General features: G+C 30.5%; 49 protein-coding genes and 2 tRNA genes (1 of these 51 running past the window's edge). 47 read left to right on the top strand and 4 right to left on the bottom strand.

From position 1 onward, the window contains the following. The first annotated feature begins 90 nt into the window (after nucleotides 1–90). A complete protein-coding gene (locus ACEWL1_RS11040) occupies nucleotides 91–876 on the top strand; it encodes a tRNA pseudouridine synthase A (protein ID WP_409233359.1) in 786 nt (261 codons plus the stop codon). A 171-nt stretch (nucleotides 877–1,047) separates the two neighbouring features. On the opposite strand, the gene ACEWL1_RS11045 is transcribed toward ACEWL1_RS11040, so the two are convergent. Next, the gene (locus tag ACEWL1_RS11045) at nucleotides 1,048–2,190 is read right to left on the bottom strand and encodes an acyl-CoA dehydrogenase (protein WP_409233360.1); all 1,143 of its coding nucleotides are present in this window, start codon (nucleotides 2,188–2,190) and stop codon (nucleotides 1,048–1,050) included. 91 nt (nucleotides 2,191–2,281) lie between these two features. Here ACEWL1_RS11045 and ACEWL1_RS11050 point away from each other — a divergent pair, with 91 nt between their 5' ends. From ACEWL1_RS11050 to ACEWL1_RS11240, 39 genes are all read left to right on the top strand, one after another. Then, entirely contained in the window at nucleotides 2,282–3,343 is a 1,062-nt protein-coding gene (locus ACEWL1_RS11050; protein WP_409233361.1) for an anhydro-N-acetylmuramic acid kinase, read from the top strand. 79 nt (nucleotides 3,344–3,422) lie between these two features. Then, nucleotides 3,423–4,655 (top strand): Glu/Leu/Phe/Val dehydrogenase dimerization domain-containing protein, encoded by a 1,233-nt coding sequence (locus ACEWL1_RS11055; RefSeq protein WP_409233362.1) that lies wholly within the window; start codon nucleotides 3,423–3,425, stop codon nucleotides 4,653–4,655. A 12-nt stretch (nucleotides 4,656–4,667) separates the two neighbouring features. Next, nucleotides 4,668–6,062: a sodium:proton antiporter NhaD gene (nhaD, locus tag ACEWL1_RS11060; protein WP_409233363.1), complete on the top strand. Its 1,395-nt coding sequence runs from the start codon at nucleotides 4,668–4,670 to the stop codon at nucleotides 6,060–6,062. Between the two features lie 92 nt (nucleotides 6,063–6,154). Beyond that, nucleotides 6,155–6,844 (top strand): MotA/TolQ/ExbB proton channel family protein, encoded by a 690-nt coding sequence (locus ACEWL1_RS11065; RefSeq protein ID WP_409233364.1) that lies wholly within the window; start codon nucleotides 6,155–6,157, stop codon nucleotides 6,842–6,844. A 75-nt stretch (nucleotides 6,845–6,919) separates the two neighbouring features. Continuing rightward, entirely contained in the window at nucleotides 6,920–7,312 is a 393-nt protein-coding gene (locus tag ACEWL1_RS11070; RefSeq protein WP_409233365.1) for an ExbD/TolR family protein, read from the top strand. A gap of 79 nt (nucleotides 7,313–7,391) precedes the next feature. Continuing rightward, complete coding sequence (locus tag ACEWL1_RS11075) at nucleotides 7,392–8,216, top strand: energy transducer TonB family protein (RefSeq protein ID WP_409233366.1); 825 nt, start codon at nucleotides 7,392–7,394, stop codon at nucleotides 8,214–8,216. A gap of 60 nt (nucleotides 8,217–8,276) precedes the next feature. Continuing rightward, a complete protein-coding gene (locus ACEWL1_RS11080; RefSeq protein WP_409233367.1) occupies nucleotides 8,277–9,485 on the top strand; it encodes a bifunctional folylpolyglutamate synthase/dihydrofolate synthase in 1,209 nt (402 codons plus the stop codon). Nucleotides 9,486–9,545: 60 nt separating this feature from the next. Then, nucleotides 9,546–9,620, top strand: a tRNA-Val gene (locus ACEWL1_RS11085). Nucleotides 9,621–9,658: 38 nt separating this feature from the next. Beyond that, nucleotides 9,659–9,733 (top strand) — tRNA-Val (locus tag ACEWL1_RS11090). A 109-nt stretch (nucleotides 9,734–9,842) separates the two neighbouring features. After that, on the top strand, nucleotides 9,843–10,829 hold the full coding sequence (locus ACEWL1_RS11095; RefSeq protein ID WP_409233368.1) for an SDR family oxidoreductase: 987 nt from the start codon (nucleotides 9,843–9,845) through the stop codon (nucleotides 10,827–10,829). A gap of 12 nt (nucleotides 10,830–10,841) precedes the next feature. After that, entirely contained in the window at nucleotides 10,842–12,062 is a 1,221-nt protein-coding gene (gene lhgO, locus ACEWL1_RS11100; protein WP_409233369.1) for an L-2-hydroxyglutarate oxidase, read from the top strand. Continuing rightward, nucleotides 12,055–13,338: a nucleotide sugar dehydrogenase gene (locus ACEWL1_RS11105; protein ID WP_409233370.1), complete on the top strand. Its 1,284-nt coding sequence runs from the start codon at nucleotides 12,055–12,057 to the stop codon at nucleotides 13,336–13,338. Before lhgO ends, ACEWL1_RS11105 begins: the two co-directional genes overlap by 8 nt. Continuing rightward, on the top strand, nucleotides 13,339–14,274 hold the full coding sequence (locus ACEWL1_RS11110; protein ID WP_409233371.1) for a Gfo/Idh/MocA family oxidoreductase: 936 nt from the start codon (nucleotides 13,339–13,341) through the stop codon (nucleotides 14,272–14,274). A gap of 24 nt (nucleotides 14,275–14,298) precedes the next feature. Next, entirely contained in the window at nucleotides 14,299–14,736 is a 438-nt protein-coding gene (locus ACEWL1_RS11115; RefSeq protein WP_409233372.1) for an adenylyltransferase/cytidyltransferase family protein, read from the top strand. Beyond that, the gene (locus ACEWL1_RS11120; protein ID WP_409233373.1) at nucleotides 14,733–16,058 is read left to right on the top strand and encodes a UDP-glucose dehydrogenase family protein; all 1,326 of its coding nucleotides are present in this window, start codon (nucleotides 14,733–14,735) and stop codon (nucleotides 16,056–16,058) included. The genes ACEWL1_RS11115 and ACEWL1_RS11120 overlap by 4 nt, the downstream gene beginning before the upstream one ends. Before the next feature lie 37 nt (nucleotides 16,059–16,095). Then, nucleotides 16,096–17,394: a phosphoenolpyruvate mutase gene (aepX, locus tag ACEWL1_RS11125; RefSeq protein ID WP_409233374.1), complete on the top strand. Its 1,299-nt coding sequence runs from the start codon at nucleotides 16,096–16,098 to the stop codon at nucleotides 17,392–17,394. Further along, nucleotides 17,391–18,518: a phosphonopyruvate decarboxylase gene (aepY, locus tag ACEWL1_RS11130; protein ID WP_409233375.1), complete on the top strand. Its 1,128-nt coding sequence runs from the start codon at nucleotides 17,391–17,393 to the stop codon at nucleotides 18,516–18,518. The genes aepX and aepY overlap by 4 nt, the downstream gene beginning before the upstream one ends. Next, complete coding sequence (locus ACEWL1_RS11135) at nucleotides 18,515–19,606, top strand: phosphonoacetaldehyde reductase (protein WP_409233376.1); 1,092 nt, start codon at nucleotides 18,515–18,517, stop codon at nucleotides 19,604–19,606. The genes aepY and ACEWL1_RS11135 overlap by 4 nt, the downstream gene beginning before the upstream one ends. A 12-nt stretch (nucleotides 19,607–19,618) precedes the next feature. Further along, the gene (locus ACEWL1_RS11140; RefSeq protein ID WP_409233377.1) at nucleotides 19,619–20,632 is read left to right on the top strand and encodes a Gfo/Idh/MocA family protein; all 1,014 of its coding nucleotides are present in this window, start codon (nucleotides 19,619–19,621) and stop codon (nucleotides 20,630–20,632) included. 102 nt (nucleotides 20,633–20,734) lie between these two features. Continuing rightward, nucleotides 20,735–21,850, top strand: a complete 1,116-nt coding sequence (wecB, locus tag ACEWL1_RS11145; protein ID WP_409233378.1) for a non-hydrolyzing UDP-N-acetylglucosamine 2-epimerase — start codon at nucleotides 20,735–20,737, stop codon at nucleotides 21,848–21,850. Next, nucleotides 21,851–23,059, top strand: a complete 1,209-nt coding sequence (wecC, locus tag ACEWL1_RS11150) for a UDP-N-acetyl-D-mannosamine dehydrogenase (protein WP_409233379.1) — start codon at nucleotides 21,851–21,853, stop codon at nucleotides 23,057–23,059. It begins immediately after the preceding gene. A 105-nt stretch (nucleotides 23,060–23,164) separates the two neighbouring features. Then, nucleotides 23,165–23,614, top strand: a complete 450-nt coding sequence (locus ACEWL1_RS11155; RefSeq protein ID WP_409233380.1) for an acyltransferase — start codon at nucleotides 23,165–23,167, stop codon at nucleotides 23,612–23,614. A 9-nt stretch (nucleotides 23,615–23,623) separates the two neighbouring features. Then, entirely contained in the window at nucleotides 23,624–24,751 is a 1,128-nt protein-coding gene (locus ACEWL1_RS11160) for a DegT/DnrJ/EryC1/StrS family aminotransferase (protein WP_409233381.1), read from the top strand. Continuing rightward, entirely contained in the window at nucleotides 24,748–25,356 is a 609-nt protein-coding gene (gene hisH, locus ACEWL1_RS11165; RefSeq protein WP_409233382.1) for an imidazole glycerol phosphate synthase subunit HisH, read from the top strand. The genes ACEWL1_RS11160 and hisH overlap by 4 nt, the downstream gene beginning before the upstream one ends. Beyond that, nucleotides 25,356–26,111 carry a HisA/HisF-related TIM barrel protein gene (locus ACEWL1_RS11170; protein WP_409233383.1) on the top strand — a complete coding sequence of 252 codons (756 nt, stop codon included), beginning with the start codon at nucleotides 25,356–25,358 and terminating at the stop codon, nucleotides 26,109–26,111. Before hisH ends, ACEWL1_RS11170 begins: the two co-directional genes overlap by 1 nt. Next, the gene (locus ACEWL1_RS11175; protein ID WP_409233384.1) at nucleotides 26,108–27,205 is read left to right on the top strand and encodes an N-acetyl sugar amidotransferase; all 1,098 of its coding nucleotides are present in this window, start codon (nucleotides 26,108–26,110) and stop codon (nucleotides 27,203–27,205) included. The genes ACEWL1_RS11170 and ACEWL1_RS11175 overlap by 4 nt, the downstream gene beginning before the upstream one ends. A 14-nt stretch (nucleotides 27,206–27,219) precedes the next feature. Continuing rightward, nucleotides 27,220–28,575 (top strand): lipopolysaccharide biosynthesis protein, encoded by a 1,356-nt coding sequence (locus ACEWL1_RS11180; protein WP_409233385.1) that lies wholly within the window; start codon nucleotides 27,220–27,222, stop codon nucleotides 28,573–28,575. Next, nucleotides 28,575–29,492, top strand: a complete 918-nt coding sequence (locus tag ACEWL1_RS11185; RefSeq protein ID WP_409233386.1) for a hypothetical protein — start codon at nucleotides 28,575–28,577, stop codon at nucleotides 29,490–29,492. Before ACEWL1_RS11180 ends, ACEWL1_RS11185 begins: the two co-directional genes overlap by 1 nt. Beyond that, nucleotides 29,489–30,712: an O-antigen polymerase gene (locus ACEWL1_RS11190; protein ID WP_409233387.1), complete on the top strand. Its 1,224-nt coding sequence runs from the start codon at nucleotides 29,489–29,491 to the stop codon at nucleotides 30,710–30,712. Before ACEWL1_RS11185 ends, ACEWL1_RS11190 begins: the two co-directional genes overlap by 4 nt. After that, complete coding sequence (locus ACEWL1_RS11195) at nucleotides 30,700–31,818, top strand: hypothetical protein (RefSeq protein WP_409233388.1); 1,119 nt, start codon at nucleotides 30,700–30,702, stop codon at nucleotides 31,816–31,818. Before ACEWL1_RS11190 ends, ACEWL1_RS11195 begins: the two co-directional genes overlap by 13 nt. A 130-nt stretch (nucleotides 31,819–31,948) precedes the next feature. Then, nucleotides 31,949–32,968: a Gfo/Idh/MocA family protein gene (locus ACEWL1_RS11200; protein WP_409233389.1), complete on the top strand. Its 1,020-nt coding sequence runs from the start codon at nucleotides 31,949–31,951 to the stop codon at nucleotides 32,966–32,968. Nucleotides 32,969–32,981: 13 nt separating this feature from the next. Continuing rightward, nucleotides 32,982–35,102 (top strand): bi-domain-containing oxidoreductase, encoded by a 2,121-nt coding sequence (locus ACEWL1_RS11205; RefSeq protein ID WP_409233390.1) that lies wholly within the window; start codon nucleotides 32,982–32,984, stop codon nucleotides 35,100–35,102. Then, nucleotides 35,084–36,661, top strand: a complete 1,578-nt coding sequence (locus ACEWL1_RS11210) for a heparinase II/III domain-containing protein (RefSeq protein ID WP_409233391.1) — start codon at nucleotides 35,084–35,086, stop codon at nucleotides 36,659–36,661. The genes ACEWL1_RS11205 and ACEWL1_RS11210 overlap by 19 nt, the downstream gene beginning before the upstream one ends. Further along, entirely contained in the window at nucleotides 36,661–37,854 is a 1,194-nt protein-coding gene (locus ACEWL1_RS11215) for a glycosyltransferase family 4 protein (protein ID WP_409233392.1), read from the top strand. Before ACEWL1_RS11210 ends, ACEWL1_RS11215 begins: the two co-directional genes overlap by 1 nt. Nucleotides 37,855–37,859: 5 nt before the next feature. Beyond that, the gene (locus ACEWL1_RS11220) at nucleotides 37,860–38,816 is read left to right on the top strand and encodes an MraY family glycosyltransferase (protein WP_409233393.1); all 957 of its coding nucleotides are present in this window, start codon (nucleotides 37,860–37,862) and stop codon (nucleotides 38,814–38,816) included. 13 nt (nucleotides 38,817–38,829) lie between these two features. Further along, nucleotides 38,830–39,951, top strand: a complete 1,122-nt coding sequence (locus ACEWL1_RS11225) for a DegT/DnrJ/EryC1/StrS family aminotransferase (protein WP_409233394.1) — start codon at nucleotides 38,830–38,832, stop codon at nucleotides 39,949–39,951. A gap of 345 nt (nucleotides 39,952–40,296) precedes the next feature. Next, the gene (locus ACEWL1_RS11230; protein WP_409233395.1) at nucleotides 40,297–42,198 is read left to right on the top strand and encodes a polysaccharide biosynthesis protein; all 1,902 of its coding nucleotides are present in this window, start codon (nucleotides 40,297–40,299) and stop codon (nucleotides 42,196–42,198) included. Nucleotides 42,199–42,237: 39 nt separating this feature from the next. Next, on the top strand, nucleotides 42,238–43,005 hold the full coding sequence (locus tag ACEWL1_RS11235; RefSeq protein ID WP_409233396.1) for a polysaccharide biosynthesis/export family protein: 768 nt from the start codon (nucleotides 42,238–42,240) through the stop codon (nucleotides 43,003–43,005). Between the two features lie 3 nt (nucleotides 43,006–43,008). Further along, nucleotides 43,009–45,396, top strand: a complete 2,388-nt coding sequence (locus ACEWL1_RS11240) for a GumC family protein (RefSeq protein ID WP_409233397.1) — start codon at nucleotides 43,009–43,011, stop codon at nucleotides 45,394–45,396. A 34-nt stretch (nucleotides 45,397–45,430) separates the two neighbouring features. Here the strand turns inward: ACEWL1_RS11240 and ACEWL1_RS11245 are convergent, their stop codons facing one another. Then, nucleotides 45,431–46,168 (bottom strand): tyrosine-protein phosphatase, encoded by a 738-nt coding sequence (locus ACEWL1_RS11245; RefSeq protein WP_409233398.1) that lies wholly within the window; start codon nucleotides 46,166–46,168, stop codon nucleotides 45,431–45,433. A gap of 151 nt (nucleotides 46,169–46,319) precedes the next feature. Between ACEWL1_RS11245 and ACEWL1_RS11250 the strand changes: the two genes are divergently transcribed. After that, nucleotides 46,320–47,180: an N-acetylglucosamine kinase gene (locus ACEWL1_RS11250; RefSeq protein ID WP_409233399.1), complete on the top strand. Its 861-nt coding sequence runs from the start codon at nucleotides 46,320–46,322 to the stop codon at nucleotides 47,178–47,180. Here ACEWL1_RS11250 and ACEWL1_RS11255 read toward each other — a convergent pair. Together ACEWL1_RS11255 and gldJ are read right to left on the bottom strand one after the other, a co-directional pair. Further along, on the bottom strand, nucleotides 47,163–48,422 hold the full coding sequence (locus tag ACEWL1_RS11255) for a UDP-N-acetylmuramoyl-tripeptide--D-alanyl-D-alanine ligase (protein ID WP_409233400.1): 1,260 nt from the start codon (nucleotides 48,420–48,422) through the stop codon (nucleotides 47,163–47,165). The genes ACEWL1_RS11250 and ACEWL1_RS11255 overlap by 18 nt on opposite strands. Nucleotides 48,423–48,491: 69 nt before the next feature. Beyond that, nucleotides 48,492–50,177, bottom strand: a complete 1,686-nt coding sequence (gene gldJ, locus ACEWL1_RS11260) for a gliding motility lipoprotein GldJ (RefSeq protein WP_409233401.1) — start codon at nucleotides 50,175–50,177, stop codon at nucleotides 48,492–48,494. Nucleotides 50,178–50,376: 199 nt separating this feature from the next. On the opposite strand from gldJ, the gene porU reads away from it, so the two are divergent. The 6 genes from porU to guaA all read left to right on the top strand — a co-directional run. After that, nucleotides 50,377–53,769: a type IX secretion system sortase PorU gene (gene porU, locus ACEWL1_RS11265; RefSeq protein ID WP_409233402.1), complete on the top strand. Its 3,393-nt coding sequence runs from the start codon at nucleotides 50,377–50,379 to the stop codon at nucleotides 53,767–53,769. Nucleotides 53,770–53,806: 37 nt separating this feature from the next. Then, nucleotides 53,807–54,922, top strand: a complete 1,116-nt coding sequence (gene porV, locus ACEWL1_RS11270) for a type IX secretion system outer membrane channel protein PorV (RefSeq protein ID WP_409233403.1) — start codon at nucleotides 53,807–53,809, stop codon at nucleotides 54,920–54,922. A 32-nt stretch (nucleotides 54,923–54,954) separates the two neighbouring features. Then, nucleotides 54,955–55,437 carry a cytidine deaminase gene (gene cdd / locus ACEWL1_RS11275; RefSeq protein WP_409233404.1) on the top strand — a complete coding sequence of 161 codons (483 nt, stop codon included), beginning with the start codon at nucleotides 54,955–54,957 and terminating at the stop codon, nucleotides 55,435–55,437. Continuing rightward, entirely contained in the window at nucleotides 55,437–55,817 is a 381-nt protein-coding gene (locus ACEWL1_RS11280; RefSeq protein ID WP_409233405.1) for a group III truncated hemoglobin, read from the top strand. Before cdd ends, ACEWL1_RS11280 begins: the two co-directional genes overlap by 1 nt. Nucleotides 55,818–55,963: 146 nt before the next feature. Next, nucleotides 55,964–57,028 carry a 3-oxoacyl-ACP synthase III family protein gene (locus tag ACEWL1_RS11285; protein ID WP_409233406.1) on the top strand — a complete coding sequence of 355 codons (1,065 nt, stop codon included), beginning with the start codon at nucleotides 55,964–55,966 and terminating at the stop codon, nucleotides 57,026–57,028. A gap of 80 nt (nucleotides 57,029–57,108) precedes the next feature. After that, on the top strand, nucleotides 57,109–57,671 hold the 5' portion of the coding sequence (gene guaA / locus ACEWL1_RS11290) for a glutamine-hydrolyzing GMP synthase (protein WP_409233407.1). 973 nt of this gene lie beyond the right edge of the window; only the first 563 of its 1,536 coding nucleotides appear in the window; it begins with the start codon at nucleotides 57,109–57,111; its stop codon lies beyond the right edge, outside the window.

Below are 57,671 nucleotides of genomic sequence, written 5' to 3' on the forward strand. Positions count from 1 at the left end.
TTTATATTGATACAAATCAATATAATATACTAAAGTCCTCAATCAAAAGATTGAGGACTTTTTTTTGTTGAAAAAGTTTATTTTTAGAGAATGAAATATCAGTTTACATATTTAATTAAAATACAGTTTTTAGGATTTCGATTTCATGGATGGCAAAAACAGTTAGATGTTAAGACTTTACATGATATGGTAGACAAGACCTTGAGTTTTGTTTTCGGAAATGACCAGAAATACAAAACACTTGGTGTTGGTAGAACTGATGCTAAAGTTTCTGCAACAAAATATGGACTTCAGCTGTTTGTTGATTTTGAAATTGAAAGCAAAGAATTTTTAGAAGTATTTAATTTGAATACTACTGCTGATATAAAAGCATTATCGATTCAAAAAGCAAGCTCTAGTTTTAATATAATTAACTCATCAAAAGTAAAAGAGTACCACTATTATTTTTCTTTTGGAGAAAAGCCTCACCCTTTTTCCGCTCCGTTTTTAGTAGGAATTCATCAAGAACTTGATTTAGAATTAATGAAAAAAGGGGCACATTTATTTGAAGGAGAACATTACTTTCATAAATATTGTACAAAACCTTCTGAGAACACTATTTTTAAAAGAATGATTTATTCTTGTGAGATTGTAGAGAACACAATTTTACAAGCGAATTTTTTCCCTACAAAAAGTTATGTATTAAAAGTGAAAGGAAAAGGGTTTTTACGATATCAAATAAGATTAATGATGGGAACCTTATTTGAATTAGGAAAAGGCACTATTGATTTAGATTTTATAGAAAATTCGTTAAAAGAGCATAACGATAGAAAGTTTTTACGAGCAATTGCTCCGGCTTCAGGATTGCAATTGTATGATGTTCAGTTTGAGTTGTAGCTGCGCAAAGGATTGAAGCAATTGTTTGAGCTCTTTTTTTTTTTTAAAAAAAAGCGAGTGCGGAAAGCCTGACCTGAAAGGTTGCGCCCAAAAAAAATCCTACAAGATTTTAGAAAACTTGCAGGATGAATTTATTGTTTTAGTTTTTGACTCTGCTTGAGCAGACAAATTTTATCCTTTGATAATTCCTCTAGAAATAACAATTTTTTGAATTTCTGAAGTTCCTTCGTAAATCTGAGTAATTTTTGCATCACGCATTAAACGCTCTACATGATATTCTTTTACAAAACCGTTACCACCGTGAATTTGAACTGCTTCAACAGTGTGTTCCATCGCAACTTTTGATGCGTATAACTTTGCCATTGCGCTAGACATGTCGTAATTATTTCCTTGATCTTTATCCCAAGCAGCTTTCATGACTAGCATTCTTGCAGCTTCAATTTCTGTGTGCATATCTGCTAATTTAAAAGCGATTGCTTGATGATTACAGATTTCTGTTCCGAATGCTTTACGTTCTTTAGAATATTTCAATGCTAATTCATAAGCTCCGGCAGCAATTCCTAAGGCTTGAGAAGCAATTCCGATTCTTCCTCCAGACAATGTTTTCATGGCGAATTTAAATCCAAAACCGTCTTCGCCAATTCTGTTTTCTTTCGGCACTTTTACATCGTTAAATTGTAAAGTATGTGTGTCTGAACCACGAATTCCTAATTTATCTTCTTTAGGGCCAACATGAAAACCTTCCGTTCCTTTTTCAACGATAAATGCGTTGATTCCTCTGTGTCCTTTTTCCTTATCAGTTTGTGCAATTACTAAATAAACATCGGCTCTACCACCACTTGTAATCCAGTTTTTTGTACCATTAATTACATAATGATCGCCTTTGTCGATTGCAGTTGTACTTTGCGATGTTGCATCAGAACCAGCTTCTGGCTCACTTAAACAAAATGCGCCAACAAATTCACCCGTTGCTAATTTTGTTAAATATTTTTGTTTTTGCTCTTCAGAGGCATAAGCTTCTAATCCGTAACAAACTAAAGAGTTGTTTACAGAAACAATTACAGAAGCAGAAGCATCTATTTTAGAAAGCTCTTCCATAATTAATACGTAAGAAATTGCGTCCATACCGCTTCCTCCGTATTTTGGATCAACCATAATCCCTAAGAAACCTAAATCTCCCATTTTCTTAACTAATTCTTGTGGAAATTCTTGCTTGTTATCTCTTTCTATAACACCAGGTAATAATTCTGTTTGAGCAAAATCACGAGCCGCATCTCTAATCATTAAGTGCTCTTCGGTAAGGTTAAAGTCCATTTATTGTAGTATTATTATATTCGTAAAAAATGTGTTCAAAGATACGTTTTTAGTAATAAATTATCAATAAAGTTTTATTATTTTTACAGATATGAGTGCTAAAAAAATACATATAATTGGTTTAATGTCTGGAACTTCTTTAGATGGTTTAGATTTGGTTTATGTTTTGTTTGATAAAAATAGCTATGATAACTTTGAAATTCAGTATTCAGAAACCATAGCGTATTCAAAATTATGGAAAGAAAAATTGGCGAAAGCAATTGATAAATCCGAAAAAGAATTACAAGAACTTGATATTGAATATGGGGAATTACTTGCTGACAAAGTGACTAATTTCATCAAAAAAAATAGGATTTTAAACCTTGATTTTATTGCTTCACATGGTCATACAATATTGCATCAACCTGAAAAAGGAATTACATTACAAATAGGAAATGGGCAAATAATTGCCAACAAAACGCAACAAAAAGTGGTGTGTGATTTTAGAACTCAAGATGTAAAATTAGGCGGACAAGGAGCGCCTTTAGTTCCGATTGGAGACGATTTTTTATTTCATCAATATGATGCTTGCTTAAATTTAGGAGGATTTGCAAATGTGTCTTTTAAAGCACAGCACAAAAGAATTGCTTTTGATATTTGTCCTGTTAATATTGTGTTGAATTATTATGTAAGCACTTTAGGTTTAGAATATGATGATAAAGGAAAAATTGCTGCTTCTGGAATCATACATACTGAATTATTGGGAGAATTAAATTCATTGAGATTTTATAAAACAGAGCCGCCAAAATCTTTGGGATTAGAATGGGTACAGTCAACTATTTTTCCATTAATTGATAAAAAGAACCTTACAATAAAAGATGTTTTAGCGACATTTATAGAGCATGTTGCCATTCAAATTGCTGCTTCTACCAAGAAGTGTAAAAATATTTTTATAACTGGTGGTGGCGCTTTTAATGAGTTTTTAATGCAAAGAATGAAACACCATTCAAGTTTAGAAATTATCATTCCTAATTCTCAAATCGTTAATTATAAAGAAGCATTAATTTTTGCTTTTTTAGGGTTGTTACGTATTGATAATCAGGTGAATTGTCTAAAAAGCGTAACAGGTGCAAGCGAGAATCATTCTTCAGGTGAAATATTTACACCAAAATAAGTGGTTAGAACGTTATTTTTTTTTAATTTGCTGACTGTTTTTCGACAGCTTTAAAACGGAAAAATAAAACAAGCAATTAATGAAAGAATTACTTAAAAAATACGAAAACAAGCAGCCTGAGATTGTTTTTAATTGGAAAGACCCTGAGACAGATGCAGAAGGATGGACTGTAATTAATTCGCTTCGAGGTGGTGCAGCAGGAGGAGGAACACGAATGAGAAAAGGTTTAGATATGAACGAAGTGCTTTCTTTGGCCAAAACCATGGAAGTAAAGTTTACAGTTTCTGGACCCGCAATTGGAGGCGCAAAATCTGGAATTAATTTTGATCCGAATGACCCAAGAAAAAGAGGCGTTTTAGAACGTTGGTATAAAGCTGTAACTCCCTTATTAAAACATTATTACGGAACCGGCGGAGATTTAAATGTAGATGCAGACAAAGATGTAATTCCGATTACCGAAGATTGTGGCGTTTGGCATCCGCAAGAAGGGATTTTTAATGGGCATTTTAAGCCGACAGAAGCCGATAAGATTAATAGAATTGGGCAATTACGTCTAGGAGTAATTAAAATTATTGAAGACAAAAAATTCTCTCCAGATTTATCAAGAAAATACACAGTCGCAGATATGTTAACTGGTTATGGTGTTGCAGAAGCAGTAAATCATTATTACACTATTTACGGTGGATCAATCGAAGGAAAAAAAGCTGTGGTTCAAGGTTTTGGAAATGTTGGTTCAGCGGCAGCCTATTATTTAACACAATTAGGAGCCAAAGTTGTTGGTATTATTGATAGAGATGGAGGAGTTATAAATGAAGCAGGTTTTTCTTTGGATGAAATGACAGCCTTATTTCTAGGGAAAGATGGAAACAAACTTGTTTCTAAAAGCATGATTCCTTTTGAAGAAATGAACGAAAAAGTATGGTCTTTAGGAGCAGAAATTTTTGTTCCAGCTGCAGCTTCAAGATTAGTTTCTAAAGAACAAGTTACTAAAATGATCAACTCTGGATTAGAAGTAATTTCTCCTGGAGCAAACGTGCCCTTTGCAGATAAAGAAATATTTTTTGGACCTATTATGGAATATACAGACGGACATGTAAGTTTATTGCCAGATTTTATTTCAAATTGTGGTATTGCAAGAGTATTTGCCTATTTAATGGAGGCAAGAGTAAAAATTCCAATGCAAGATGAAGCTATTTTTAAAGACACATCAGAAACGATTAGAAAAGCTTTAGTAAAAACATTTGAAAAGAATAATAGTAAAACAGAAATATGTAAAACTGCGTTTGAAATAGCGTTAAAACAATTAATTTAATATAGTATAATTATGGAGACGATTATCATTTTGGTTTTTGTACTTGGTTATTTAGCCATTACATTAGAACACAATTTAAAAATAGATAAATTAATACCGGCGCTTGTTATGATGGCGGTTTGTTGGGCTTTGGTTGCTTTAAACATAGACCATTTTTCTAATTGGTTTGACTCAGCAAAACATGCTTTGGTAGATAATTTCCCTTCTTTATTGCATGAAGATAAAATGCACTTGGTAGAAGAAACTTTACTACATCACTTAGGAAAAACAGCAGAGATTATTGTGTTCTTATTAGGAGCAATGACTATTGTTGAAATTATTGACTATTTCGATGGATTTTCTACAATTAAAAGCTTTATTAAAACAAAAAAGAAGTCTAAAATCTTATGGATTTTTGCAATTTTAGCATTTATATTATCTGCTATTATAGATAACCTTACAGCAACTATTGTTTTAATTTCAATTTTACAAAAAATTGTTAAAAAGCGTGATGAAAGAATTTGGTTTGCAGGTCTTATAATTATTGCTGCGAATGCCGGTGGTGCTTGGTCTCCGATTGGAGATGTAACCACTACAATGCTTTGGATTGGTAAAAAAGTTACAACATTAAAATTAATCGAGTATTTATTAATACCATCACTATTATGTATGTTTGTACCTACCTTAATTGCTTCATTTATGCCAGCGTTTAAAGGTGAAATTGATTATGAAGAAAATGAAGCAGATAAACCTAAAAGTCCTTATAGCGGAAAAATGTTATATCTAGGTTTAGGTGCTATTGTTTTTGTGCCAGTTTTTAAAACAGTTACCCATTTACCGCCTTATGTTGGTATGATGTTATCTTTAGGAATTGTTGCTACTTTTGCAGAAATTTACAGTCGTACAAAATTCTCTTTAACAGATTATGATAGTGCAGAGTCAGATGCGCACGCAAATCACGGACCTGTTCATGCTTCTTTATCTAAAATTGAAATGCCAAGTATTTTGTTTTTCTTAGGGATCTTAATGGCTGTTGCAGCTCTAGAATCATTAGGGATTTTATTCAACTTTGCAACTACACTTAAAGAATCAATCCCAATGATGGGAACAGAATTGCATGGAGAAGGAGTTTCTGATTTAGTTGTAATGTTATTAGGAGTTGGATCTGCAGTGATTGATAATGTTCCTTTAGTTGCCGCAAGTTTAGGAATGTTTTCTCAGCCAATTGATAACGAATTATGGCACTTTATTGCATTCTCTGCAGGTACAGGTGGAAGTATGCTGATTATTGGATCGGCAGCAGGAGTTGTAGCAATGGGAATGGAAAAAATAGATTTCTTTTGGTATCTTAAAAAAATATCATGGCTAGCATTAATAGGCTTTGTTGTCGGTTCGTTTGCCTTTATGATTATGAGAACATTATTTTAAAATATGAGCCCGAGTTTTTCTCGGGTTTTTTTAAGCAATTTTTAAAAAGTTAATACGTTAAGTCTACATAAATCTTTAATTTAATATATAATATGTTATTGTTTACTCAAGAAAACATTGATGCAGTTACAGAAGTAATTTCAGACGAAAAAACATTGTCAATTTATAAATTGATTATGGAAAGCGGAACAGGTGGTAGATTAATAATTGGATTGCTATTTGTATTGTTAGCTATTGCCTTATATATTTATTTTGAACGCTTTTTTGCAATTAAAGCAGCGGCTAAAGTTGATGAGAATTTCATGAATCAGATTAAAGATTATGTTTCTGAAGGAAAGTTAGAAGCCGCAACTGATTTATGTAAAAACACTAATTCTCCGACTGCTAGATTGGTTGGAAAAGGAATTTCTAGAATTGGAAAACCGTTAGATGATATTAATAAGGCAATTGAGAATTCTGGAAAGCTAGAAATTTATCAATTAGAAAAAAACGTAAGCGTTTTAGCAACTATTGCTGGTGCAGCACCAATGATTGGTTTCTTAGGAACAGTAATTGGAATGATTGTTGCAATTCATGAAATTGCAAATTCTGGTGGACAAATTGACATCAAGCTATTATCAGACGGATTGTACACAGCTATGACAACAACGGTTGCAGGATTAATTGTTGGTATTATAGCCTACATTACATACAATCATTTGGTAGTTAGAACAGATAAAGTAATCTATAAAATGGAAGCAACTTCGGTTGAGTTTTTAGATTTATTAAACGAGCCAGTTTAAAGTATTAAAAGGTTTAAGAATTGAATAATTCAAGAAATCATTACATGTTTAATCTTTTAATTTTTGAATAAATAAATGAATATCAGAGGAAGAAATAAAGTCAACCCAAATTTCAATATGTCATCGATGACTGATATTGTTTTTTTATTGTTGATATTTTTTATGCTTACATCCACTTTAGTAACTGTTAGCGCTATAGATATTTTATTGCCAAAAGCCAGCGGAAAAACCGAAAACAAAAAATCTATTGCGGTTTCAATAACAAATACATCGTTGTTTTTTATAGATAAAACAGAAGTTAGTGAAGCCAATTTAGAAAATGAAATTTTAAAATTAGTGGGTGTTGATAAAGCAAAAACGGTTGTTATTAGAGGAGATAAAGATGTGCCATATAAAAATGTGATGAAAATTATCGACATTGCTAATAGAAATAAATTAAAAATGATTTTAGCAGTAAAAGGGAAATAACGTTATTCCTAAAAGCTAAACTAGGATTTATGCAATAAAAAAAATCACTTTGAGCATTGTTGAGAAGTAATTGAGAAAAATGCAAATATTAGAAACAAAACATAAAAAGAAATCAGCTGTTATAACTGCGGTAATTCTTGCGCTAATTTTAGTCGGAATTTTCAATTTTGGAATGCAGTATTTAGACCCACCACAAGAATATGGGTTGGCAATTAATTTTGGAGATTCAAATGTTGGTAACGGTGATCCGGTTGTTGAAACCAAAGAAAACCCTGTTGTAAAAAATGTAGAAGAAAACATTGAGGAAAAGCAAGAAATTATACCGAAAGAAACGATCAAAGAAGAAGTTATTACACAAGACATAAAAGACGCTCCTGTAATAGATAAACCCAAAAAGGAGAAAGTTGAAGAACCTAAAAAGGAAATCAAAAAAGTAGAAAAACCAACAGAAACTCCGAAGCCAAAACCATCTAAAGAAACCCAAGACGCTTTAAATAGTTTATTAAAAGGAAACTCTAAAGACGGAGAAAATAAAGGAGAAGGAGCTGATGATAATCCGGGATTAAAAGGCGATAAAAATGGCGATCCAAAAGCTACAAAGTACTATGGAAATAACGGGAGTGATGGAGATAAAAATTACAATTTAGCAGGACGAAACGCGCTGTCAAAGCCAATTGAAAAACCAGAATGTAATGAAGAAGGAATTGTGGTTGTTAGTATCGAAGTAGATAATACAGGGAAAGTAATAAAAGCTACACCAGGCGTTAAAGGTTCAACAAATACGGCCAAATGCTTGTTGGATCCAGCAAAAGTAGCAGCTTTAAAAACCACTTGGAATGCAGATCCGAAAGCACCAAATAAACAAATAGGAACTATCATTTACCGATTTTCTTTATCAGAATAATTAATTATTTTTATTTTCTAAAATGTCATATCGAGCGCATTCGAGATATCTCAATAAACTATGACCTACCAAGAAACATTAGATTGGATGTTTTCTCAATTACCAATGTATCAAAGAGAAGGTGAAACAGCATTCAAAAAAGATTTAACCAATATTTTAGCATTTTCAAAAGAATTAGAGTTTCCTGAGAAGAAATTCAAATCGATTCATGTTGGCGGAACAAACGGAAAAGGTTCTACGAGTCATATGATTGCTTCAATCTTGCAAGAAGCAGGTTACAAAGTCGGATTGTACACGTCACCGCATTTAAAAAACTTCACAGAACGAATTAGAATTAATGGGGAAGAAGTTTCTCAGGCTTTTGTTGTTAATTTTATTGAAAGAAATAAAAGGTTTTTAGAAAAACAAAAACTCTCTTTTTTTGAAATGACCGTGGGAATGGCATTTGATTATTTTGCAACTAAGAAAGTTGATATTGCAATTATTGAGGTTGGTTTAGGCGGAAGATTAGATTCGACAAATATTATTACACCAGAAGTTTCTGTCATCACAAATATTGGGTTAGATCATACGCAGTTTTTAGGAGATACACTTCAAGAAATTGCAGTTGAAAAGGCCGGAATTATAAAAAAGAACCAGCCTGTTGTTATTGGAGAAAGACAAAAAGAAGTTGAAAGTGTTTTTACAGGCAAAGCAAAAGAAGTAAAAACTCAACTCTTTTTTGCTTCAGATTTTTCACAAAATTATCAAACAGATTTATTGGGTAATTATCAGTTAAAAAATGTGAAAACAGCAGCTTTAGCAATCCGTAAATTAACGCATTTTAATGTAAAAGAAAATCATATTGAAAAAGGGTTTTTGAATGTAGTTAAGAATACGGGTTTAAAAGGACGGTGGCAAATTTTGCAAGAATCGCCAAAAGTAATTTGTGATACAGCACATAATAAAGAAGGCTTATTGTTGACGATAAATCAACTTAAAAAGGAGAAATATAACAACTTGCATATAGTTTTAGGAGTTGTTTCAGATAAAAAATTAGAAGCTGTTTTAGGTTTATTTCCAAATAATGCTCGATATTATTTTTGTGAGCCAAATATTCCAAGAGCTTTAGATGTTGATGATTTAAAAGAAAAGGCAAATGTGTTTAAATTATTTGGAAACAAATACAATTCTGTAAATGAGGCATATAATTCAGCAAAAGAAAATGCAGAAGCAGAAGATTTAATATACGTAGGAGGAAGCACATTTGTTGTTGCAGAGATTTTATAAATATTTTAAAAAAATAATTGCGAGATGTAAAAACTCTCGTATATTTGCATCCGCAATTGAGGGCAATTAGCTCAGTTGGTTCAGAGCACCTCGTTTACACCGAGGGGGTCGGGGGTTCGAATCCCTCATTGCCCACAACATTCCGTCTCGATAAGGAATTAAAAAAAACATTCGGGCAATTAGCTCAGTTGGTTCAGAGCACCTCGTTTACACCGAGGGGGTCAGGGGTTCGAATCCCTTATTGCCCACAAAAGCTTCATAATTACTTATGAAGCTTTTTTGTTTTTAGTTTTGTTATATTGGTTTTCTTTTTTGTATTTTTGTTAACCCCAAAAAAACCTAATTCAAATAAAATTAATGGATTTTAAGTTCCTTGAAAATAAAAGTATATTAGTTACTGGTGGGGCAGGTTTTATTGGTTCTAATTTATGTGAGGCATTATTGAATCTTAATATGTCTGTCAGTTGTTTGGATAATTTTTCTACAGGTAAAAAAGAAAATATCACTTCATTTATGCCGAATGTCAATTTTGATTTAATAGAGGGAGATGTTCGAAATTTTGAAGATTGTCAGAAAGCGGTAGAAGGAGTTGATTATGTTTTACATCAAGCAGCATTAGGTTCTGTTCCAAGATCTATAAAGGATCCAATTACTTCAAATGAAGTGAATGTAAGTGGTTTTTTGAATATGCTGGTGGCATCAAGAGATGCAAAAGTAAAACGTTTTGTGTATGCAGCGAGCTCATCAACTTATGGTGATTCTACAGCAATGCCAAAAGTAGAAAACATTATAGGGAAACCATTATCACCTTATGCAATTACTAAATATATAAATGAATTGTATGCAGATGTGTTTTCTAAAACCTACGGTATAGAAACAATCGGCTTACGATACTTTAATGTATTCGGAAAAAGACAAGATTTCAATAGTGCTTATGCAGCAGTAATTCCTAAATTTGTGAGTCAATTGATGAAAGCAGAATCGCCTATTATTAATGGAGATGGAAACTATTCAAGAGATTTTACCTATATTGAAAATGTAATACAGGCAAACCTATTAAGTCTCATTACAGATAATAAAGAGGCTTTGAATACAGTTTATAATGTGGCGTTTGGAGAAAGAAATACCTTGAATGTTTTGATGAAGTATTTAAAAGAATACTTGTCGGAATTTGACTCAAAAATTTCAGAGATTGAAGTGATATACGGTCCTAGTAGAGCAGGAGATATTCCACACTCTCATGCTTGTATTGAGAAAGCAAAAAATAATTTAAGTTATAATCCTAGATATTCATTACAAAAAGGTTTGAAAGAATCTGTGAAGTGGTATTGGGATAATAATTGATGATGTAATTAAATGAAAAAGAAAAAGGATATTGTTTATGATTATGTTATAGTTGGTGGAGGTATTATAGGTTTATCAATAGCTTATAAGTTGTCTTTAAAAGATGAGCAGTCATCAATTTTAGTGTTAGAAAAGGAGAAGGACTTGGCACTTCATCAAACAGGAAGAAACTCAGGAGTTATACATTCTGGAATTTATTATAAGCCAAATTCATTTAAGTTAAAAAATTGTATAGAAGGTAGGCGGCAATTAGTTGATTTTGCAAAAGTTAATAATATATCTTTTGAGATGTGTGGAAAATTAATTGTTGCAACAAAAGAAAAAGAACTGCCAGTATTAAATAAAATTTATGAAAATGGTTTAAGAAATGGATTGAGTTTAATAAAATTATTAAACGAGAAACAGAGTAAGTTTTATGAGCCAGAAGTAAAGTGCTTAAAATCAATTTTTGTACCCTATGCAGGAATTATAAACTATGTAGGTGTTGTTAAAAAAATGGAAGAGCTTTTAAATGCAAAAAACAACTATAATAAAGTAATTAAATCAAATAAAATTATTAAAATAAAAGATACTGACACTTATAAAGAGTTGTACACTAAAGATCTATCTTTTAAAGGTAAATATGTGATTTTTGCATGCGGTTTACAAGCCGATGAAATGGCAATTTTAGATGGGATTGATTTAAAATCAAGAATTATTGGTTTTAGAGGAGACTATTACAATGTAGTGAAATCGGGTAAGTCAAAAGTGAAAAGCTTAATTTATCCAGTACCAAATATTGATTTGCCTTTTCTAGGAGTTCATCTTACAAAAATGTATGATTCTTCGGTTGAAGCTGGACCAAACGCTGTCTTGTCATTTAAAAAGGAGGGGTATTCAAAAACAAGCTTTAGTTTTGAAGATACCTTTAAAATGGTTTTTTATATAGGGTTCTGGAAGCTTATAAAAACATATTGGAAATTAGGTTTAAAAGAGTATGCAAGAGCATTTAGTAAAACAGCATTTTTAAACTCATTAAGAGTTTTAGTACCTAATCTAAAAAAAGAGGATTTAATAACTGGAAAAATAGGTGTTAGAGCTCAGGCATTAGATGTTAATGGAAATTTAATTGATGATTTTTTAATAAAAAAAACAAAAAACTCTTTACATGTTATTAATGCTCCGTCGCCTGCAGCTACTGCAAGTCTAGCAATTGCAGATGAAGTTTTAAATAGAATAAAAGAGAATGAATAATATAAAAATTGGAGTAGTTGGTTTAGGTTATGTAGGCTTACCTTTAGCGAGATTATTTGCTACTAAATATGAAGTTGTAGGATTTGATATTAATAATGAAAGGGTGAGAGCGCTAACATCAGGAGTAGATACTACATTAGAAGTTTCGAATGATGATTTAATAGCTGTTTTAAAGAAAGAGGAGTCTGATGAAAATGGGCTTCTTTTTACAACATCTATAGAAAGTATTAGGAATTGTAATTATTATATAATTACGGTTCCTACTCCAGTGGATAAAAATAACCGTCCAATATTAACTCCGTTAATTAAAGCTAGTGAAACAGTAGGTAAAGTATTATCAAAAGGAAATATTGTTATTTATGAATCTACTGTATATCCTGGTGCTACAGAAGAAGATTGTGTTCCTGTGTTAGAAAAAGAATCAGGACTTGTTTTTAATAAAGATTTTTTTGCAGGGTATTCCCCTGAAAGAATCAATCCAGGAGATAAGGAGCATACTATTGAGAAAATATTAAAAGTAACCTCAGGCTCAACTCTAGCAGTAGGGAAAAAAGTAGATGATTTGTATAAATCTGTGATTACAGCAGGTACTCATTTAGCACCAACTATTAAAGTAGCCGAAGCTGCAAAAGTGATAGAAAACTCACAGCGTGATATTAATATTGCCTTTGTCAATGAATTGGCGAAAATTTTTAATTTAATGGATATCAATACTCATGATGTGTTAAAAGCAGCCGGAACAAAATGGAATTTCTTACCATTTAAGCCAGGATTAGTAGGGGGGCATTGTATTGGAGTTGACCCTTATTATTTAGCACAAAAAGCTCAAGAGTATGGCTATCACCCAGAAATTATTTTAGCAGGAAGGAGATTAAATGATAGTATGGGTAGTTATATCGCTTCTGAAGTAATTAAGTTAATGCTTCAAAAAGATATAGCAATTAAAAACTCTGAAATTCTAATCTTAGGAATTACTTTTAAGGAAAATTGTCCGGATATAAGGAATACTAAAGCTGTAGATGTGATTTTCGCACTCAAAGATTACGGAGTAAATATCAGTATTTTTGATCCCTGGGCCAACATTAAAGAAGTAAAGCATGAATATAATTTAGATTCAGTTAAAGAAGTACCTAATATTAAATTTGATGCGATAATTTTAACAGTTGCTCATAATGAATTCATAAACTTAGATTATGAAAACCTTAAGAAAGAAAATTCAGTAGTTTATGATGTGAAAAATGTTTTACCAGAAAAAATAAAAAATAAAACCTTGTAGATGAAAAATTTTGCATTGATTGGAGCAGCAGGATACATTGCTCCAAGGCACTTAAAAGCGATAAAAGATACCAATAATAATTTGATAGCAGCACTTGATAAATTTGATAGTGTTGGAATTTTAGATAGTTATTTCCCAAATGCTGATTTTTTTGTGGAATTTGAAAGATTTGACCGACATATAGAGAAGTTAAAAAGGAAAGGAACATTTTTGGATTATGTGAGTATTTGTACACCAAACTACTTACACGATTCACATATTAGAATGGCTTTGCGTAGTGGGGCAGATGCAATATGTGAAAAACCATTGGTTTTAAATCCTTGGAATGTTGATGCTTTAGGGGAAATAGAAAAGGAATCTGGACAAAAAATTTATACCATATTACAATTACGATTGCATCCAAGTATTATTGCGTTAAAGCAAAAAATAGATATAGAAAAGAAGGATGCTAAATATGATGTTGATTTGACCTATATTACATCAAGAGGTAATTGGTATGATGTTTCATGGAAAGGAGACGAGTCAAAATCAGGTGGAATTGCAACCAATATTGGAGTTCATTTTTATGATATGTTATCATGGATATTTGGAGAAGTAAAAACTAATATTGTACATTTACGGGAAAAAAATAAAGCAGCAGGCTATTTAGAATTTGAAAGGGCAAGAGTTCGTTGGTTTTTGTCAATAGAAGAAGAATCATTGCCAAATGAAATTAAAAAATTAAACCAACGAACTTACCGTTCTATTTCAATTGATGGAAAAGAAGTTGAATTTAGTGGAGGTTTTTCTGAACTTCATACAAAAAGCTATCAAGACATTTTAGAAGGAAACGGATTTGGATTACAAGATGTAAAACCATCTATAGAGATAGTGCATAATATTAGGAATATGGAATTAACAGCTAACGGATCAAAACATCCTTTTTTAGCTAGATAAATAACCATATATTTGTAAAAAAACATGAAAATAGGAATTACTTTTAGTGCATTTGATTTGTTTCATGCAGGACATGTTAAAATGTTAGAAGAAGCAAAAAATCAATGTGATTATTTAATTTGTGGTATACAAACTGATCCAACTTTAGATAGACCAGAAAAAAATAAACCAATTCAATCCGTTGTGGAGAGGTATATTCAATTAAAAGGTTGTAAGCATGTAGATGAAATTGTTCCTTATGCTACTGAGCAGGATTTAGAAGATGTGTTACGTTCATTCAAAATAGATGTTCGTATCATTGGAAATGAATATGCTAATAAAAAATTTACTGGAAGAGATTATTGTGAGGAGAAAGGTATTAAATTGTACTTTAACAAAAGGGAACACCGTTTTTCTAGTAGTGGATTACGTAAAGAAGTTAGTGAAAAGGAAAATCTAAAAAATAAAGATAAATTGGTATGAATATAGCTGTCGTAGGCTCAGGGTATGTGGGGCTAGTCTCGGGAACTTGTTTTGCTGAAATGGGGAATAAAGTTACCTGTGTTGATATAGACTCAATAAAAATTAAAAAATTAAATGAAGGAATTATTCCAATTTTTGAACCAGGTTTAGAGGCCATGGTCGTAAAAAATACTCAAAATAAGAATTTATTTTTTACAACAAACTTATCTTCAGCAATTTCAGATGCTGAGATTGTTTTTATAGCAGTTGGAACACCTATGGGTGAAGATGGGTCAGCAGATTTACAGTATGTATTAGCTGTAGCAAAATCCATTGGACAATCTATAAAAAGAAGGTTGATAATTGTTGATAAATCAACAGTCCCAATAGGTACAGCTGATAAGGTTAAAAAAACTATTCAAGATGAGTTAAATATACGTGGTGAACAGATAGAGTTTGATCTTGTTTCAAATCCAGAATTTTTAAAGGAAGGAGCTGCTATTGCAGATTTTATGAAGCCAGATCGTGTTGTTATTGGAGCTGAATCTGACTTTGCAATAAGTAAAATGAAAGAGTTATATGCTCCTTTTTCAAGAACTCATGACCGATTTATTACTATGGATATTAGATCTGCAGAAATGACTAAATATGCAGCCAATGCTATGTTAGCAACCAAGATTTCTTTTATGAATGAAATAGCTAATATTTGTGAAAGAGTTGGTGCTGATGCGAATCAAGTCCGTATAGGAATTGGATCTGATAATAGGATAGGTTATAGTTTTATTTACCCGGGTGCAGGATATGGAGGATCTTGTTTTCCAAAAGATGTAAAAGCTTTGAAGAAAATAGCAGAAGAGCATGGGTATAAAGCACAACTTATTGAATCAGTTGAAGATGTTAATAATCGACAAAAACTTGTAATTGCTAACAAAATTGTTCATCGATTTGGAGAAGATTTAAAAGGTAAAACTTTTGCATTGTGGGGCTTGTCTTTTAAGCCTGGAACAGATGATATGAGAGAAGCACCCTCAATTTACCTAGTTAAAGAATTAGTTAAAAGAGGAGCAATTATAAATGCATATGATCCAAAGGCAATTGAGGAAGCTAAATCTTTTTATTTAAAAGGAATTGATAGTGTTAATTATTTTACTTCAAAATATGATGTGCTTCAAAATTCAGAAGCATTAATATTGCTAACTGAATGGAAAGAGTTTCGCTCACCTGATTTTCAGGAAATTAAAATGCGATTAAATTCTCCAGTAATTTTCGATGGACGAAATCAATTCAATGTTTTTAATCTTGAAAATAAAGGATTTGAGTACTATCAAATTGGGAAGAAATAACAATATATAAATATAATCAATTTAATAAAATATAAATATGGCAAAAGTATATATAGGAATGAGTGCTGATATTATTCATCCTGGACATTTGAATATTATTAAAGAGGGAGCTAAATTAGGTAAGGTAACTGTTGGTGTTTTGACAGATGAAGCTATTGCGAGCTATAAGAGATTACCATACTTGAATTTTGAACAAAGAAAAATGATAGTTGAAAGTATAAAGGGAGTAGCTAATGTCGTTGCACAAAACTCTTTGGATTATAAGCCAAATCTTAAAATTTTAAAACCTGATTTTGTTGTTCATGGTGATGATTGGAAAGAGGGAATTCAAAAAGAGACTAGGCAAAAAGTTATTGATACTATTTCTCTTTGGGGTGGTAAAGTTATCGATATTCCTTACACTGAAGGTATCTCTTCAACAAAATTAAATGAGAAATTAAAAACTATAGGGACAACTCCTGATATTCGGATGAAAAGATTACGAAGGCTTATTGATGCGAAACCTTTGGTAAGAATTTTAGAATCTCATAGTGGTTTAACTGGTCTGATAGCAGAAAACGCTTCTGTTAATATTAATGGTCTAAATCATGAATTCGACGGAATGTGGTCTAGTAGTTTAACAGATTCAACTTCTAAAGGGAAACCAGACATTGAAGCTGTAGATATAACAACTAGGATGCATGGGTTGAATGATACATTAGAGTGTACAACGAAACCTATCATTTATGATGGAGATACAGGTGGGAAAATTGAACACTTCGTCTTTTCAGTAAGAACTTTAGAAAGACATGGGATATCTGCTGTAATTATTGAAGATAAAACAGGATTAAAAAAGAACTCATTATTTGGTACTTCTGTTCCACAAACACAAGATAGTATTGAGAATTTCTCGGCAAAAATTAAAGCAGGAAAAAACGCTCAAGTAACGGATGACTTTATGGTTATTGCTAGATTAGAGAGCTTAATATTAGGTAAAGGTGTTGCAGATGCACTAGAAAGAGCAGAGGCTTATATAAAAGCAGGTGCCGATGCGGTAATGATTCATAGTAAAGAAAAAAGTGGAGAAGAAATTAAAGAGTTTTGTACAAAATTCAGACAAAGTGATAAGAACACTCCTATAGTTGTTGTCCCATCAACATATAATCATATTACAGAAAAAGAATTTATAGAATGGGGTGTTAATATAGTAATTTATGCGAATCATATGCTTAGAGCATCTTACCCAGCAATGATGGGGGTTGCTAAGTCTATTTTAACGAATGGTCGCTCATCTGATGTGGATGATAAATGCATGCCTATAAAAGAAATTTTAGAATTAATTCCTGGGACCAAATGATAAATACCAAACAATTTTACGACAGTTTAATAAATTTAGATATAGATTTCTTTACAGGTGTTCCTGATTCGTTATTAAAAGACATTTGTGCTTATATAACTGATGAAACACCAAAAGAAAGAAACATTATTTCTGCTAATGAAGGTGGTGCTATTGGGTTAGCTATGGGTTATAATATGGCAACTTCTAAAATACCTTTGGTGTATATGCAAAACTCTGGTTTTGGAAATACAATTAACCCATTGTTATCTTTAGCGGACCCAAAAGTTTATGGAATTCCAATGCTTTTATTAGTTGGTTGGAGAGGAGAGCCAAATATAAAAGATGAGCCTCAACATGTAAAACAGGGTGAAGTAAGTGAAACATTATTGCAGTCTTTAAATATTCCATATTCGATAATATCTTCTGAGACTTCGAATTTGTCAAAAATGCTAAATGATGCGATGACAACAATGAGAGACCAAAGCACACCCTATGTTATTTTGGTTAGAAAAGGAACATTTGAACCGTATTCATTGAAAAGCGAAAATCGTACAGATTTTGATTTAAATCGAGAAGGAGCTGTCAAAAAAATAATTGATTTAATTAGTAATGAAGATATTATTGTCTCAACTACCGGAAAAACATCAAGAGAGGTATTTGAATACCGTGAAGAAATTGGTGATAGTCATGAAAAAGATTTTCTAACTGTTGGGGGTATGGGTCATACGAGTCAGATAGCTTTAGGAATAGCATTGAGTAAGCCAAATAGAACTGTTTACTGTCTTGATGGAGATGGAGCAGTACTAATGCACACAGGATCTTTGGGTATTATTGGTGATTTAGCTCCACCCAATATGAAACATATTATAATAAATAATGGTGCACATGATTCTGTCGGTGGACAGCCTACTATTGGTTTTGATATTGATTTTAAAAAAATTGCGGAAGGATTTAATTACAAAGAAACCTTTCAAATAACAACAATAAGTGAATTTAATGTGGTTTTTGAAAAATTTAAAAATTCAGCAGGCCCAAGTTTATTAGAAATATTAGTAAATAAAGGGGCTAGAAAAGATTTAGGTAGACCAACAATATCTCCAAAAGAAAATAAATTAGCTTTTCAAAAAAATTTAGAGAAGTGAAACAATTAGATTTTATTTTTCCAAACTCTATTAATGTCCTTGAAGAAACGTTATTTAATTACTCTATTAAAAATGTTTTTCTTGTAAGAGGCAAAAACTCGTTTATTAAATCGGGTGCAGAAGAAATACTACTTCCAATTTTAAAAAAATATAACATTACTAGTTTTTCTAACTTTACTGTAAATCCAAAGTTAGAAGAAGCTGAACAAGGATATGAATTATTTAAAAAAAGTAATTCTGAATTAATTATTGCGATAGGAGGAGGTAGTGTAATAGACATGGCTAAGTTAATTAAACATCTGTGGATTAAAGACAATGATAAATTACTTCTTTTACCATTAGTTGCAATTCCTACAACAGCTGGTACTGGGAGTGAAGCTACTCATTTTGCAGTTGTTTATATTTCAAACAAAAAATATTCTTATGCAGATAAATTGTTACTGCCAAATGTTGCGATAGTAGATTCTAATTTATTGACAGGTCAAAATAAATATCAAATGGCTGTTTCTGGGCTAGATGCTTTTGCTCAGGGGATTGAGTCTTTTTGGAGTGTCAATTCAACCGAAAAATCAATGGAATATTCAGAAAAAGCGATACTATTGGTTTGGAATAATTTAAAAAAGGCTATCAATGGAGATAGTCAAGCAAAAGAAAAGTTAGCCGAAGGCTCTTTTTACGCAGGTAAAGCTATTAATATTACTAAGACCACAGCACCTCATGCACTATCTTACGGGTTTACTTCAATTTTAGGACTTCCTCATGGTCATGCAGTCTCTTTATTCTTGCCTTATTTTTTAAATTTCCATAAAACATTATCTGTTGAAGATTGTATTGATAAAAGGGGAAATACGTTTGTTAGAGGTCAGTTAGCTAAGATAGCTAACTTTATAAGTACAGATGTTGATCAACTAGAGCTGACTGTTTTTAGTTTCATAAATGATTTAGAGGTAGATTTAAATTTTAAAAATTTAGGAATTACAAAACAGGTGTTTATCGATGCAATTGAAAAAGTAAGTATAGAAAGGTTAAATAATAACCCTGGTAAAGTATCCTCTCAAAAAATAATGAGTATTTATAACACAAATTAAAAATATTTAAAAATGTCTAAGAAAATAAATTTTGCAATTGTTGGGTGTGGTCGAATAGGTAATCGTCATGCTGAACACATTAACAATCAGGGTAATCTTATTGCTGTATGTGATATCGTAGAAGAAAATGCCAGTGCAGTTGCAGAGAAGTATCATGCTAAAAAGTATACATCGATAGAGAAACTACTTAAAAATGAAAAAGAAGTAGATGTGGTTGCTATTTGTACTCCGAATGGCTTACATGCAGAACAAACGATTGCGGCGCTAAGGGCTGGATTTCACGTTGTTTGTGAAAAACCTATGGCTATTAATGTTCACGATTGTGGAAAGATGATTCAAGAGGCAGAATGGGCAAATAAAAGGCTTTTTATTGTGAAGCAAAACAGATATAATCCACCTATCGAAGCCGTAAGAGAATTAATTCATTCGGGTAAGTTAGGTCAAATATACAGTGTTCAATTAAACTGTTTTTGGAATAGAAACCCAGAGTATTACAATGATTCTAACTGGAAAGGAACAAAAAAATTAGATGGAGGAACTCTTTTTACTCAATATAGCCATTTTGTAGATTTGTTGTATTTTTTAATTGGTGATGTAAAAGAAGTTCAAGCTTTTGCTTCAAATTTTCACCATCAAAAAGAAATGGAATTTGAAGATACTGGGGTTGTTGTTGTAAAGTTTCACAATAATGCTTTAGGGACGATAAATTATACGGTAAATAGTTTTGATAAAAACATGGAAGGGTCGCTCACAATTTTCTCAGAAAAAGGAACTGTAAAAGTTGGTGGTCAATATTTAAATGAATTAGAATATCAGAGCTTTGATGGGTTTGAAATTACTAATTTACCAAAAGGAAATCCTCCTAATCAATATGGGAAATATACAGGATCCATGTCAAACCACGATAAAGTGTATAAAAATGTTATTGATGTTTTACAAAATGATGGTGTCATAACAACTAATGGTTTTGAAGGATTGAAAACAGTTGAAATCATTGAGAAAATATATGATAGCATAAATAATTGATTGAATTAAAAAAGATGTTTTTCTAGTTTTAAAAGAAGAATATAATTATTTTTGAAATTGCATAGAAAGCATAATATTTAAATTCTTAAATTAAAAATAAAATTGAAAAAAATATTATTAATACTTGGTACAAGACCAGAAGCTATTAAAATGGCTCCATTAATTAAAGAATTTAAAAAGTACCCGAATTTATTTGAAACTAAAGTATGTGTTACTGCACAACATAGAGAAATGCTCGATCAAGTATTAGATTTTTTTGAAATTACACCAGATTTTGACCTTGATTTAATGAAGCCAGGTCAGAACTTATATACTCTTACCTCAATTATTATTAATTCATTGAAGCAAGTTTTAGAAGAATTTTCTCCAGATTTTGTGTTTGTTCATGGAGACACAACAACTACTATGGCAGGTTCTATTGCGGCTTTTTATAGTGGGGCTAAAGTGTGTCATGTAGAGGCTGGTTTAAGAACTTTTAACAAAAGGTCACCTTTTCCAGAAGAAATTAATAGACAGATTACTGGAAGAATCTGTGATTACCATTTTGCTCCTACAACCACTTCTGAGTTAAATTTAATTCAAGAAAATATTGATAGAGGTGATATATTAGTGACTGGTAATACGGTTATTGATGCATTGCTGGATTCTGTACAAAAAGTAAATGAAATACCAAGTGTTCTTGCCAAAGAGCTCAATTTGAAAATTAAAAATCGAGAACTTATTTTGGTTACAGGGCATAGGAGAGAGAATCATGGAGAGGGTTTTGAACGAATCTGTAAGGCTTTAAAGCGTATCGCTTTAGATAACCCTAATCGATTAATTATTTACCCGGTACATTTAAACCCTAAAGTTCAAGAGCCCGTGAACCGTATATTAGGACAAGTTTTAAATGTGATGTTAATTGAACCTTTAGCATATCCAGATTTTATATGGTTGATGAGTAAAGCAAAAATAATTATAACAGATAGTGGAGGGGTTCAAGAGGAAGCGCCAAGTTTAGGTAAACCGGTATTGGTTATGAGAGAAACCACTGAAAGACCAGAGGCTGTAGATGCTGGTACTGTTATTCTTGTAGGTACTAATGAGGACTTAATTGTTTCAACAGCTTTGAATTTATTAAATGATAATGAAAGTTTTGAGAAAATGTCTAAACTTCATAATCCTTATGGTGATGGATTAGCATCAAAAAGAATTGTAGAATTTATAAAAAACAAGTAAATGATTCCTGAAGTAGTAACTATTGGACTAGGTTATATTGGATTGCCTACATCAGCATTAATTGCTAAGCATGGAACTAATGTTTTAGGCGTAGATATTAATCAACAAGTTGTAGATACAATTAATCAAGGTAAAATACATATAGTAGAACCAGATTTAGGTGAAATCGTATCAGAAGCAGTTTCTAAAGGATTTTTCAAAGCTTCAACTAAAGCAAGCGCGGCGAAGGTTTATTTAATAGTAGTTCCAACTCCTTTTAAAGGAAATCACGAGCCAGATATTTCATTTGTAGAAGCCGCAACCAAAGGAATTATTCCGCTCTTAAAAGAAGATGATTTATATATTATAGAGTCTACATCTCCTATTGGTACAACTGAAAAAATGCAAAAATTAATATACGCAACTAGACCTGAACTAAAAGGGAGAATTTATGTTGCTTATTGTCCAGAAAGAGTATTGCCAGGTAATGTGATGTATGAATTGGTATACAACGATCGAGTAATCGGAGGAGTAGACAAATCTTCTACTGAAAAAGCCATGACTTTTTATAAAAAATATATTAAGGGGCAATTGCATGCAACCAACGCTAGAACTGCTGAAATGTGTAAACTAGTTGAAAACTCATCTAGAGACGTACAAATTGCTTTTGCCAATGAATTATCCTTAATTTGCGATAAAGCGAATATTGATGTTTGGGAATTAATTAATTTAGCGAATAAACACCCAAGAGTAAATATTTTGCAACCTGGAAGTGGAGTTGGCGGACATTGTATTGCTGTAGATCCTTATTTTATTGTGTCTGATTATCCAATGGAATCTAAAATTATTGGTACTGCTAGAGAAGTAAATAATTATAAATCTTTTTGGGTTGCTGAAAAAATTCAAAATGAAAAAATGAAATTTGAGTTGAATTTTGGCAGAAAACCAAAGATAGCTTTAATGGGGATAGCATTTAAACCGAATATTGATGATCTAAGAGAGTCTCCTGCAAAGTATATTATAAATAAGGTTTTACAGAATGATAATAACAATGATTATTTTATTGTTGAGCCCAACATTAAGGAGCATAAAGTTTTTAGATTGACCAATTATAAATTAGCAGCTGAAAAAGCAGATATAGTTGTGTTTTTAGTTGCCCATAATGAATTTAAAAAACTTGAAATAAAACCTGAAAAAGTTGTTCTTGATTTTTGTGGTGTTAAAAAATAAGTAATAAGGTTATAATTTATAATAATTATAGGGTTGATAATCGTAGACAATATTTTTTGACTTAACCTATTGCTATTGAATATCCCTAAACATATAAATATTAATATGAAAATTAATAAAGCAAGTATCAGAAATGTTAAATTTGGTAAGAATTGCACTGTTGTTGAACCTTGTAATTTATATGAATGTGTTTTAGACGATAATGTTTTTATAGGACCATTCACAGAAATTCAAAAAAATACAAGAATTGGTAGCAATACAAAAATTCAAAGCCATTCTTTTATATGTGAAATGGTTTCAATTGGAAATGACTGCTTTATAGGTCATGGAGTTATGTTTATAAATGATAAGTTCCAAAATAATGGACCTGCAAACGGAAATAAAAACCTTTGGAAAGAAACTAAAATTGGTAACAAGGTTAGTATTGGATCAAATTCAACTATTATGCCAATTGAAATATGTGATAATGTTGTAATTGGAGCTGGATCTGTTGTTACAAAAAACATTACAGAGCCGGGAGTGTATTATGGAAACCCAGCAAGAAAATCAAATTAAAAATAAAATATGGAAATACCTTTTGTAAACTTAGGACTACAGTATGAATCTATAAAATCAGAAATAGATAATGAAATTCATAATGTTTTAGATGAGACAGCCTTTATCGGAGGAGAAAGAATAATAGAATTTGAAAAAAATTTCGCAAATGCAATTGGAGTAAAGCATTGTATCGGTGTAGCTAATGGAACAGATGCAATAGTCATTGCTCTTAAAATGATGGGAATTTCTGAAGGTGATGAAGTTATTGTTCCGGCTAACTCTTTTATCGCTACTGCAGAAGCAGTTACAGCGGTTGGTGGTACAGTTATTTTTGTGGATAATTATTTTGATACTTATAATATTGACTGTGAAAAATTAGAGACGACCATTACTAGTAAAACAAAAGCAGTAATAGCAGTTCATTTATATGGCCAACCTGCAGACATGGATAAGCTAACAAAAATTACAAAAAAACATAATTTATTTTTAATTGAAGATTCTGCACAAGGTCATTTAGCAGAGTATAAAACAAGTAGTGGTGAGTTGAAAAAAGTAGGAACTTTTGGAGATTGTGCAACCTTTAGTTTTTATCCTGGTAAAAATTTAGGAGCATATGGTGACGCGGGTGCAATCACAACAAACAATGATGAATTAGCAAGGAAAATGCGAATGTATGCTAATCATGGGCGTATTTCTAAATATGAACATGAATTTGAAGGAATAAATAGTAGAATTGATGGGTTACAAGCAGGGATTTTAAATGTTAAATTAAAGTATTTAGGAGAGTGGACCAATAAACGAAGAGAAATTGCAGGCTATTATTTAGATAGATTATCGAGTATAGATAAAGTGACTTTGCCTGTTGTTGATTTAAAATGTAATCCTGTTTGGCATCTTTTTGTGATTAGAGTCGATGACAGAGACGGTTTAAAAGAATTTTTAGAAAGTAAGGGTATTTCAGTAGGTGTACATTATCCTATTTCTTTACCAAACCAACCTGCATATAGAAATTCAAATATTGAAGTTGCAAATTTTACGGTTTCAAATGACCAACAAAATAAATTATTGAGTCTACCAATTTTTCCAGAATTAACAAAAGATAAGTTGGAGTATATTTGTGATGAAATAAAGCATTTTTTTAGACAGAACAAATGAAAAAAATCGGAATAATAGATTATGGGGCAGGAAATATTAAATCTGTTTCTAATATGCTTAACTACTTGAACATTGAATCCGAATTTATATCAGATCATAGAAGTTTGAAAAATTATGATAAAGTTATACTCCCTGGTGTTGGTAAATTTGATTCTGCTATTAAAAACCTTCATAAAAATGGATTTAAAGAAGAATTGAGTAATTTTACTCAGAATAATAATAAGCTTCTATTAGGTATTTGCTTAGGCTCACAACTATTATTAAATACAAGCGAAGAGGGTATTGAAAATGGATTAGGGCTTATTTCAGGAAAGTCAAAAGAATTTATGAGTGCAAGAGAATTTCCTGTACCACATATGGGTTGGAATACTTTAAAGCAAACACAAAGCCACGATATTTTCAAAGATATTTCTGATCTAGACAGGTTTTATTTTGCCCATAGTTATTATTTAGGTGTTGAAAACGAAAACATACTAAGTGAAACTAATTATGGTATTTCTTTTCCAAGTGCAATTTTTTCGGACAATATTTTTGGCATTCAATTTCACCCAGAAAAAAGTTTAAAATCTGGTATGAAAATTTTTACAAATTTTTACAAATTATAATGTTTAATAAAAGAATTATACCACAATTACTAATCTCAAAAAATAAATTAGTAAAGACAGAGAATTTTAAATCTTCAATTTATGTTGGAGACCCTATCAATACTGCCAAAATATTTAATGAGAAAGAAATTGATGAATTATCAATTATTGATATTGGTTGTACAAGGTATAATTATGAGCCAAACTATGAATTAATAGAAAAAATTGCAAATGAATGTTTTATGCCAATTAGTTATGGCGGAGGTATAACTAATTTTGAGCAAGCATCGAAAATATTAAGATCTGGTGTAGAAAAAATTATTATTCAATCATCATTATTTAAAAACCCAGAAATTATTAATGAAATATCCGAATCATTTGGGGCTCAAAGCATTATCCTTAGTTTAGATTTTATTTCAGTAAAAAACAGTTATAGGGTTTTTAAAAGAGGTGTTTTTAAGAATTACACAAAATTAAATATACAAGAGGCCTTAGAAAAACTTAATGAATTTGAATTTGGTGAGTTACAATTAATGTCTGTCGATCGAGAAGGCACTTTAGAGGGGTTAGATATTGATATTTTAAAAATAGCAAGAAAATATACAGAGAAACCAATAATATTTTGTGGTGGGGCCAAGTCAATTAATGATATATCAATTGCATTTGAGAATGGAGCCTTTGCCGTTGGTGTAGGAAGATTATTTACGCTACACGGTCCATTTAAAGCGGTTCTTATAGATTATCCAAGTAGAAAAATAATAAATCAAATATTATGAAAAAAGAAAATTGTAAACGTTGTTTAATGAATACAGGTATGTCTGATGTAAAAGTCTTTAATGATGGAACTTGTAGTAGTTGTCGACAATATTTCTCTGAAATAAAAAGAGTTAAACCAGCATATTATGACTCATTAGAATCTTTGCTTGCAAGTATAAGAAAGAATAAAAGCAAAAAATATGATTGTATTGTTGGAGTTAGCGGTGGTGTTGATAGTTCATACACTTTAGTTAAGGCAATTGAACTCGGTTTAAAACCTCTAGCAGTCCATATGGATAATGGTTGGAATTCTGAGCTAGCTAACAGTAATATTAAAAACTTATGTAATAAATTAGATGTAGATTTATACACACATGTAATAGATTGGGATGAGTATAGAGAGTTGATGAATTGCTTTTTTAAAGCTGACGTTGTTGATGTAGAACTTTTGTATGATAATGCTATGATTGCTGTAAATTATAATTTGGCCAGGAAATTTAAAATTAACCATATACTAGCAGGGACAAATCATTCTACAGAGGGAATCCCTATGCCATCTGAATGGAATTGGTTTAAGTTTGATAAAAGGAATATTAAAAGCATTGTTAAGTCCTTTAATGGTCCGAAATTAAAAACAATGCCGACATTTGGAGTTATTAATTATATTTTTGACACCTATCTTAGAAAAATTAAATGGATTGACTTTCTAGATCACATTGATTACAAGAAGAGTATTGCCTTAGAGGAGTTGGTTAAGAACTATAATTACAAACCTTATGAATATAAACATTATGAATCTGTATTTACTCGTTTTTATCAAGGATATATACTTCCTAATAAATTTGGAATAGATAAAAGAATTGTTCATCTAAGTGCAGAGGTTCTAAATGGAGATTTAACTAGAGATGAAGCTGTACAAATTTTATCAAAATCACCGTATTCGAGTGAAGAAAACCTTAATTTAGATAAAAAATATTTTCTTAAAAAAATGAAATGGAAGGAGTCAGATTTAACCAATTACCTTTCTCGGAAAAAAAGAAATCATGATGAATTTAAATCTGAAAAGAAATTATGGAATAATCTTGTGAGAATTTATTCTTACAGAAAAAAGTAATTGATTAATAAAATATGAACTCTAATAAGTATTTACTTTATTCTTCTATTCTTGGTCAAGTAGCCACAATTATTTTCACTCCATTTATCACTCGATTAGAAACTAAAGCTCAAATAGGTATATATTCAATTTTTTTCGCTTCTGTTGCAATTTACACTTTAGTAGGTGCTTTTAGAATTGAAATGGGTTTTGTAGAGAATTCATTGAGCCCAAAAAAGGAAAAAAATGATTTAGGTTCAACTTCGTTCCTGTTGTCTATTATTACATCTCTTTTTTGTGGACTAATAGTGCAATTTGTTTATCAAGATTTTATTCTTACACTTCTTACCTGTATAGGGTGTATATTAACGATCTATAGTTTAATTTGTACATACTGGACTTTGTCTGAAAAAGATATCACAGATATTGTGCTTTTTAGGTTTTCTAAACCCATTTTAATAATTTTATTTCAGTTTTTTTTTATTTTAATGGACATTGATAAAGGTCTTATTATTGGTTATGATTTAGGGATTTTAGCTTCGTTATTTTTTTTTAGAAATAAAATCCTTCAATTTAGAGTTCCAAAAGCAAAAATTTTTATTTTAAAAATGAAACAAAATATAAATTTTATAAAATATTCTACTCCATCTGATTTTTTTAACTCTTTGGGAACTCAGTTGCCAACATTTATTTTTGAACGTATGTTTGGAATTGAATACAGTGCATCTTATCTATACACTCAAAGAATAGTGATATCGCCTTTCGCTCTTGTTTCTGAGTCATTATCAAAAACCCTTCTTCAATTGTATGCGTTAAAGAAAGATTTTAACTTTATGGTTTCTCAAATGCTTATTATACAAATTAAGTTTTATATAGCAATTTTTGGAGCTATTATTTTATTTGATGATTTAATAGTTAATTTATTGTTTGGAGATGGTTGGGATGAAATGAAATTTTTATTATTGGGTTCTTTTTTCTGGGTGCTTTCTGTGTTTATTTCTGTACCTATTCTTAGTTTATTGAGTATAACCAAAAATCAAAAGAAAGATTTAAAATTTCAAATTACATTATTTATATCAAGATTGTTAGCATTATTACTTGGTTATTACTTAGATTCATTTAAATTGATATTTATTATTTTTTGTTTTGCATCTGCTATGCCATATCTATTTTATATGCGCAAAACACTAAAAACCCTGTCAATTAATATTGATGTTAGAAAATGGATAACTAAAGAAAATATTATTAATATTTCAATTTTATTAGCTCTAATCTTTATCTTAAAGTCAAATATAAATTTGTTGCTTTATTATTCTGTTTCAGGTATATTTGTGTTTCAGCAGTTATATCGAACTTATAAAAAATTCACCAAACTTAATATGGATTTATAATGAAAATAGTTAATGTGAGTGGAGGGTATTGGACTGGGAGTAGTGCGGTAATTGCTTTGCTTGAAGAATTTGATAATGTATCTGTTTGTCCTACCGAGTATAGTGCTTTTGGATATGGAGAGTTGTTTGCTCATTTGATGAATGAGGACGAAAAAAAAATTGCAAATTCGAAACTGATATTTGAGCAGTTTAATAAAACTGAGAGGCTTAAATATTTTTGGTCAATTTTAAGGGTTTTTTGTAGAGCCTTAAAGATTTTTCCCAAAAAAATATTTTATCCTAGAGTTGATGGTGAAAATTTATTTGGATCTAATTATAAAGAGTTTTGTTCAAAGACATATAAGCAATTGTTTAGAGACGGTTTAACAACTCAAAAGAGAGCTTTGAGTTTGTTTTTTAAGGCTATTGAAAAAGATTCATTAACGAAAAAAAACAATCAAGATTTGCTAATTCTTGATCAGATGATTAGCCCTTCTTACATAAAACATTTTAATTTTTTTGATGATAAAATAAAGCATATTGTAATTGATCGTAATTGGAGAGACCAATATGCAGAAATAAGAAATAAGTTGCCTTCAATTGTTGGTAAAAATATTGCCATAGGTGTTAATCCACTAAATGAGGGGTTGATAAAAGTTGATTCAACAATAGAAATGTTTAGTCAAATTAGAAGTAGGTTTAATGATGATATTAAGCACATTAGAAAAATGGATAATGTTCTTGTGTTAAACTTTGAAGATATAATAAACGATAAAATAAATACTAAAAACAAGGTTTTTGATTTTTTAAATATAGCTGAAGGCAATTGGGATGAATATAGTGTTTTTGATGAAAATATTTCAAAAAACAATATTAATAAATGGAAACATTTAAATATTAAAGAAGAGATTAATTTGATAGAAAATACAATAGAATGATTTATATTTTTCTTTTAAGTTATATCATTTGTACCTATTTAACTTATCGAATTGTTAGGGCTACTTTGCCTTTTTTTTACTTATTGTTTTTTGGGGTGATGTATATTGGAACTACCTATGGGTTAAACATAGATTACGAAAGTGATGTGTATTATTTTTTTCTGATAATCACTTTTTTATTTTGTTATACAATTGCTACAGTATTGTTTAATATAAAGTTTCCAATATCAAAAGCTTTTAAAATTTATAAATCTAAACCATTTATTTACGATTCTAATTCTACAATTAAACTGTTTTGGTTTTTGTTAATTATATCTTCCATCCTTACTATTGTTTATTTTTATTTATTAGGGAGTAATATATTTATCATGATAATGAATGATAGTTCACAAGCTGATATTACAACTGCTAGGGTAAATTCATATTCAGGAGAAACCTATTTTGCACCAGGATATTTTAATCAGTTTAAAAACGTCCTTTTTCCTGTTTCAATTTGTATATTATTGTTTAATAATGTGAAGAATAAAAAGATTATCAAGTTTTTTTTTATCCCTCTTGCATTTTTAGGTTTAGCGGGTACAGGTCAACGTGCTTTTCTAATGTATACGTTTTTGGGTATAGTTATCTCTTTTTTTTATATAGGTAAATTAAAATTCAAATCATTAATTATACCCAGTGCTTTAATGCTTTTAAGTTTTGGAGTAGGTAGTTTTTACTTAGGAAGAACTCAGGACTTGAGTTTTTTTGCAACAATTGATAATTTATTGACTCGTATTTTTTATAATGAACAAAACGAGTCATTAATCACGTTTAGGTATTTGTATGAAATACCAATATCATATGGATATGATTGGTATAGAGGAATTATAGGAATTCTTCCAGGAGTTAAAGGTTCAGAAATTCAACATATAGTGTTTGGACTTATACATGGCAATCCTAGAGGGACAGCTGCCCTTAGTTTTATTGGAAGTATTTACCATAACTTTGGTTTTTTTGGTGTGGTGATTGTTTCATTATTTTTTGGTTTTTTAGTAAACAAACTTACTTTTAATTTCTTAAAAAGAAAAAAAGAGATTGGAATTGTAGTTTTTTTTAGTTTTATAACATTTTATATTTCAATATATTCATCTGGAGATATAGTTTTTTTATTCAATAAAGGTGTAATTTTATTGATGTTATTGACTGTTTTAATTTATAATAATAGAGTTTGGAAAAGATAATTATTTTATGCCCTGGCCATGATGTAAATGACCAAAGAGTAAATAGGACAAATAGTATTTTAATCAAAAAGTATAACATTAAAGTGTTTTATGAATTAAAATATAAATTAACTGATGAACCTCAGATTGAGAATATTTTTTATTTGAAAAACAAGTTTGGTTATTTTAAAGTGAAGTCAATTATAAAAAGTATAACTGATAACACTGATGAACCGATTTCTGTATATATACATGATAGTGGACTTTTAGGGATTTTGCTTTGTTGGTGGTGGTCTAAATTTAATATTGTTAAATCTATTACTTTTGATTACCATGACTGGATTCCTTGGGAAGTTTATTATCAAGTTAAGAAAAGAATTAAGAATCCAATACTTTTAAAAGCATCTTATAGAAGTTTATTATGGTTTTCAAGAATATGTTTTAAATCATTGAAAATAAAAAACTTAGTCGGGATTTCGTCAGAACAATTGGAAGCACTAAAAAGGGATTTTAATTTAAACGATACAAGAGACTTAGTGGTTCCAAATACTAGAAAAAAAATATTAGAAAGAAAAAAAGTATATGGAACCGAGTTCCACGGAGTGTTATGGGTGGGGAATGTTATGAGAGGGAGAGATTTAGATATATTAAACACATTTGTAGTAAAATATAATAAACTAAATAATTCTAGCATTAATTTATTCATTATAGGAAATGTGTATGATGAAGAATATTTAAAAAGTTTAGAATTAAAATCTACTATCAAATACCTTAGACCTTTTAATTCTGATTTAGAAATACTAGAATTGATACAAAATTATAATGTTGCTGGTTTTTTTTATGGCTGGGACGATATTATGAACACAGGGATTAACAAAATAGCTAGCCCTAATAAAGCATATACATATTTAAATCTTGGAGTGCCAACAATAATGGGCTCCCACTTAGAATCACTTAAATTAAGTGTTGCAAATGATGATGATAGTGTTTTTTGGATAGAAGATTATGCTGGGTTTGAAAAAGCCATAAATTTTATTTCGAGAAATTATAATTCAATCATTAAGAATTTTAATGTAAAAACAAAATGGGAGGGTGACATTATAAAAAAAATTGAAGATTTTTTTTAGTAATTATATGATTAAAAAATAGTTATTGAAAAATAACCATAAAACACGATATAAAATGAAAAATAATAGAATTCGTAAAATTATTAGATATTATAAAATATATGGCTTAGGTAGGACATATATAAAGGTTATGGGAAGGACACGTTTTAATCCACCAATCAAGTTACCCATTTCACTAACTTTTAACCCTAGTAAAGAGGTTGCAATTATTGGTGCAGGACAGTTTTCTTTTGCAATTATTGGCTATTATTTGAAGAAGAATAGAGGGAAATGTATAGCGGGAATTTATGATATAAATGAAGAAAATTCATCTACTTTTGCAAAGTATTATGGAGCAAAGGTTTACACAAGTTCTGATGAATTGATACATAGTGAGAACGTAAAATATGTTTATATTGCTTCAAATCATGCAAGTCATACTGATTATGCAATCAAAGCTTTGAAAGCAAATAAAATAGTTTATGTTGAAAAGCCAATTAGTGTAACCAATAATCAATTTTTACAATTAATGAATGCTTCGGAAAATAAAACATTATTTGTTGGTTATAATAGACCATTATCACCAGCATTATTCGAAGTGTACAAACATTTAAGTGTTGAAAATAGATTTCCATTAACTTTGAATTGTTTTATAACAGGACATAAATTAGAAAAAAATCATTGGTATAGGGATTATAAGGAAGGAACTAGAGTTTGTGGTAATATTGGTCACTGGCTTGATTTATCAATTAATTTGTTAATGAAAATTGGACTACCAAATTCGATAGATGTAACAATTAATTCAAGTAATGAAAACGAAAAAGATGATAATGTGTCAATTGTTATGATAACAGACAAAGAAGATTTGATTTCTATTGTATTGAGTTCAAGAGAAGAACCCTTTGAAGGTATTAATGAATCTATTAATATTCAACATTCAAACGTAATTGCTAAAATTGATGATTTTAGAAGAATGACAATATGGAATGGCGAAAAGTTAATTAAAAAGAGATATTTCAGAAAAAATGTTGGGCATGAGAATGCTATTCTTCAACCATTTACAAAAAAGTATAAAAGAGATTTTTCTGAAGTTGAAATATCCACAAGGTTAATGTTAGAAATTACAGATGCAATTAGAAATAACAAAGAAAAAATAACTTTTCAAGTTTAAGAAAATTTAAATAATGAAACAAATTATACAAGACTTAAAAAAAGGAGATACTATATTAGAAGACGTTCCAGTACCAAAAGTAAAAGCAGGAGCTCTTTTGATTAGAACAACCAGAAGCTTAGTTTCTTTAGGAACCGAAAGAATGTTAGTAGATTTTGGAAAAGCTAATTTTCTTCAAAAAGCAAAACAACAGCCAGACAAAGTAAAGATGGTTTTAGACAAAGTAAAGACGGATGGTCTTCGGCCTACTTTAGATGCTGTTTTTAACAAGTTAGGGCAACCATTACCTTTAGGGTATTGTAATGTAGGTGAAGTTATCGCTATTGGAAAAGGCGTACAGGGTTTTTCTGTGGGAGATAGAGTAGCTTCTAATGGAAATCACGCTGAGTTTGTTTCTGTACCAAAGAATTTAGTAGCAAAGATTCCTGATAATGTATCTGATGAGGAAGCAACGTTTACAGTTATTGGATCGATTGGTTTGCAGGGAATTCGTTTACTTAATCCAACTTTTGGAGAGACAATCGTTGTTGTAGGGTTAGGCTTAATTGGATTGGTAACAGCTGAATTATTAGTTTCTAACGGATGCAATGTAATTGGCTTTGATTTTGATAATGAGAAAATTAGAATTGCTAAAGAAAAAGGAATTACAGCAATCAATCCTTCAGAAGGAACAGATCAAGTAAAATTTGTAGAGTCTATTACTGATGGAGTTGGAGCTGATGGAGTTATAATCACAGCATCTAATAAAAGTAATGAAATCATTTCTCAATCAGCAAGAATGTGTCGTAAAAGAGGACGTGTTGTATTGGTAGGTGTAATTGGATTAGATATTAGTCGAGCTGATTTCTTCGAAAAAGAAATTACCTTTCAAGTTTCGTGCTCATATGGCCCAGGTAGATATGACGAAAATTACGAGCAAAAAGGTCAAGACTACCCAATTGGGTTTGTACGTTGGACAGAAAAAAGAAATTTTGAAGCTGTTTTAAATGCACTTTCAAAAGGAGCTTTAAATGTTCAGTCTCTAATTACAGACAGGGTTTCTTTATTAGATTACCAAAAGATTTATGGTAATATGGGGAATTCTAAATCAATCGCTGCTATTTTAGAATATCCTTTAGAATCGAAAATAGTTTCCTCTATTGTAATCAGTCAAAAATCATTTGAAGGGAAAAAAGGTGTTATTGGAATTATCGGTGCTGGTAATTTTACTAGTTCTACGATGATGCCAAACCTTAAGAAAGTTAGCGCAGATGTAAAATATATTGCTAGTTCAGGAGGTTTGTCATCAACAATAATGGCAAAAAAATATGGAATTGCTAGATCGACGACAAACTATCAAGAAATGTTAGAAGATGAGAATGTAGATTTAGTTTTGATCACAACTCAACACAATTCACATGCAAGAATGGTTATAGAAGCAGCAAATGCAGGAAAAAGTGTTTTTGTTGAAAAACCACTAGCCATTTCAGAAAAAGAATTGTCTGAAGTCATAGAAAGTTATGAGAAAAATAATGTAAATATTTCTGTTGGTTTCAATAGAAGATTTGCACCTCTTGCTATTAAAATGAATAAAGCATTAGGAAATGATAATACACCTATAAATATTATTGCAACTATGAATGCAGGTTTTATTCCTAAAAATACTTGGGTACATGACATGAAAGTAGGTGGAGGAAGAATTATTGGAGAAGCTTGTCATTATATCGATTTGTGTTCCTATTTAGCAGGGGCTAAAGTAGTTTCAGTATGTATGAATGCAATGGGTAAAAATCCTGCAGAAGACACAGATAACGCAAGTATTTTATTGAAATATGAAAACGGTTCAACTGCAGTAATCAATTATTTTGCAAATGGAAGCAAATCCTATTCCAAAGAAAGATTAGAGGTCTATTCTCAAGAAAGAACTATGGTGATGGACAATTGGAGAAAAGTAAAGTTCTACGGATTTAAAGGAGCGAGGAATTTTTCTGGAAAACAAGATAAAGGGCATTTTAATCAATTCCAAAAATTGATAGATCAGCATAAAAAGGGAGGGGAACCGATCATTCCATTCGATTCTATTGTCAACACAACCAAAGCTTCATTTGCAGCAATAACCTCATTGAAAGAAGGGAAATGGATTTCAATAGAATAAAACTTTTAGTAAATACGGTAAAGTACCTCAAGTTTAAACAAATCACTTATAGGGTTTTATATGCTTTAAGAAAAAGGTTTGTAAGCAAACAGTATTTGTTTGAAGTAAAAAGAACAGTTAGGCCTTTAAAATGGTCTAATAGAATTGAAAAATATACAAGTCACCTTGGAGAAAATGAGTTTTGTTTTCTAAATATTACACATAAGTTTCAAGATAAAGTTGATTGGAACCATAATGTCTACGGAAAGTTATGGACATATAATCTAAATTATTTCGACTTTTTAAATCAATTATCCATTAAACAATCTGAAGCAATAATGCTGATGAAAGATTATGTGGAAAGAATAGATGAGTTAAAAGATGGATTAGAACCATACCCGATTTCGCTTCGTTGTATTAACTGGATCAAGTACTTGTCTAAAGAAAGTATTAAAGATGAGGTTATTGATAAATCATTGTATAATCAATATAAGCGACTGCAGGATAATATAGAATATCATCTTTTAGGGAATCATTTATTAGAAAATGGGTTTTCATTATTATTTGGAGCATATTATTTTGAAGACGAATTATTGTACATAAAAGCAAGAAAAATTATTGAAGAAGAACTTTTGGAACAAATTTTATCTGACGGAGCTCATTTTGAACTCTCTCCAATGTATCATCAAATTCTACTCGATCGACTTTTAGATTGTATTTTTTTAGTAAAAGAGAATCCATGGAAAGAGAATTTGGAACTACTCTCTTTAATGAAGTTGAAAGCAACCGAAATGATGAGTTGGTTAAGGGAAGTTACTTTTAAACAAGGTGGGATTCCAATGGTGAACGATAGTGCATTTGGAATTGCTCCAAATACATCATCTTTAATATCATATGGTAAAGATTTAGGAATTTTCCCTCATGAAGTTGCGCTTTCTGAATCGGGATATCGTAAATTTAAAAGTGATTCGTATGAACTATTTATAGATGTTGGTGAGGTTGGACCAACATATCAACCTGGTCATGCACACGCTGATACCTTTAGTTTTGAATTGTATACAAGTAAGCCACTAATTGTTGACCCTGGACTTTCCACATATAACATGGGAGATGTAAGAGAAAAAGAAAGGTCTACATTATACCATAATACAGTAACCATTAATGATGAAAATTCTTCAAAAGTTTGGAAAGGGTTTAGAGTTGCTGATAGAGCAAATGTTACTATCGAAAAAGATAAGAAAAATGAATTAATTGCATCACATAATGGTTATAAAAGTAAAGGAATTAAACATACTAGAAGATTTAAGGTAGAAATGTCAGAAATTCTTATTAAAGATTCCATAAATAAAGACATTGAAGTTCAAGCTCATTTCCATTTTCATCCAGATAGTCAATTGAAAGTAAATTCATTAAAAAATGAAGTGAAAGTTGATAATATTACAATTACTTTTGACAGCCCAGTCAAGTTAAAACATAATATATATAAATATGCTCAAGGATTTAACAAAAGACTTGAAGCAGATAAAATTATAGTTACATTTAGAAACTCGTTAGAGACTAAAATTAAAATAGAAGATTAATGACCATTGTATATTTTTATCAATATTTTACTACACCAAAAGGTTCCTACGGAACACGTGTTTATGAGTTTACAAAAAAATGGGTTGAAAGAGGGCATAAAGTAATTGTTGTTACCAGTGTTTATGCGAAATCAGATATTAGGGCTACAAAGTTTTTAGAAACACAAGTAATTGATGGGATTACATTGAAAATTATCAATGTAAATATAGATAATAAACAATCTTTTTTAAAAAGAATCTATACTTTTTTAGTCTACAGTTTTTTCTCAATCTTTTATGCTTTAACATTAAAGTGTGATTTGGTAATTTCAAGTTCCGGACCAATAACAGCAGGAATTCCAGGATTGATGGCAAAAATATTTAGAAGAAAGAAGTTTGTTTTTGAAGTACGAGATCTTTGGCCAGAAGGACCGATAGAATTAGGGGTTTTAAATAACAGGTTCATTCAAAAAGCATCATATGCTTTTGAAAAGAAATGTTATAAAAATTCTAGTTTAGTAGTAGCTCTTTCACCCGGAATGAAGTCAAATATTACGAATAGATTTCCAATGACGAATTCCATTTCTGTAACCAATTCAGCTAATATTAAATTATTTTCATCACCTAAAGAACCAATTACTCACTCGCAACTTGTTAAGAAAAAGTTTGCTGTATATACTGGGAATATAGGATTGGTTAACAATTCTGAATTACTTTATAGAGCAGCAAAAAGATTAAAAAAACTTGGGAGAGAAGATGTTGTTATTGTTTTGATTGGAGATGGACAGCAGAAAGCCGAGATTATGAAGAAATCTGAAGGGTTAGATACAATTCTTTTCTTAGGATTGATGCCGAAAGTTGAATTGGTAAACTATGTAAAAAATGCATTAGTTTCTTTGATTCCTCTAAATGATACACCAATGCTTTCTACATCTTCTCCAAACAAATTATTTGAAAGTATGGCAGCGGCAGTCCCTGTTATCCAAACCACCAATGGTTGGATAAGTGAAATGTTAGAAGAAAGTCAGTCTGGATTTACTGTAAGTCCAACTAATGAAGATGAGTTGGTAGAAAAATTGATTTTTCTAGCCGACAATGAAACGGAGAGTCAGGAAATTGGGAAAAGAGGATTTGAATTCGCTAGGCACAATTTTGACAAAGATGTTCTAGCGACAAGAATGATTGAAGCAATTGAGGAAGTTTATAAAAACTAAGAGGTATGGTTTATATTTTAAGTATAATTTTTTTATTTTTTTCAGCTTTTCTATATAAACTTATTGCATTTAGACATAATATTATTGATAAACCAAATTATAGATCATCTCATACAAAACCAACTATAAGAGGTGGAGGAATTATATTTACGCTATCCATTCTTCTTTTTTTTATTGTAAATGATTTTGAATACCCCTATTTTTGCATTGGTGTTTTGCTTATTTCTATCGTTAGTTTTTTAGACGATATATATACATTGAGTGCCAAAATAAGATTTCCTTTTCAAATTTTTTCAGTTTTTTTAACCTTACTTGAAGTAGGTCTACCCTTTCAGCCGATTTACATATTCATTATAGTTCTTGTTGTTTGTATAGCAGTGGTTAATTTTTTTAATTTTATGGATGGGATTAATGGATTAACAGGAATGTACGGGTTAGCAACCATTCTAGGGTTCTATTTTATAAACTTACAAGAAGAGGTTGTTAATTCAGACTTACTAATTTATACTTTCATTTCACTACTTATTTTTGGCTTTTATAACTTTCGAAAAAAAGCATTGTTTTTTGCAGGTGATATAGGTAGCATTACATTAGGAATGTTGGTGGTGTTTTTAGGGGTATATTTTATTATTAGTTTAAAGTCACCCGTAATTTTGTTGTTGATATTTTTTTACGGCGGTGATGCAATACTTACCTTACTTTATAGAAAGCTATTTACAAAAGAAATCGTCTTTGAGCCACATAGGCATCATCTATACCAAAAACTCGTTGATATAAAGAAAGTACCACATATAAAAGTAGCCATTGGATATGCTTTATTACAAACGTTAATTAATGTATTAGTTTATTATACCTATTCAATTGATTTTTCAATACAATTGCTTATATTGTTTATTTTAATACTTATTTTTATTGGGATGTATGTATTCTTGTTTAACTACTTAAAAAGAATTACAGTTTAAAAGTGAATTAAAAATGTTAGGTAAAATTGTTTTGTCGGGCACAGAAATAAAAAATAATTTTTTTTTACAAGAGAGCTCTTTTTTTAAAAAGAACCATCTTTTTGGTTTTGAACAAGACTTGCAGAACTACATAAAACAAGATAAAGCTATTGCCTGCTTATCATCTGGAACAGCAGCAATACATTTAGCCTTAATTTTAGCAGGTGTTACAAAAAACGATGAGGTAATCTGCCAAAGTTTTACTTTTTCGGCATCAGCAAACCCTATTGTGTATCAGGGTGCCCAACCTGTTTTTATAGATAGTGAAAAAGAAACATGGAATATGTGTCCGATTGCACTAGAAAAAGCTATAAAAAACAGAAAGGAATTTGGGAAAAAACCAAAGGCCATTATTGTGGTGCATCTATACGGAATTCCTGCAAATATGGAAGCAATTACTTCCATTGCAAAAAAATATAATATTTCATTAATAGAAGATGCTGCAGAAGCTTTGGGGTCTAGTTATAAAAATCAAAAATGTGGCACCTTCGGAGATTTTGGTATTTTATCCTTAAATGGTAATAAAATTATTACCACTTCAGGTGGAGGTGCTTTGGTCTGCGCAACCGAAAAAGACAAACAAAAAGCTGTTTTTTTAGCAACACAAGCTCGCGATGTTGCGCAACATTATCAACATTCACAAATTGGTTACAATTACAGAATGAGTAATGTTTTAGCGGGGATTGGTAGAGGTCAAATGGAAGTTCTCGATAAAAATGTAGCGTTAAGAAGAAAAAACAATGAATTTTATCAAAAGCTTTTTAAAGGTGTAAAAGGGATTACTGTTTTTAAAGAACCATCCCAAGATTACTTTTCTAATCATTGGTTAAGCTGTGTGATTATTGATGCTTCAGTCACAAGATTTACCAACGAAGACTTGCGTTTGCATTTAGAAAAAGATAATATTGAATCGAGACCATTATGGAAACCAATGCACTTGCAACCCGTTTTTAAAGATTGTTTGTATTTTGGGACTCAAGTTGCAGAAACCCTTTTTGAGAAAGGTTTGTGCTTGCCTTCAGGGTCTAATTTAACAGATGCGGATCGTGATCGAATCGAAAATTCTATTAGAAGTTGTTTGGTTAGTAGTATTTAGTGGTGCTAAACAATTACCATCAATAGATTTGTCATTCAGGATTAAATATCAATATTTAATATTAGGTATAAGCTCATAGTAGTAGTTTTCATTTATAGACATAGTTGAAACATAGATTTAACTTATTATGTGTAAAACGTTGAAATAGTAGAAAAAACAAAGAGATTTCTAGTTCTATATAAAATTACAGTACCGATAGAATTTTATAAAAAGTAAAAACGGATGGCTATAAAAAGTTAAAGTTTTTAATGTTGCTTTAGTTCCCTTTTCGTTGTGTATTTTTTATGAAAATTAAAACAATAATAAATCATAATTTATCGTAAATTAGCCGTAAAAAAATAAAGAATGTTTAAACGTTTTTTTTTAAAAAAAATAAATAGATATGCTTCTAGGTGGGTGGTTTTAATCATAGACATATTTTCTGTTAGCATCTCTTTTGTTTTTGCCTACTTTGTCCGATTTAATGCCAGCTTTGATTTTGAAACAGAAAATCTTTTTTTACAAGCACCAGTAATTGCTATCATATCCTTGATAAGTTTTTTACTAGTAGGTTCTTATAAAGGAATTATTAGACACACAGGGACTCGTGATGTGTTTAATGTCTTTTTAGCAGCTACCCTATTAACGACTCTTACTTTTTTTGCAGTAATGATTAACGGAATGTTTGGTTTTTTTCCAAACTTTACGATACCCATATCAATTATCATAATTCATTATTTAGTAAACATATTTATTTTAACGCTAAGTCGATTTATTTTTAAAGCATTTTTTGAGGTTTTGACCACAGAATTAGGGGATGTAAAGCATGCGTTAATTTATGGGGCTGGAGATTCAGGGATTATTACTTATGGTGCTTTAAATAGAGATACAAAGAATAATTATGAAGTAGTAGGATTTATTGATGACGACATCCGTAAAATCAATAAAAAAATTGACCGGATTAAAATTTTTAGTTTAAATAAGATTACATCTGATTTTATAGATAAAAACAATATAGATGAAATAATTATTTCAATCCAGAATGTAAAACCAGATCGATTACTTGAAATCACGGATTACTTTATTCCTTTTGACGTTGAAGTTAAAATTGTTCCTCCATTATCTACTTGGATTGATGGGAATTTGCATGCAAATCAAATTAGAGATGTAAAGATTGAAGATTTATTGGATAGGGCACCTATTCTTATTGATAATCCAATTTTACAAAGAGATTTAAACGATAAAATTATTTTGGTTACTGGTGCTGCGGGATCAATTGGAAGTGAAATATCAAGGCAATTATGTCAATACAAGCACAAACTCCTTGTTTTAGTAGATCAAGCAGAATCTGATTTGTATGAGTTGCAGCAAGAGCTAATACAAAACGGAATTCAAAACTTTAAAGTTATTGTTGCTGATGTTAGAGATGACAAAAGAATGGAGTTGTTATTTCAAGAACTTTCCCCTCAAAAAGTATTTCATGCAGCAGCATATAAGCACGTACCACTAATGGAAGAGAGTCCTTGCGAGGCTGTGAAAGTGAATGTTATTGGAACAAAAACAATTGCAGACTTATCACTTAAATATAATGTTGAGCGATTTGTGATGGTTTCAACAGATAAAGCCGTAAATCCAACAAACGTAATGGGGGCGACTAAAAGAGCAGCTGAAATGTATATCAGTTGTTTGAGTAAAAAAAGTAACGCTACTAAATTTACAATTACGCGTTTTGGAAATGTATTAGGTTCTAACGGATCTGTGATTCCGTTATTTAAGAAACAGATAGAAAATGGTGGTCCATTGACAGTTACACATAAAGATATTACCCGTTATTTTATGACGATCCCAGAAGCATGTAAATTGGTGTTAGAGGCAGGAACAATGGGAGTTGGAGGAGAAATATATATATTTGATATGGGAAAGTCGGTTAAAATATTTGACGTAGCTAAAAAGATGATTTTTTTATCAGGTTTAAAATATCCAGAAGATATTGATATTAAGATTACAGGTTTACGCCCTGGAGAAAAGTTGTATGAAGAATTATTAGCAACAGGAGAAAACACAATCTCTACCTATCATGAAAAAATAATGATAGCAAAAACTCAGGAATTAGATGTTGAAAATACAATTCAGCTCATTGAGAAATTGTGTGTAGAAAATAAAAAAACTGAAAATCAAAAAACAGTTCGCATTATTAAAGAATTAGTTCCAGAATATATTTCTAATAATTCGATATATGAAAAACTAGATATTACTATTGCTAATTAACATTGTTTATGGTATTTTCGCAAAAAAAATCACGTTAATATGACAAAGACTTACCTTAGAGTTCTAATTCTAATCTTTATATTTACTTTGACTTCCTGTGTTTCAAAGAAGAATGTTGTTTATTTTCAAGGAGATTCAGAAGCAATACATGAAAATGTGAAAAACTTTGCATTAAAATTTAAAAAAGACGACTTATTAACCATTAATATTTCTGCTGAGAATTTAGAAATTGTAAAACAATTTAATTTACCAACAGTTGCATACAATGCGGTTACAAACACGGTAAATGGAATTCCAAAGCAACAAAGTTATTTAGTAGATGTAAATGGAGAAATTGACTTTCCTGTTTTAGGTAAAATTAAGGTAGCTGGTTTAACAAGGGTTGAAACCATTAACTTATTAAAAGAAAAAATAAAACCATATACAGAGGATGTTCAAATAAACATTCAAATTTTAAATTTTAAAATTAATGTACTAGGTGATGTTAAAACACCGGGTACTTTTCAGATAGCAAATGAGCGAGTTACTGTTTTAGACGCATTAGCTCTTGCTGGAGATTTAAACATTACAGGTGAGAGAGTTTTTAAAGTGATTAGAGAAACAAATGAAGGAATACTTACAAAAAACCTTGATTTAAAGTCTAACGATATTTATGCTTCACCTTATTTTTATTTACAACAGAATGATGTTGTATATGTAGAACCAAATAAGTCAAAAGTTCAATCAGCATCTTATAATCAAAATACAGGTTTATACATCTCTCTTGCATCAGTTTTGATTTCATTAATTTCTATTTTAACAAGATAAACAATGCAAAAACACAAAGAATATAATTCTCAGAATATAGAAAGTGATGACACTTTAAATATTAGAGCAGAAATTGAAAAGTATATAATATATTGGAAATGGTTTCTTTTAGGAGGAATCTTGTCTCTCACTTTGGCTTTTTTGTATTTAAGATATACAACCCCACAATTTAGCGCAAAAGCTGTAATTTTAATTAAAGAAAATCAGAAAGGCGGAATTTCTGCAGAAATGAAAGCTTTTGAAGATCTAGGTATTTTAGGAGGTTCTACAAATAATATAGATAATGAAATAGAAATCATCAAATCTAGAAAAATCATTGGAGATGTTATTAAAAAATTAAACTATACGGTTTCTTATTTTTCAAAGGGAAGAGTTAAAGAATCAGAATTGTACGATAAAAAGTCACCCATTTTAATAGATGTTGTTAAAAAAGATTCGATATTCTATGAATTGGATACAATTATAAGAGTTTTACCAATTTCGAATACTGAGTTTAAATTAATTTCTAAAGAAGGTGAAGAAATAAGTACTAACTTGTTTAATGAGGTCATCCAAAATAATAAATTTATCTTTAGAGTTATAAGTAATTCTAAATTACAAGACAATTTTATAAATTCAGAAATTAAAATAGCTATTAAACCTTTAAATGGTTTGATAGATTCCTATCAAAAAGGGTTAAACATTTCTCCTGTTAATAAGAATTCAAGTGTAATTAATTTAACGTTGAATGATGCCGTTAAAAACAAAGCAGAAGATTTTTTAGATACATTAATTCTTTTATATAATGAAGATGCTGTTGCAGATAAAAACCAAGTTTCCGAAAAAACTAAGAACTTTATTGATGATAGGTTAGATGCAATAGGTGAAAATTTAAAAAACATTAATAATAACTTAAAAAACTTTAAAGTAGATAATAAATTAACAGACATAAAAGCTGAATCAGAATTAATTTTGTTAACACTATCTGAAAATAACAAACAAATTATTGAGTCAAAAATTAAATTATCGTTAATTCAATCTTTAAGAAATGAGTTAAAAAATCAAGAAGGAAGAGAAGATGAAATATTGCCTGCTAGTTTAGTCCCAGAAGATCAAGCAATAGCAAAACTTATTTCTGAATACAATGGGTTAATTCTTGAGAAAAAAAGAGCATTAAGAACAGGAGCAACCAAAATTAATGCGATCGTTATTAATTTATCAGAACAGATAGATGGTTTAAAATCTAGTTTAAATAAAAGTTTGCAAAATTCTGAAAAAGGAATTCAACTAAAATTAAATCAATTAGAAAAAGAAAACGCTAAAATTAAATCTAAAATTTCTGGAGTTCCAATACAAGAACTAGAATTACAAGATATCCGTTTAGAACAAGAAATTATTTCTGGATTGTATTCTTATTTGTTAAAGAAAAAGGAAGAGACAGATATTTCTTTAGCAGTAACTGTTGCAAATGCTAAAATAATAGACAAAGCATATGGAAGTACTATTCCAGTTTCTCCAAAGAAAAATATTATTTATTTAGCGGCATTATTATTAGGAGGTTTAATTCCTTTTGTTTTTATATATATTATAAATTTATTTGACACAAAGATTCATAATAAAAAAGATTTAGAAGAAGTTGTTTCTGTACCATTCTTAGGTGATATTCCAAAGTCTGATGTAAAAGAAAAGGTAGTCATTGGAGGTGATGATGCTCGGTCGAGTACAGCTGAGGCATTTAGGTTGATTAGAACCAATTTAGATTTTATGCTTGCGAATAGTAAAAACACATCAAACACTATTTTTGTAACTTCAACAACAAGTGGTGAAGGGAAGTCTTTTATTTCTATTAATATTGCTGCATCCTTGGCACTTTCTGGGAAAAAAGTATTATTGTTAGGTATGGATTTAAGAGCACCAAAGGTTACCGAATATCTAGGTTTACCTGATAGAAAAGGCGTGACTAATTATATTACTGATGATGAATTATTATTAGAAGACTTGAAGTTTAATATTAATGAAATAAAAAACTTAGATATTATATCTTCAGGAGTAGTCCCTCCAAACCCAGCAGAGTTATTAATGACTAGAAGGGTTGAAAATTTATTTACTATTGTAAAGGAAGATTACGATTATGTAATTGTTGATACTGCACCTGTAAATTTAGTTACAGATACTTTATTAATTGCAAAATATGCAGATATGTTTATGTATGTTGCAAGGGCTAATTATTTGGACAAGCGTTTGTTATCAGTTCCGCAAACTCTATATAAAGAAAAAAGATTACCAAACATGGCAATGATTTTAAACGATACAGACCCTAAAAGAAGTTATGGATATGGATATGGAGGATATGGTTATGGCTATGTGATAGATGAAAAACCATGGTATAAGAAACTATTTAACAAATCATAGTTTAGAAAAAAAAGCAACTTTTAAGTTGCTTTTTTTATTTGAATTTTCTATTATTTTCTAATAGCTGAAAAATAGATTTTTTTATTTTTTTCTTCCCAATCTCTTGCAGCAGTTGAAGATGTTTTGAGTGATGTGTATCAGTGCCAACAAAGTCATAAAGACCTTCTTGAATAAGCTTAGTGCTAATTTTTTGGACATTTTCTCCATATTGTGGAGTTAGTGATAATAAGTTTAATTGAAATAAACAGCCTGCTTTTTTTAATTTATAGTAATTTTGGAAATCATTGTGGTAAAAATTATAACGTTCAGGGTGCGCTAGTACTGGTTTGTAACCTTTTAGTTGAATCTCAAAAATAATCTCGTACAAATTAAAAGGGGCATTAAAAAATGACATTTCTACCAAAATATAATTGTCTTTTAAAGTTAGGATGTCATTCTTTTCTAAACGCATAGAGAATTGTTCATCCATCATGTATTCTGCAGCTGCAGAAATGCTAACATCAGATATATTTTGACGTTCTAATTCATTCTGTACTTCAATAAGTTTTTCTTTGATAGTAGCACTGCTATTTGGGTACACTTCACCCAAAACATGCGGAGTTGTAATAAAGTTTTTAATTCCGTAAGAACTCATTTTTTTTATCAATTCTATAGAGTTCTCTAAACTTTTTGCTCCATCGTCAATCCCTGGTAATAAATGAGAATGAATGTCAACGAAACCATCTGGAAACAATTCTGTTAAAGGGATTTTTTTCTTTTTTAAAAACAACATTTAAATATGTATTTACTGCAAATTTACGATTTTAAAGCAACAAAAAATAGATCATTGAGTTAATAAATCTTGAGGTTTCTAAATCTAATCTTTTATATCATTGTTTATTCGGGTTTGTTATAATATATTTGAATTCCTTATATAGTTTTTTATGATTTTAATTGCTGATGGCGGTTCTACAAAAGTTGATTGGATTGCACTTAATTCGAATAGAGAAGAGGTTTTTAGAGTTAAATCTCTTGGTTTAAATCCTGCTGTAGTTTCAGAAAATGAATTGCAAAAAAGAATTTTAATTGTTTCTCAATTAATAAAGATTAAAGAACAAATTTCTGAAATCCATTTTTATGGAGCTGGATGTGGGACGCCAATTCCGGTTAAAATTTTAAAAGATATTTTAGAAGCCATTTTTATCAATGCAAAAATTGTTGTAGCAGAAGATATGTTGGCTGCAGTATATGCTACATCTGGAGTAAAACCAGCAATTGTCTGTATTTTAGGAACGGGGTCTAATAGTTGTTATTTTGATGGAGAACATTTAGAAATGAAAACAGCTTCGTTAGGGTATACAATTATGGATGAGGCAAGCGGAAATTATTTTGGTAAAATTTTATTGAGAGATTTTTATTACGAAACTATGCCAAAAACGATTGCTTCAAAATTTAAAAATGAATTTAATTTAGATGTTGATACAGTTAAATTTAAGCTGTATAGACAAGAAAATCCGAATATGTATTTAGCTAGTTTTGCGAAGTTTATGTTTGAGCATAAAAGTGAAAAATACATTCGGAAAATGATTAAAAAAGGATTTAAAACCTTTTTTAAATATCGAATTTTACCATTAAATAAACCCCCTGAAACGCCAATTTATTTTATCGGTTCTATTGCCTTTTATTTTAGAAATATTTTAGAAGATGTTGCTGGTAAATACAATTTAAAAATTACAGATGTTATTCAAAAACCAATCGATAATTTGGTGCAATACCATAAAAAAAAATCAATCGATAAAATCTAATGTTCTTTCCAAAGCCATTCCTCTAGAACCTTTTATCAAGATATGATGATCTTGAATGGTTTTATTTTTTAAATAATTTTGCAATAAATCAAATGATTGAAATTTTGTAAACCGTGTTGTTGTTTTATAGAATAAGTTTCCAGCTAAAATAACATTTTCTAATTCTAATTCACGGCAATAATTACTTATATATTGATGTTCTTCATCGCTTTCTTTTCCGAGTTCGAACATGTCTCCCAGAATTGCAATTTTGTAGTCAGATTTTATCGCGCTAAAATTATCTAATGCCGCTTTCATGCTGGTTGGGTTAGCATTATAAGCATCTAAAATAATAGTATTGTTATTTTTTGTTCTGATTATTTGAGAGCGATTGTTTGTTGACTGATAATTTTCTAATGCTTTTTTAATATGCTTGTTTGTTATTTTAAAATAATGACCAATAGTAATTGCTGCAGAAATATTACTAAAGTTATAACTGCCAATTAAATTGGTTTGAATGATTTGATTTTCAAACTGAATCTTTACAAATGGATTTGCGTCAATAAACTGTATGGATTTGTTTAACGAGATTGTGTTGCTTTTTTTTGTTTTTGCTACCTGAATTGCATCATTTGTATTGACAAAAACTGTTTTATCGGTACTTTTTAAATACTCATAAAGTTCCGATTTAGCGTTAATAACTCCTTCAATATTACCAAAACCTTCTAAATGTGCTTTTCCAAAATTTGTGATATAACCAAAATCTGGAGCTGCAATAGCGCATAAAAATGCTATTTCTTTAGGATGATTTGCGCCCATTTCTACAATCCCAATTTCTGTTTTTGGTGTCATAGATAACAAGGTTAAAGGCACGCCTATATGATTGTTTAAATTGCCAACAGTTGCTGTTGTTTTATACTGAGTTTCTAAAACAGCATTGATGAGTTCTTTGGTTGTTGTTTTGCCATTACTTCCAGTTAATCCAATAATGGGGATGTTTAATTTATTTCTATGATATTTAGACAGTTGTTGTAGTGTTTCTAAAACATTATCAACTAAAATAATTTTTTTTGATGTTGCATACTTTTCTTCATCAACAATACTATATAGCGCACCCTTAGAAATTGCTTGCTCGGCAAACATATTTCCATTGAAATTCTCTCCCTTTAAGGCAAAGTAAACGGTATTCTTTCTAATTTTTCGAGAATCTGTATCAACTAGATAATGTTGAGAATAGATGTTGTATAAAGCTTCAATATTCATATTTTAAATATAAAAAACCTCACTGTAATAACATACAATGAGGCCTATTATTTTTTTGAAAAGTAAAAATTACCTTCTTGCGCTTCTGGCTGTTCTTCTTTGGTAGGTCATTGGGCCAACTCTATCAGTAACACATCTAAAACCAATATAATTTGTAGACATGTATTCTGGCAAATACCTTCTTTGTGCTGGGTCTAACCAGTATTCTCTATCGCTCCATGAACCACCTTTGTAAACTCTTGTATTGTCTCCAATTAATGTAGATCTAAATTTAGAATCATATTTTTTAACAATATTTCCAATACTATCTCTTTCATCTCTTGGGGTTTTAGGAGAATTATACATTGCAGGGTCGTTTGCAAATTGTGTTAAATCTGATTGATAAAACCTTGAAGAATTTCTGTCGCCATCACCTAAATTAGAATTGTCAGCGACTCCGTAATTTCTTCTCATGTATATTTCATCTTTTGTAATAGGAACATATTTAATGCTTCCTGGTAAATACAACGGAATTATTTTTCCGTTATCTAACGTGTCATATTCAATAGAGTTTTCATCTACAATAACAACTTTACCATCCTTGTTAATCATTTTTTTAGTAAAAATATTACCTCTAAAATAATTAAAATCATTTGCTTCAACATCTATATGAGGTCTGTAAACATCAGCTACCCATTCTGCAACATTACCAGACATATCATACAATCCAAATGCATTTGGTGGATATGATTTTACTTTAATCGGAATGTCAGAACCATCGCTACTCCAACCAGCCAAACCACTATAATCTCCTTTAGATTGCTTAAAGTTTGCCAATTGATCTCCTTTGTATCTTTTAGATTTGTCTCTTGTGTATTTTCCTGCCCAAGCGTATTTTTTTCTTCCTCTAAGATTGTTGTATTCTCTGGTTTCAATAATTGATTTTGCAGCATATTCCCATTCTGCTTCAGTTGGTAAACGGTATTTTTGTGCTAAAATTCCATCAGAAGATGTTACTTGTCTTCCCGTAAAAGCTCCTCTTTCTGGTCTTGGTTCTCCTCTTTTTCTTTTAACATTGTTTGGCAATCCTTTTTTGTAAATGGTAGAATCTCCATCAAATAAGGCATATGGATTGTCTAAATAAACATCTGTGTCAAAAACATTTTTTCCTTTAAAATCAATTGAATCCATTTTCCAGATGTTTTTTATAACACCTTTGTCCATTAAGATTTTTAAGTTTACGGCATTTGTTCTCCATTTGCAATATTGTGTTGCTTGCAACCAACTAACTCCAACAACAGGATAATCAGCATATGCTGGATGGCGTAAATAATTTTCAGATAATAAATCGGTATTTCCTAAGCTTTTTCTCCAAACCAATGTGTCTGGTAAAACAGAATTATAGATGTGTTTGTACTTTGGGTCTTCAGGTGGATATACATTCTTGGTATATTGCATAAACAATACATATTCTGCATTGGTTACTTCTGCTTCATCCATATAAAAAGAACGAATGTGCATTTTTTTAGGAGTTGTATTCCACTCAAACATTACATCATCTTGTACTTGTCCCATTGTAAAAGTTCCACCTTCAATTGCTACCATTCCATTTGGTGGTTTAGAGCCTTCAAAAGATTTACCTTTTATATAGTTTCCGTAATCTGGATTGTTAAATTTCCATCCAGTTAAAGAAGAAGTACAGTCTGTACAAGTTTGACAGTTAGTAAGTGTTAAACTAACAATTACTAATAAAGAAAATTTCAATAAGTTTTTCATGTATCTTATTTAAATCTATTTAGGGTTTTTATTTAGCTTTGCAATTTACAATAATTATGTTTTCTACCAAGATAATTAACTTTTTTTACAAGCTGTTTCAATTATTCAAATTATAAACGATTGTTTTTTACCTTTATTATAAGTATTCTTGCATTAGCTTAAAATATCGTAAACTTTACAGCGTTATTTTGATGAACAAATGAGAAAAATACAATTCCTTTTTTTAGCACTTATGGGTTTTAGCGCCTTAAGTTTTTCGCAAACTACAAATTCTGTTTTGTCTAACGGCAATTGGTATAAGTTTTCTGTGGATACAACTGGTGTTTTTAAGATTGATGTTTCGCTACTTCAAAAAATGGGAATTAATACCGCAAATTTAAACCCAAAAAACATTAAAATTTACGGAAATGGTGGTGCCATGTTACCTCAAAAAAACAGTGATTTTAGATATGCTGATTTACAAGAAAACGCAATTTATATTGAAGGTGAAGATGATGGTGTTTTTAATTCAGAGGATTTTATTCTTTTTTATGCAAAAGGACCTCATGATTGGGTTTTGAATCCAAATTTAGAAACAGCAAGTCATCGTCAAAATATTTTCTCTGACAAAGCGTATTATTTTTTAACGGTTGCAGAAACCAACGGTAAACGAATTACAGAATTGCCAACGAACACCAATCCTGCTACAAAAACCATTTCTATTTTTGATGATTTTGTATTTTATGAAAAAGAAACCAGAAACTTATTTGCAATAGGAACCCAATGGTTTGGAGAAGATTTTAGTGTAGAAAATGTTCAAAATTTTATCTTAGATTTTAAAACAATCGACACAAATTATCCCATTAAAGTAAAAGTTGCTGGTGCAGCAATATCTGCTTTGTCTTCTACAATAGAAGTAAAAGTAAATACTCAAAATGCATTTTCAATTAGTTTCCCTGGCGTGGCAAATGGCTCGTTAACTTTAGGGTATCCAAATTTTAACTCTTCAGACATCAATGTAAATTCCGACGCAATTAACGTTTCTGTCACTTATAATAATAATGGAAATCCGGGTGCAAAAGCATATTTAGATTATATAGAAATTGTTGGAAAAAAACAATTAATTGCCGATGGGAAACAATTTTCGTTCAGAAGCTTTGAAGCATTTAAGACAAAGGGAATTGTAGCATATCAAATACAAAACGCAGCAAATATTTCTCAGCTTTGGGATGTTACTGATCCTATCAACCCTAAGAAAATTCTTAATTCATCAACTGGAAATGATTTTACATTTAGAACAAATGGCGGAGTTTTAAATGAATTCATTGCCATTAATCAATCTGATTATTTTACGCCAAAAGTTACAGAGAATCCGTTGGTAAAAAATCAAAATTTACACGGGTTAAAAGACATAAATTATATTGTTATTACCAATGATGAGTTGTTTGGGCAGGCACAAAGGTTGGCAGATTATCACCAAGACAATTCTGGCTTATCAACAAAAGTGATTCAGCTTTCCGAGATTTATAATGAATTTGGTTCTGGTGCTCCAGATATTACCGCTGTTAGAGATTTTCTTAAACGTATTTACCATTCAAACTCTACTGCAGCGAGTAAATTAAAATATGTATGTTTTTTTGGTGATGGCTCTTACGATTATAAAGATAGAATTACCGATAACAATAATATTGTACCAGTTTTTGAATCTTCTCAGAGCTTTAACTTGGCAACTTCTTATGTTACGGATGATTATTTTGTAATGTTAGATCCAAATGAAGGATTGATGTTAACATCAGATACCATTGATGTTGCTTCCGGTAGAATTCCGGTTTCTACTGTGCAACAAGCATCTGAGGTTGTAGATAAAATTTTAAGTTATTACAATACAGCTTCTTTTGGAGATTGGAGAAATACCATTACGTTGGTTGCAGACGATATTGATGCAAACGGAGAAGAAACATTGCAGGCTGGAGTAGAAAGAATTGCGGATTCTATTAAAAAACACAAACCTATTTTTAACATCAATAAAATTTACGCGGATGCATATAAACAAGAAAATTCTTCTGGTGGCGAACGTTATCCGCAGGTAAATATCGCATTAACAAATGCTATTGAAAAAGGTACTTTGGTCTTAGATTATTTCGGACATGGAGGTGAAGATGGTTTTGCAAGCGAACGCATTTTAGAAGTTCCGCAAATTCAAGGGTTTAAAAACCCAAAAACATTGCCCTTATTTATCACAGTAACTTGCGAGTTTTCTAGATTCGATAATCCGTTAAGAACTACTGCTGGTGAGCTAATCTTTTGGAATAAAAATGGTGGCGCAGCAAGTTTAATTACCACAACAAGAGAAGTTTTTATTTCTACAGGACAAAGTTTTAACGAACGCTTGTTGAAGATTTTATTACAATTTAATGGAGAGGATGAATCAATTGCAGCATCTTTAATGGCAGCAAAAAATGGATTTTCTAGTTTTCAAAAGTTCTTTATTTACTATTTAGGAGATCCAGCAATGAAATTGGCAATTCCAAAGCCAAATGTTCAAATCACCAAAATGAATGGCATTAATATTACTCAATCTTTAGATACGTTAAAAGCCTTGTCTAAAGTGAGTTTTGAAGGAGTTGTAACCGATAATATAAATCAAGTGCTTACCAATTTTAACGGTACATTATCTACAACAGTATTTGACAAACCAATTCATAAAACAACGTTAGACAATAATAATTTTGGCATTAAAATGGATTTTGATTCTAGAGAAAGTAAACTGTTTAGAGGAAAATCTAGTGTTACAAACGGTACTTTTAAATTCGATTTTATTGTGCCAAAAGATATTAAAGTTGCTTACGGTAAAGGAAAATTAAGTTTTTATGCGTCTGATGAAAAGGAAGATAAATCTGGAGCAAACTTTGATGTTGTTGTTGGCGGAATTAATCCAAATGCAACTAGTGATACCGTTGGACCTGAGTTGTCGATTTTTATGAATGACGAATCTTTTATAGAAGGCGGTAATACGAACACATCTCCAAATTTAATCGTTTCATTATCAGATGTAAGCGGAATAAATACGTCAATTACGTCCATCGATCATGATATCGTAGCAATTTTGGACGGCGATCAAGCAAATCCAATTATATTAAACGATTATTACGAAACCGAATTAAACGATTTCACCAAAGGAAAAGTGGTGTATCAATTACGAGATTTAGCTGTTGGAAATCACACGCTAAAAATAAAAGCTTGGGACACGTATAATAATTCATCTGAAGCGACGTTAAATTTTAAGGTTGTTAGCGATAGCGGATTGGTGTTAGAGAATGTGTTAAATTATCCAAATCCGTTTGTGGATTATACCGAGTTTTGGTTCAATCATAACAAGCCAAACGAACCACTAGAAGTACAAGTTCAAATTTTTACCATTTCTGGAAAAATTATCAAAACAATAAATAGCAGAATTCAAACAACTGGAAATTTATCTAGAAGTATCAATTGGAATGGTCTAGACGATTTTGGTAACCGATTAGGAAAAGGAGTTTATATCTATAAATTAAAAGTAAAATCAACGATAAGTAATCAGTATTCAGAAAAATATGAAAAATTAGTCATACTTTAGTCTCCTTGCTTGATTACAACAAACCTAAAATTTAAAAATGAAAAAAAGTTACTTACTATCTACAATAATAGTGTGTTTTATGGTTGTAAACACCATACAAAGTCAATCTAACTCAATTACAACAGCTGCGCCGTTTTTATTAATTACTCCAGATGCAAGAGCAGGAGGAATGGGAGATATTGGAGTTGCAACTTCATCGGATGCATTTTCATTATTTCACAATCCATCTAAAATTGCATTTAATACAAATCAAATTAGTATTGGTGTAAATTATACGCCTTGGTTGCGTAATTTGGTAGATGATATTTTTGTAGGAGGATTATCTTATGTGAATAGGTTTAGCGAAAATGCAGCTTGGGCTGTAGATTTTAAGTATTTTTCTTTAGGGAAAATTGAATTGACAGATTCTAGCGGAAATTCAATCGGAACAGAAAATCCAAACGAATTAGCAGTTTCTGGATCGTATGCTTTAAAATTAAGTGAAACCTTTTCTATGGGTGTTGGTTTGCGATACATTCATTCTAATTATAAATTGAGTGTTCAAAACCCAAACATCAAAGCAATCAATTCTTTTTCGGTAGATGTTTCGGGGTATTATAGATCTCTAGAAGAAAACTACGGAACATTTAATGGAAGATATCGTTTAGGGTTTAATATATCTAACATCGGCCCAAAAGTTTCTTATGTTCCAGGAAAAGAAGATTTTATTCCAACCAATTTAAGATTGGGTGGTGGTTTTGATTTTATCTTAGATGATTATAATATTATCGGAATCAATTTAGAAACTACAAAATTGTTAGTGCCAACTCCACAGCCAGATAATTCTGATAAAGACAAAGGATTTATTTCTGGAATGTTCTCCTCTTTTGGTGATGCGCCTGGCGGATTTAGCGAAGAAATAAAAGAATTTACCTATGCTTTAGGTGCAGAATATTTGTACAATAATGCTTTTGCTTTAAGAGCAGGATATTACCACGAAAGTGAAGATAAAGGTAATAGACAATACTTTACGATGGGTGGCGGATTTAAAGCAAGATCTTTTTCGTTAGATTTATCATATCTAATGAACTCTTCAAATGTAAATCATCCTTTAGAAAACACCTTACGATTTTCTTTATCGTTTGATTTAGGCGAAATTTATGATGATTATTAGTATCTTCGTTTGTACACTAGTTAACATTTTATATGAAAAAAATTGATGTAGTAGCTTCTGCAACCGTCTATGAAGATGTTTCAGAATTGCCTTCAAACATTCAAATGCTTATGAATAAAGCAATTGAAGCTCGTAAAAATGCATACGCACCCTATTCTAAATTTAGTGTTGGTGCAGCATTGTTATTAGAAAACAATCAAATTGTTTTAGGAAACAATCAAGAAAGTGCAGCATATCCATCTGGAATGTGTGCAGAAAGGGTTGCAATTTGGAAAGCTGGTTCAGATTTTCCTGGAGTGAAGGTAAAACAATTGGTAATTACTGCAAGTTCTAGTATTTCTAAAGTAGATAGACCCGTTGGTCCTTGTGGCGCATGTAGACAAACATTATCGGAATACGAAATCAATCAAAAAGAACCAATAGAAATTTATTTTATGGGCGAGGTTGGTAAAATTGTAAGAACTAAATCGTTGTTGTCTTTATTGCCTTTTTCATTTGATAGTACTTATTTATAATGAAAAAAGATATTTCATCAAGAGAAGATATCCATTTTATCATTACTGAGTTTTATAACAAGTTGACTTCAGATTCAGAAATGATTCCTTTTTTTGAAGAGATTGTAAAACAAAATCATTTAGAAAAGCACATTGATGTTATTTCAGATTTTTGGCAAGATATTTTGCTTAACACCAATACTTACAAAAACAATGTGCTCCAAAAACATTTAGATTTTGATAAAAAAGTCCGTTTTAAAAAAGAACATTTTACCAAATGGTTAGGTTATTTAACAACTACAATTAATGCTTCTTTTGAAGGCCAAGTTGCTCAAAACATGAAAGACAGAGCCAATTCTATTGCCATGGTAATGCAAGTAAAATTTAAATTATACGAATAGTTTAAATTATTTTTTTTTAATTTATATTTAATAAAAATGAATTCTCAATTTTAGAGGATCCATAAAAATCAATAAAAGAACACGCTATTTTTATATTAATAATGTAAAAAGTCTTACCTTGTTTAAGGTTTAAATTAGCAATAATAATGATGAATTCAAAAATTACAGGAACTGGTTGTTACGTTCCAACAGTTGTTCAAGGAAACGATAGGTTTTTAGAACACGAATTTTTAAATGAAGATGGCTCTAAATTTGAAACGAGTAATGATGTAATTATAGAAAAATTCAAATCAATTACTGGAATTGAAGAAAGAAGATATGCAGCGAGTAAATATTCAACTTCAGATTTGGCTTTTTTTGCTGCTCAAAAAGCAATTGAAGATTCAGGGGTTAATCCAGAAGAATTAGATTATATTATTTTAGCTCATAACTTTGGTGATGTAAAAAATCCGGCAGGACAAAGCGATATTTTACCAAGTTTAGCAACAAGAGTAAAACATAGTTTAGGAATAGAAAATCCAAATTGTGTTGCCTATGATATCTTATTTGGTTGTCCAGGTTGGATTGAAGGTGTTATCCAAGCACATGCATTTATAAAAGCAGGAATGGCCAAAAAAGCCTTGGTTATTGGAGCAGAAACTTTATCGAGAGTTGTTGATAAAAGCGATAGAGATTCTATGATATTTAGTGATGGAGCTGGCGCTTGTATTTTAGAAGCTATTGAAGAAAGTAATATCGGTATTTTAAGTCACGCAACACAAACTTTTTCAAAAGAAGAAGCATATTATTTATACTTTGGGAAATCGAATGAAGTAGATGCTACTGAAGATGAAAAATACATTAAAATGGAAGGGCGTAAAATTTACGAGTTTGCTCTAAACCACGTTCCGACAGCAATGAAATCAGCTTTAGATAAAAGTGGAGTTCATATTAATGATGTTAAAAAGGTGTTCATTCATCAAGCAAATGAAAAAATGGATGAAGCAATTATCAAACGGTTTTATAGGTTGTTTAAACAGCAAGTTCCTGATGGAGTAATGCCTATGAATATTCATAAGTTTGGTAATAGTTCTGTGGCAACCGTTCCAACTTTATTAGACTTAGTTTTAAAAGGTCACATAGAACATCAAGAAGTTCATAAGGGCGATGTGGTTATTTTTGCTTCTGTAGGTTCTGGAATGAATATCAACGCAATTGTGTATCAATTTTAAACACTAATTTTCATTTTTATGTGAATAAAAAAAATGAAAATTCTTGTAAAAAAATCTAAATTCTTGTAGTATTTTTGCGCATGCAACAACACAACGTACTTATATTAGATTTCGGTTCGCAATACACGCAACTAATTGCGCGTAGAGTTAGAGAATTAAACATTTATTGTGAGATTCATCCGTACAACAATCCACCCAAAGATTTAACAAATTTTAAAGCAGTAATCCTTTCTGGAAGTCCATCTTCGGTTCGTTCTGAAGATCCACCACATCCAGATTTATCTGAAATTAGAGGAAAAAAACCACTGTTGGCTGTTTGTTATGGTGCACAATATTTAGCGCATTTTTCTGGCGGATTGGTTGGTCAATCAAACACAAGAGAATACGGAAGAGCAAATTTATCTTATGTAAAAGAAGATGAAATTTTCTTTGAAAATATTTCTAAGGGAAGCCAAGTTTGGATGAGTCATTCAGATACCATCAAAGAATTGCCAACAAATGGTTTGCGTTTAGCAAGCACAAATGATGTTGAAAATGCAGCGTATAAAATTGAAGGCGAACAAACCTTTGCAATTCAGTTTCATCCAGAAGTGTATCATTCTACAGATGGAAAGCAATTGTTAGAAAACTTTTTAGTAAAAAT

The organism is Polaribacter gochangensis (genome assembly GCF_046224025.1).
Taxonomy (GTDB): domain Bacteria; phylum Bacteroidota; class Bacteroidia; order Flavobacteriales; family Flavobacteriaceae; genus Polaribacter; species Polaribacter gochangensis.

Excerpts from the sequence above, each read along its gene's own strand:
- ACEWL1_RS11040 (WP_409233359.1), top strand. The coding sequence starts at position 91 with ATGAAATATCAGTTTACATATTTAATTAAAATACAGTTTTTAGGATTT.
- ACEWL1_RS11045 (WP_409233360.1), bottom strand. The coding sequence starts at position 2,190 with ATGGACTTTAACCTTACCGAAGAGCACTTAATGATTAGAGATGCGGCT.
- ACEWL1_RS11050 (WP_409233361.1), top strand. The coding sequence starts at position 2,282 with ATGAGTGCTAAAAAAATACATATAATTGGTTTAATGTCTGGAACTTCT.
- ACEWL1_RS11055 (WP_409233362.1), top strand. The coding sequence starts at position 3,423 with ATGAAAGAATTACTTAAAAAATACGAAAACAAGCAGCCTGAGATTGTT.
- nhaD (WP_409233363.1), top strand. The coding sequence starts at position 4,668 with ATGGAGACGATTATCATTTTGGTTTTTGTACTTGGTTATTTAGCCATT.
- ACEWL1_RS11065 (WP_409233364.1), top strand. The coding sequence starts at position 6,155 with ATGTTATTGTTTACTCAAGAAAACATTGATGCAGTTACAGAAGTAATT.
- ACEWL1_RS11070 (WP_409233365.1), top strand. The coding sequence starts at position 6,920 with ATGAATATCAGAGGAAGAAATAAAGTCAACCCAAATTTCAATATGTCA.
- ACEWL1_RS11075 (WP_409233366.1), top strand. The coding sequence starts at position 7,392 with ATGCAAATATTAGAAACAAAACATAAAAAGAAATCAGCTGTTATAACT.
- ACEWL1_RS11080 (WP_409233367.1), top strand. The coding sequence starts at position 8,277 with ATGACCTACCAAGAAACATTAGATTGGATGTTTTCTCAATTACCAATG.
- ACEWL1_RS11095 (WP_409233368.1), top strand. The coding sequence starts at position 9,843 with ATGGATTTTAAGTTCCTTGAAAATAAAAGTATATTAGTTACTGGTGGG.
- lhgO (WP_409233369.1), top strand. The coding sequence starts at position 10,842 with ATGAAAAAGAAAAAGGATATTGTTTATGATTATGTTATAGTTGGTGGA.
- ACEWL1_RS11105 (WP_409233370.1), top strand. The coding sequence starts at position 12,055 with ATGAATAATATAAAAATTGGAGTAGTTGGTTTAGGTTATGTAGGCTTA.
- ACEWL1_RS11110 (WP_409233371.1), top strand. The coding sequence starts at position 13,339 with ATGAAAAATTTTGCATTGATTGGAGCAGCAGGATACATTGCTCCAAGG.
- ACEWL1_RS11115 (WP_409233372.1), top strand. The coding sequence starts at position 14,299 with ATGAAAATAGGAATTACTTTTAGTGCATTTGATTTGTTTCATGCAGGA.
- ACEWL1_RS11120 (WP_409233373.1), top strand. The coding sequence starts at position 14,733 with ATGAATATAGCTGTCGTAGGCTCAGGGTATGTGGGGCTAGTCTCGGGA.
- aepX (WP_409233374.1), top strand. The coding sequence starts at position 16,096 with ATGGCAAAAGTATATATAGGAATGAGTGCTGATATTATTCATCCTGGA.
- aepY (WP_409233375.1), top strand. The coding sequence starts at position 17,391 with ATGATAAATACCAAACAATTTTACGACAGTTTAATAAATTTAGATATA.
- ACEWL1_RS11140 (WP_409233377.1), top strand. The coding sequence starts at position 19,619 with ATGTCTAAGAAAATAAATTTTGCAATTGTTGGGTGTGGTCGAATAGGT.
- wecC (WP_409233379.1), top strand. The coding sequence starts at position 21,851 with ATGATTCCTGAAGTAGTAACTATTGGACTAGGTTATATTGGATTGCCT.
- ACEWL1_RS11155 (WP_409233380.1), top strand. The coding sequence starts at position 23,165 with ATGAAAATTAATAAAGCAAGTATCAGAAATGTTAAATTTGGTAAGAAT.
- ACEWL1_RS11160 (WP_409233381.1), top strand. The coding sequence starts at position 23,624 with ATGGAAATACCTTTTGTAAACTTAGGACTACAGTATGAATCTATAAAA.
- hisH (WP_409233382.1), top strand. The coding sequence starts at position 24,748 with ATGAAAAAAATCGGAATAATAGATTATGGGGCAGGAAATATTAAATCT.
- ACEWL1_RS11170 (WP_409233383.1), top strand. The coding sequence starts at position 25,356 with ATGTTTAATAAAAGAATTATACCACAATTACTAATCTCAAAAAATAAA.
- ACEWL1_RS11175 (WP_409233384.1), top strand. The coding sequence starts at position 26,108 with ATGAAAAAAGAAAATTGTAAACGTTGTTTAATGAATACAGGTATGTCT.
- ACEWL1_RS11180 (WP_409233385.1), top strand. The coding sequence starts at position 27,220 with ATGAACTCTAATAAGTATTTACTTTATTCTTCTATTCTTGGTCAAGTA.
- ACEWL1_RS11185 (WP_409233386.1), top strand. The coding sequence starts at position 28,575 with ATGAAAATAGTTAATGTGAGTGGAGGGTATTGGACTGGGAGTAGTGCG.
- ACEWL1_RS11190 (WP_409233387.1), top strand. The coding sequence starts at position 29,489 with ATGATTTATATTTTTCTTTTAAGTTATATCATTTGTACCTATTTAACT.
- ACEWL1_RS11200 (WP_409233389.1), top strand. The coding sequence starts at position 31,949 with ATGGGAAGGACACGTTTTAATCCACCAATCAAGTTACCCATTTCACTA.
- ACEWL1_RS11205 (WP_409233390.1), top strand. The coding sequence starts at position 32,982 with ATGAAACAAATTATACAAGACTTAAAAAAAGGAGATACTATATTAGAA.
- ACEWL1_RS11210 (WP_409233391.1), top strand. The coding sequence starts at position 35,084 with ATGGATTTCAATAGAATAAAACTTTTAGTAAATACGGTAAAGTACCTC.
- ACEWL1_RS11215 (WP_409233392.1), top strand. The coding sequence starts at position 36,661 with ATGACCATTGTATATTTTTATCAATATTTTACTACACCAAAAGGTTCC.
- ACEWL1_RS11220 (WP_409233393.1), top strand. The coding sequence starts at position 37,860 with ATGGTTTATATTTTAAGTATAATTTTTTTATTTTTTTCAGCTTTTCTA.
- ACEWL1_RS11225 (WP_409233394.1), top strand. The coding sequence starts at position 38,830 with ATGTTAGGTAAAATTGTTTTGTCGGGCACAGAAATAAAAAATAATTTT.
- ACEWL1_RS11230 (WP_409233395.1), top strand. The coding sequence starts at position 40,297 with ATGTTTAAACGTTTTTTTTTAAAAAAAATAAATAGATATGCTTCTAGG.
- ACEWL1_RS11235 (WP_409233396.1), top strand. The coding sequence starts at position 42,238 with ATGACAAAGACTTACCTTAGAGTTCTAATTCTAATCTTTATATTTACT.
- ACEWL1_RS11240 (WP_409233397.1), top strand. The coding sequence starts at position 43,009 with ATGCAAAAACACAAAGAATATAATTCTCAGAATATAGAAAGTGATGAC.
- ACEWL1_RS11245 (WP_409233398.1), bottom strand. The coding sequence starts at position 46,168 with ATGTTGTTTTTAAAAAAGAAAAAAATCCCTTTAACAGAATTGTTTCCA.
- ACEWL1_RS11250 (WP_409233399.1), top strand. The coding sequence starts at position 46,320 with ATGATTTTAATTGCTGATGGCGGTTCTACAAAAGTTGATTGGATTGCA.
- ACEWL1_RS11255 (WP_409233400.1), bottom strand. The coding sequence starts at position 48,422 with ATGAATATTGAAGCTTTATACAACATCTATTCTCAACATTATCTAGTT.
- gldJ (WP_409233401.1), bottom strand. The coding sequence starts at position 50,177 with ATGAAAAACTTATTGAAATTTTCTTTATTAGTAATTGTTAGTTTAACA.
- porU (WP_409233402.1), top strand. The coding sequence starts at position 50,377 with ATGAGAAAAATACAATTCCTTTTTTTAGCACTTATGGGTTTTAGCGCC.
- porV (WP_409233403.1), top strand. The coding sequence starts at position 53,807 with ATGAAAAAAAGTTACTTACTATCTACAATAATAGTGTGTTTTATGGTT.
- cdd (WP_409233404.1), top strand. The coding sequence starts at position 54,955 with ATGAAAAAAATTGATGTAGTAGCTTCTGCAACCGTCTATGAAGATGTT.
- ACEWL1_RS11280 (WP_409233405.1), top strand. The coding sequence starts at position 55,437 with ATGAAAAAAGATATTTCATCAAGAGAAGATATCCATTTTATCATTACT.
- ACEWL1_RS11285 (WP_409233406.1), top strand. The coding sequence starts at position 55,964 with ATGATGAATTCAAAAATTACAGGAACTGGTTGTTACGTTCCAACAGTT.